The 54,944-nt window shown below is 71.2% G+C and carries 57 protein-coding genes (2 of these 57 cut by a window edge); 18 read left to right on the top strand and 39 right to left on the bottom strand.

Going from position 1 to position 54,944, the window contains the following annotated elements; translation table 11 throughout:
- A protein-coding gene (locus tag ACYVIP_RS16830; RefSeq protein WP_460397196.1) for a MerR family transcriptional regulator crosses the window boundary here: on the bottom strand, nt 1-54 show its start. 765 nt of this gene lie to the left of the window's left edge; only the first 54 of its 819 coding nucleotides appear in the window; the start codon lies at nt 52-54; its stop codon lies beyond the left edge, outside the window.
- 81 nt (nt 55-135) lie between these two features.
- Between ACYVIP_RS16830 and ACYVIP_RS16825 the strand changes: the two genes are divergently transcribed.
- Together ACYVIP_RS16825 and ACYVIP_RS16820 are read left to right on the top strand one after the other, a co-directional pair.
- A complete protein-coding gene (locus ACYVIP_RS16825) occupies nt 136-1,107 on the top strand; it encodes a hypothetical protein (RefSeq protein ID WP_460397194.1) in 972 nt (323 codons plus the stop codon).
- On the top strand, nt 1,104-1,547 hold the full coding sequence (locus ACYVIP_RS16820; protein WP_460397192.1) for an ABA4-like family protein: 444 nt from the start codon (nt 1,104-1,106) through the stop codon (nt 1,545-1,547). Before ACYVIP_RS16825 ends, ACYVIP_RS16820 begins: the two co-directional genes overlap by 4 nt.
- 52 nt (nt 1,548-1,599) lie before the next feature.
- Here ACYVIP_RS16820 and ACYVIP_RS16815 read toward each other — a convergent pair whose 3' ends face one another.
- From ACYVIP_RS16815 to ACYVIP_RS16805, 3 genes are all read right to left on the bottom strand, one after another.
- Nucleotides 1,600-2,472 (bottom strand): SAM-dependent methyltransferase, encoded by an 873-nt coding sequence (locus ACYVIP_RS16815; protein WP_460397190.1) that lies wholly within the window; start codon nt 2,470-2,472, stop codon nt 1,600-1,602.
- Between the two features lie 12 nt (nt 2,473-2,484).
- Entirely contained in the window at nt 2,485-3,345 is an 861-nt protein-coding gene (locus ACYVIP_RS16810) for a helix-turn-helix domain-containing protein (protein WP_460397188.1), read from the bottom strand.
- A gap of 138 nt (nt 3,346-3,483) precedes the next feature.
- Nucleotides 3,484-3,714, bottom strand: coding sequence for a DUF397 domain-containing protein (locus ACYVIP_RS16805; protein ID WP_460397186.1), 231 nt, complete (start codon nt 3,712-3,714; stop codon nt 3,484-3,486).
- Between the two features lie 88 nt (nt 3,715-3,802).
- Here ACYVIP_RS16805 and ACYVIP_RS16800 point away from each other — a divergent pair, with 88 nt between their 5' ends.
- On the top strand, nt 3,803-4,138 hold the full coding sequence (locus ACYVIP_RS16800; protein ID WP_460397184.1) for a hypothetical protein: 336 nt from the start codon (nt 3,803-3,805) through the stop codon (nt 4,136-4,138).
- 13 nt (nt 4,139-4,151) lie between these two features.
- Here ACYVIP_RS16800 and ACYVIP_RS16795 read toward each other — a convergent pair whose 3' ends face one another.
- Nucleotides 4,152-5,306: an esterase-like activity of phytase family protein gene (locus tag ACYVIP_RS16795; RefSeq protein WP_460397182.1), complete on the bottom strand. Its 1,155-nt coding sequence runs from the start codon at nt 5,304-5,306 to the stop codon at nt 4,152-4,154.
- Nucleotides 5,307-5,460: 154 nt separating this feature from the next.
- On the opposite strand from ACYVIP_RS16795, the gene ACYVIP_RS16790 reads away from it, so the two are divergent.
- The gene (locus ACYVIP_RS16790; protein ID WP_460397180.1) at nt 5,461-6,000 is read left to right on the top strand and encodes a DM13 domain-containing protein; all 540 of its coding nucleotides are present in this window, start codon (nt 5,461-5,463) and stop codon (nt 5,998-6,000) included.
- Between the two features lie 2 nt (nt 6,001-6,002).
- Here ACYVIP_RS16790 and ACYVIP_RS16785 read toward each other — a convergent pair whose 3' ends face one another.
- From ACYVIP_RS16785 to ACYVIP_RS16775, 3 genes are all read right to left on the bottom strand, one after another.
- On the bottom strand, nt 6,003-6,767 hold the full coding sequence (locus tag ACYVIP_RS16785; protein ID WP_460397178.1) for a hypothetical protein: 765 nt from the start codon (nt 6,765-6,767) through the stop codon (nt 6,003-6,005).
- A 144-nt stretch (nt 6,768-6,911) separates the two neighbouring features.
- The gene (locus ACYVIP_RS16780) at nt 6,912-7,205 is read right to left on the bottom strand and encodes a restriction system modified-DNA reader domain-containing protein (protein WP_460397255.1); all 294 of its coding nucleotides are present in this window, start codon (nt 7,203-7,205) and stop codon (nt 6,912-6,914) included.
- Complete coding sequence (locus ACYVIP_RS16775; RefSeq protein WP_460397176.1) at nt 7,192-8,895, bottom strand: flavin-containing monooxygenase; 1,704 nt, start codon at nt 8,893-8,895, stop codon at nt 7,192-7,194. Before ACYVIP_RS16775 ends, ACYVIP_RS16780 begins: the two co-directional genes overlap by 14 nt.
- 111 nt (nt 8,896-9,006) lie before the next feature.
- Here ACYVIP_RS16775 and ACYVIP_RS16770 point away from each other — a divergent pair, with 111 nt between their 5' ends.
- Nucleotides 9,007-9,756 (top strand): SDR family oxidoreductase, encoded by a 750-nt coding sequence (locus tag ACYVIP_RS16770; protein ID WP_460397174.1) that lies wholly within the window; start codon nt 9,007-9,009, stop codon nt 9,754-9,756.
- A gap of 6 nt (nt 9,757-9,762) precedes the next feature.
- On the opposite strand, the gene ACYVIP_RS16765 is transcribed toward ACYVIP_RS16770, so the two are convergent.
- From ACYVIP_RS16765 to ACYVIP_RS16715, 11 genes are read right to left on the bottom strand one after another with little or no spacing between them, the layout of a single operon-like run.
- Nucleotides 9,763-10,647: an LLM class F420-dependent oxidoreductase gene (locus ACYVIP_RS16765; protein WP_460397172.1), complete on the bottom strand. Its 885-nt coding sequence runs from the start codon at nt 10,645-10,647 to the stop codon at nt 9,763-9,765.
- A complete protein-coding gene (locus ACYVIP_RS16760; protein ID WP_460397170.1) occupies nt 10,644-12,212 on the bottom strand; it encodes a class I adenylate-forming enzyme family protein in 1,569 nt (522 codons plus the stop codon). The genes ACYVIP_RS16765 and ACYVIP_RS16760 overlap by 4 nt, the downstream gene beginning before the upstream one ends.
- Nucleotides 12,209-13,177: an amidohydrolase family protein gene (locus ACYVIP_RS16755; protein ID WP_460397168.1), complete on the bottom strand. Its 969-nt coding sequence runs from the start codon at nt 13,175-13,177 to the stop codon at nt 12,209-12,211. Before ACYVIP_RS16755 ends, ACYVIP_RS16760 begins: the two co-directional genes overlap by 4 nt.
- Before the next feature lie 3 nt (nt 13,178-13,180).
- On the bottom strand, nt 13,181-14,356 hold the full coding sequence (locus ACYVIP_RS16750; protein WP_460397166.1) for a thiolase family protein: 1,176 nt from the start codon (nt 14,354-14,356) through the stop codon (nt 13,181-13,183).
- 13 nt (nt 14,357-14,369) lie between these two features.
- A complete protein-coding gene (locus tag ACYVIP_RS16745) occupies nt 14,370-15,173 on the bottom strand; it encodes an SDR family NAD(P)-dependent oxidoreductase (RefSeq protein WP_460397164.1) in 804 nt (267 codons plus the stop codon).
- Entirely contained in the window at nt 15,173-16,342 is a 1,170-nt protein-coding gene (locus ACYVIP_RS16740) for an acyl-CoA dehydrogenase family protein (RefSeq protein WP_460397162.1), read from the bottom strand. The genes ACYVIP_RS16745 and ACYVIP_RS16740 overlap by 1 nt, the downstream gene beginning before the upstream one ends.
- Nucleotides 16,335-17,243, bottom strand: coding sequence for an SDR family NAD(P)-dependent oxidoreductase (locus ACYVIP_RS16735; RefSeq protein WP_460397160.1), 909 nt, complete (start codon nt 17,241-17,243; stop codon nt 16,335-16,337). The genes ACYVIP_RS16740 and ACYVIP_RS16735 overlap by 8 nt, the downstream gene beginning before the upstream one ends.
- 22 nt (nt 17,244-17,265) lie before the next feature.
- Nucleotides 17,266-17,970 carry an ABC transporter ATP-binding protein gene (locus ACYVIP_RS16730; RefSeq protein ID WP_460397159.1) on the bottom strand — a complete coding sequence of 235 codons (705 nt, stop codon included), beginning with the start codon at nt 17,968-17,970 and terminating at the stop codon, nt 17,266-17,268.
- Entirely contained in the window at nt 17,915-18,736 is an 822-nt protein-coding gene (locus ACYVIP_RS16725) for an ABC transporter ATP-binding protein (protein ID WP_460397157.1), read from the bottom strand. Before ACYVIP_RS16725 ends, ACYVIP_RS16730 begins: the two co-directional genes overlap by 56 nt.
- Nucleotides 18,733-19,641, bottom strand: coding sequence for a branched-chain amino acid ABC transporter permease (locus ACYVIP_RS16720; RefSeq protein WP_460397155.1), 909 nt, complete (start codon nt 19,639-19,641; stop codon nt 18,733-18,735). Before ACYVIP_RS16720 ends, ACYVIP_RS16725 begins: the two co-directional genes overlap by 4 nt.
- 16 nt (nt 19,642-19,657) lie before the next feature.
- The gene (locus ACYVIP_RS16715; RefSeq protein WP_460397153.1) at nt 19,658-20,545 is read right to left on the bottom strand and encodes a branched-chain amino acid ABC transporter permease; all 888 of its coding nucleotides are present in this window, start codon (nt 20,543-20,545) and stop codon (nt 19,658-19,660) included.
- Between the two features lie 175 nt (nt 20,546-20,720).
- Between ACYVIP_RS16715 and ACYVIP_RS16710 the strand changes: the two genes are divergently transcribed.
- Both ACYVIP_RS16710 and ACYVIP_RS16705 read left to right on the top strand, forming a co-directional pair.
- The gene (locus ACYVIP_RS16710) at nt 20,721-22,001 is read left to right on the top strand and encodes an acetyl-CoA hydrolase/transferase family protein (RefSeq protein ID WP_460397151.1); all 1,281 of its coding nucleotides are present in this window, start codon (nt 20,721-20,723) and stop codon (nt 21,999-22,001) included.
- Nucleotides 21,998-22,483, top strand: a complete 486-nt coding sequence (locus tag ACYVIP_RS16705; RefSeq protein WP_460397149.1) for a MaoC family dehydratase — start codon at nt 21,998-22,000, stop codon at nt 22,481-22,483. Before ACYVIP_RS16710 ends, ACYVIP_RS16705 begins: the two co-directional genes overlap by 4 nt.
- Nucleotides 22,484-22,487: 4 nt before the next feature.
- Here ACYVIP_RS16705 and ACYVIP_RS16700 read toward each other — a convergent pair whose 3' ends face one another.
- The 14 genes from ACYVIP_RS16700 to ACYVIP_RS16635 form a co-directional block, all read right to left on the bottom strand.
- Nucleotides 22,488-23,642 carry a thiolase C-terminal domain-containing protein gene (locus tag ACYVIP_RS16700; protein ID WP_460397147.1) on the bottom strand — a complete coding sequence of 385 codons (1,155 nt, stop codon included), beginning with the start codon at nt 23,640-23,642 and terminating at the stop codon, nt 22,488-22,490.
- Nucleotides 23,639-24,025 carry a Zn-ribbon domain-containing OB-fold protein gene (locus tag ACYVIP_RS16695; protein WP_460397145.1) on the bottom strand — a complete coding sequence of 129 codons (387 nt, stop codon included), beginning with the start codon at nt 24,023-24,025 and terminating at the stop codon, nt 23,639-23,641. The genes ACYVIP_RS16700 and ACYVIP_RS16695 overlap by 4 nt, the downstream gene beginning before the upstream one ends.
- Complete coding sequence (locus ACYVIP_RS16690) at nt 24,022-25,569, bottom strand: AMP-binding protein (RefSeq protein ID WP_460397143.1); 1,548 nt, start codon at nt 25,567-25,569, stop codon at nt 24,022-24,024. Before ACYVIP_RS16690 ends, ACYVIP_RS16695 begins: the two co-directional genes overlap by 4 nt.
- On the bottom strand, nt 25,566-26,597 hold the full coding sequence (locus ACYVIP_RS16685; RefSeq protein ID WP_460397141.1) for an acyl-CoA dehydrogenase family protein: 1,032 nt from the start codon (nt 26,595-26,597) through the stop codon (nt 25,566-25,568). The genes ACYVIP_RS16690 and ACYVIP_RS16685 overlap by 4 nt, the downstream gene beginning before the upstream one ends.
- On the bottom strand, nt 26,594-27,784 hold the full coding sequence (locus ACYVIP_RS16680) for an acyl-CoA dehydrogenase family protein (protein ID WP_460397139.1): 1,191 nt from the start codon (nt 27,782-27,784) through the stop codon (nt 26,594-26,596). The genes ACYVIP_RS16685 and ACYVIP_RS16680 overlap by 4 nt, the downstream gene beginning before the upstream one ends.
- Nucleotides 27,785-27,961: 177 nt before the next feature.
- Nucleotides 27,962-28,855 carry an LLM class flavin-dependent oxidoreductase gene (locus ACYVIP_RS16675; protein ID WP_460397137.1) on the bottom strand — a complete coding sequence of 298 codons (894 nt, stop codon included), beginning with the start codon at nt 28,853-28,855 and terminating at the stop codon, nt 27,962-27,964.
- 14 nt (nt 28,856-28,869) lie between these two features.
- Nucleotides 28,870-29,712: an LLM class flavin-dependent oxidoreductase gene (locus ACYVIP_RS16670; protein WP_460397135.1), complete on the bottom strand. Its 843-nt coding sequence runs from the start codon at nt 29,710-29,712 to the stop codon at nt 28,870-28,872.
- Nucleotides 29,700-30,878 (bottom strand): ABC transporter substrate-binding protein, encoded by a 1,179-nt coding sequence (locus ACYVIP_RS16665; RefSeq protein ID WP_460397133.1) that lies wholly within the window; start codon nt 30,876-30,878, stop codon nt 29,700-29,702. The genes ACYVIP_RS16670 and ACYVIP_RS16665 overlap by 13 nt, the downstream gene beginning before the upstream one ends.
- Nucleotides 30,879-31,021: 143 nt before the next feature.
- Nucleotides 31,022-31,870 carry a MaoC family dehydratase gene (locus ACYVIP_RS16660; RefSeq protein WP_460397131.1) on the bottom strand — a complete coding sequence of 283 codons (849 nt, stop codon included), beginning with the start codon at nt 31,868-31,870 and terminating at the stop codon, nt 31,022-31,024.
- A 32-nt stretch (nt 31,871-31,902) separates the two neighbouring features.
- Nucleotides 31,903-32,814, bottom strand: coding sequence for a hydroxymethylglutaryl-CoA lyase (locus ACYVIP_RS16655; protein ID WP_460397129.1), 912 nt, complete (start codon nt 32,812-32,814; stop codon nt 31,903-31,905).
- Nucleotides 32,814-33,905 (bottom strand): acyl-CoA dehydrogenase family protein, encoded by a 1,092-nt coding sequence (locus ACYVIP_RS16650; RefSeq protein ID WP_460397127.1) that lies wholly within the window; start codon nt 33,903-33,905, stop codon nt 32,814-32,816. Before ACYVIP_RS16650 ends, ACYVIP_RS16655 begins: the two co-directional genes overlap by 1 nt.
- 79 nt (nt 33,906-33,984) lie before the next feature.
- Nucleotides 33,985-34,527, bottom strand: coding sequence for a TetR/AcrR family transcriptional regulator (locus ACYVIP_RS16645; protein ID WP_460397125.1), 543 nt, complete (start codon nt 34,525-34,527; stop codon nt 33,985-33,987).
- A 131-nt stretch (nt 34,528-34,658) separates the two neighbouring features.
- Nucleotides 34,659-35,855 carry an acetyl-CoA acetyltransferase gene (locus ACYVIP_RS16640; protein ID WP_460397123.1) on the bottom strand — a complete coding sequence of 399 codons (1,197 nt, stop codon included), beginning with the start codon at nt 35,853-35,855 and terminating at the stop codon, nt 34,659-34,661.
- Nucleotides 35,855-37,234: a hydroxymethylglutaryl-CoA synthase gene (locus tag ACYVIP_RS16635; protein ID WP_460397121.1), complete on the bottom strand. Its 1,380-nt coding sequence runs from the start codon at nt 37,232-37,234 to the stop codon at nt 35,855-35,857. The genes ACYVIP_RS16640 and ACYVIP_RS16635 overlap by 1 nt, the downstream gene beginning before the upstream one ends.
- 127 nt (nt 37,235-37,361) lie before the next feature.
- On the opposite strand from ACYVIP_RS16635, the gene ACYVIP_RS16630 reads away from it, so the two are divergent.
- From ACYVIP_RS16630 to ACYVIP_RS16615, 4 genes are read left to right on the top strand one after another with little or no spacing between them, the layout of a single operon-like run.
- Entirely contained in the window at nt 37,362-38,558 is a 1,197-nt protein-coding gene (locus ACYVIP_RS16630; protein WP_460397119.1) for an acyl-CoA dehydrogenase family protein, read from the top strand.
- Nucleotides 38,555-39,580 (top strand): TIGR03617 family F420-dependent LLM class oxidoreductase, encoded by a 1,026-nt coding sequence (locus ACYVIP_RS16625; RefSeq protein ID WP_460397117.1) that lies wholly within the window; start codon nt 38,555-38,557, stop codon nt 39,578-39,580. Before ACYVIP_RS16630 ends, ACYVIP_RS16625 begins: the two co-directional genes overlap by 4 nt.
- 4 nt (nt 39,581-39,584) lie before the next feature.
- The gene (locus tag ACYVIP_RS16620; protein WP_460397115.1) at nt 39,585-40,067 is read left to right on the top strand and encodes a nuclear transport factor 2 family protein; all 483 of its coding nucleotides are present in this window, start codon (nt 39,585-39,587) and stop codon (nt 40,065-40,067) included.
- 55 nt (nt 40,068-40,122) lie between these two features.
- On the top strand, nt 40,123-40,599 hold the full coding sequence (locus ACYVIP_RS16615) for a hypothetical protein (protein WP_460397113.1): 477 nt from the start codon (nt 40,123-40,125) through the stop codon (nt 40,597-40,599).
- A gap of 6 nt (nt 40,600-40,605) precedes the next feature.
- Here the strand turns inward: ACYVIP_RS16615 and ACYVIP_RS16610 are convergent, their stop codons facing one another.
- The gene (locus ACYVIP_RS16610; protein WP_460397111.1) at nt 40,606-41,535 is read right to left on the bottom strand and encodes an SDR family NAD(P)-dependent oxidoreductase; all 930 of its coding nucleotides are present in this window, start codon (nt 41,533-41,535) and stop codon (nt 40,606-40,608) included.
- Nucleotides 41,536-41,634: 99 nt separating this feature from the next.
- Here ACYVIP_RS16610 and ACYVIP_RS16605 point away from each other — a divergent pair, with 99 nt between their 5' ends.
- Nucleotides 41,635-42,300, top strand: coding sequence for a TetR family transcriptional regulator (locus tag ACYVIP_RS16605; protein ID WP_460397109.1), 666 nt, complete (start codon nt 41,635-41,637; stop codon nt 42,298-42,300).
- A gap of 216 nt (nt 42,301-42,516) precedes the next feature.
- Here ACYVIP_RS16605 and ACYVIP_RS16600 read toward each other — a convergent pair whose 3' ends face one another.
- Nucleotides 42,517-43,002 carry a DUF5980 family protein gene (locus ACYVIP_RS16600; protein ID WP_460397107.1) on the bottom strand — a complete coding sequence of 162 codons (486 nt, stop codon included), beginning with the start codon at nt 43,000-43,002 and terminating at the stop codon, nt 42,517-42,519.
- A gap of 62 nt (nt 43,003-43,064) precedes the next feature.
- The gene (locus ACYVIP_RS16595; protein ID WP_460397259.1) at nt 43,065-43,346 is read right to left on the bottom strand and encodes a hypothetical protein; all 282 of its coding nucleotides are present in this window, start codon (nt 43,344-43,346) and stop codon (nt 43,065-43,067) included.
- On the opposite strand from ACYVIP_RS16595, the gene ACYVIP_RS16590 reads away from it, so the two are divergent.
- On the top strand, nt 43,254-43,994 hold the full coding sequence (locus ACYVIP_RS16590) for an alpha/beta fold hydrolase (protein ID WP_460397253.1): 741 nt from the start codon (nt 43,254-43,256) through the stop codon (nt 43,992-43,994). The two genes, ACYVIP_RS16595 and ACYVIP_RS16590, sit on opposite strands and share 93 nt — an antisense overlap.
- Before the next feature lie 31 nt (nt 43,995-44,025).
- Here the strand turns inward: ACYVIP_RS16590 and ACYVIP_RS16585 are convergent, their stop codons facing one another.
- Together ACYVIP_RS16585 and ACYVIP_RS16580 are read right to left on the bottom strand one after the other, a co-directional pair.
- Nucleotides 44,026-44,595 (bottom strand): SMI1/KNR4 family protein, encoded by a 570-nt coding sequence (locus ACYVIP_RS16585; protein WP_460397105.1) that lies wholly within the window; start codon nt 44,593-44,595, stop codon nt 44,026-44,028.
- Between the two features lie 106 nt (nt 44,596-44,701).
- Nucleotides 44,702-48,379 (bottom strand): S8 family peptidase, encoded by a 3,678-nt coding sequence (locus tag ACYVIP_RS16580; protein WP_460397103.1) that lies wholly within the window; start codon nt 48,377-48,379, stop codon nt 44,702-44,704.
- Between the two features lie 175 nt (nt 48,380-48,554).
- Between ACYVIP_RS16580 and ACYVIP_RS16575 the strand changes: the two genes are divergently transcribed.
- The gene (locus ACYVIP_RS16575) at nt 48,555-50,453 is read left to right on the top strand and encodes a Xaa-Pro dipeptidyl-peptidase (protein WP_460397101.1); all 1,899 of its coding nucleotides are present in this window, start codon (nt 48,555-48,557) and stop codon (nt 50,451-50,453) included.
- 39 nt (nt 50,454-50,492) lie between these two features.
- Here the strand turns inward: ACYVIP_RS16575 and ACYVIP_RS16570 are convergent, their stop codons facing one another.
- On the bottom strand, nt 50,493-51,344 hold the full coding sequence (locus ACYVIP_RS16570) for a TIGR03619 family F420-dependent LLM class oxidoreductase (RefSeq protein ID WP_460397099.1): 852 nt from the start codon (nt 51,342-51,344) through the stop codon (nt 50,493-50,495).
- 86 nt (nt 51,345-51,430) lie between these two features.
- On the opposite strand from ACYVIP_RS16570, the gene ACYVIP_RS16565 reads away from it, so the two are divergent.
- The 4 genes from ACYVIP_RS16565 to ACYVIP_RS16550 form a co-directional block, all read left to right on the top strand.
- Nucleotides 51,431-52,384 carry a LysR family transcriptional regulator gene (locus ACYVIP_RS16565; protein WP_460397097.1) on the top strand — a complete coding sequence of 318 codons (954 nt, stop codon included), beginning with the start codon at nt 51,431-51,433 and terminating at the stop codon, nt 52,382-52,384.
- On the top strand, nt 52,381-53,031 hold the full coding sequence (locus ACYVIP_RS16560) for a TetR/AcrR family transcriptional regulator C-terminal ligand-binding domain-containing protein (protein ID WP_460397095.1): 651 nt from the start codon (nt 52,381-52,383) through the stop codon (nt 53,029-53,031). The genes ACYVIP_RS16565 and ACYVIP_RS16560 overlap by 4 nt, the downstream gene beginning before the upstream one ends.
- A gap of 82 nt (nt 53,032-53,113) precedes the next feature.
- On the top strand, nt 53,114-53,872 hold the full coding sequence (locus tag ACYVIP_RS16555) for an SDR family NAD(P)-dependent oxidoreductase (RefSeq protein WP_460397093.1): 759 nt from the start codon (nt 53,114-53,116) through the stop codon (nt 53,870-53,872).
- Nucleotides 53,865-54,944 carry the 5' portion of an FAD-dependent monooxygenase gene (locus ACYVIP_RS16550; protein WP_460397091.1) on the top strand. Its footprint extends 549 nt past the window's final position, so the window shows 1,080 of its 1,629 coding nt (coding positions 1-1,080); its start codon is at nt 53,865-53,867; its stop codon lies beyond the right edge, outside the window. Before ACYVIP_RS16555 ends, ACYVIP_RS16550 begins: the two co-directional genes overlap by 8 nt.

Here is a 54,944-nt window from a genome sequence, read left to right as displayed (position 1 = left end):
CTTGATCGTCGGCACCGCGACCGCGGCGCGGCGGCTCAACTCGGCGATCCGCACGTCCACCTCCCCTGGTGGGAACTCTTCCCCATTGCTGATAGTTTAGCTACCGATAGTTCCACTATCAGCAAGGGAACCTCGATGACCACACTTCTGCGTCGGGCCGTGGACTGGCACCGACCACTCATGTACTTCGCCGGGCTCATGGCCGTGACCGGCGCCGTCGCGATCGTCGGCCTGGTCGTCGACGACCGGGTGCTCACCGGCGCGCCGGTCTGGCTCAAACCGCTGAAGTTCGCCATCTCCCTCGGCCTGTACGCCCTCACCTGGGCATGGCTGATGTCGCTGCAGCGACGACCGCGCCGGTGGATGTGGTGGACCGGCACCGCCGCCGCCGTCTTCCTCGTCGTGGAGATGGTCGCCATCGTCGGCCAGGCCGCCCGCGGCGAGCTGAGCCACTTCAACAACACGTCCGCATTCGAGAACCTCGTCTTCCAGATCATGGGGGTGTCGGTCGGCGCGGTCTGGGTGCTCAACCTCGCCCAGGGCGTGGTACTGCTGCGGGAACGGCTCGCCGAGCGCCCGGTCGCCCTGGCCATCCGACTCGGGTTGCTGATCTCGCTCGCCGGGATGGCGGTGGCGTTCTTCATGGCCGATCCCACCCCCGAGCAACGGGCCGCGCTCGCGCGCGGGAGCGAGCCCGACGCGCTGGGGGGGCACGCCGTCGGCGTGGTGGACGGCGGCCCCGGCCTGCCGCTCACCGGGTGGAGCACCGAAGCCGGCGACCTGCGGGTACCGCACTTCATCGGCATCCACGCCCTGCAGTTCCTCCCGCTGCTGGCGATGGGGCTGGCCGTCGCCGCCCGCCGGTGGCCCGCACTGCGCGCCACGTCGACGCGCGCCCGGCTCGTCGTGGCCGGAGCGATCGGTTACGGCGGACTGTTCCTGATCACCACCTGGCAGGCGTTCCGCGGCCAGTCGGTGGTCGCGCCGGACGCCTGGACGCTGGGCGCACTCGGCCTGCTCGCGGCCGTGACCGTCGTCGGCGCCCTCCGCGCACTGTCCACACGGGACCTCCGGGATTCCGGTCAGCTCGCGGAGGTCGCGGCGTGATCAGCACCTTGTTCGCGTCCGCGTTCTGGGTGGCGACGCCGTTCTGGGCACTGATGGTCCTCGCACCGACCTGGCGGTGGACCGGGCGCATCGTGTCCTCGCCCTGGATCGTGGCGCCCACCCTCGTGGTGTGGGTGATCGCCGCGTTCCCCCTGCTCGGTCCACTGTGGAGCCTGGTGACGCAGCCAACGCTGGCGGCGACCGACGCGCTGCTGACCGATCCGCGTGCGATCACGGTGTTCTGGGCGCAGATCATCGCCTGGGACCTGTTCGTCGGCAGGTGGATGTACCTGGACAGCCGCCGGCGCGGGGTTCACCCGCTGATCATGGCCCCGGTCCTGGTCTTCACCATCCTGCTCTCACCGATCGGGCTGCCCGCGTACCTGGTACTCCGCTCGGTCGTGCCGACAGCGGACAGGCAGTCAGTGGACACGCAATGAGTGGACAGACAATGACCAGACAGGCAAAGACCAGACAGACAATGACCGGACATCAGCGAGCGGCGGGTTTGCGGCCGACGCCGGCCCAGACCACCGCTTCGTTCGGCTTGTCGAACTCGATCACCGGGGAGTTCGGGCCGGTTTCCTCAGGGTGCCAGGACTGGGACCAGCTCATGCCTGGTTCCACCAGCTCGAAGTCACCGAAGTACTGGCGGATCTCGTCGCGGGGGCGCCAGAGCACGCGGGTGCTCGAGTTGTCGTACATCCTCTTGAGCTCGGCCAGTTGTTCGGCGATGTCGTCGGGCACGCCGTCGTCGGTGCCGTGCGAGATGGTCAGGTAGGAGCCGGGAGGGAGTAACTCCCGGTACCGCGCCATCGCCTGTGTGGTGATGTCGACCCCGTCGGCGTCCAACTGCAGGACGTGCAGCACGGCGATGCACATCAGCGCGATCGGCTGCTCCATGTCCAGCACGCCGGTCTCGATGACCCGCTGCCACAGCCGGTCCGGGTTGCGCAGGTCGGCGTTGATCACCGCGTGCCGGTCGGGGTCGCCGTTCTCCTCCAGCAACACCTGGGAGTGCGCGACCGCGACCGGTTCGTTGTCGATGTAGACCACCCTCGAGTCCGAGGACACCTCGTCGGCCACCTGATGGGTGTTGCCCATGGTCGGCACCCCGGACCCGATGTCCACGAACTGCCGCACGCCCAGCCGGACGAGGTGTCGCACCGCCCGGTGCAGGAACAGCCGGTTGGCGATCGCGATCGGGCGCAGCAGGGGGAACATGGACGTGGCGCGTTCACCGAACTCGCGGTCGATCGCCCAGTTCGCGGTCCCGCCCAGGTACCAGTCGTACACGCGGGCCACACTGGGGTGTTCGAGGTCGACCCCTTGGGGCGGGAACGGATCCTGCTCAGCATCGGTCACGTCGTGGTCCTTTCACACACGTATCTGCGTCCGGAAATCCTGGGCCATTTTCTCCAGGAACTCCGCGGTCTCGGTACGTTCCAGCGCCGAGCCCCGCAGCCGGTCCCAGGCATCGACGAACAACTCGAAGTCGCCCTCGTCGTCGATGTAGACACCGCCCGCCGCGTGCTCGACGAAGACGAAATCCTTCGTGGCGTCGGAGAACCGCATGATAGTGAAGTCGTTCGGCACGAAGGACAGCCTCGTGTCGAACGGCAGCACATGGATGAACGTCCGCGGGTAGCGCTGACCCAGGTCGAGTAGATTCTGCACCTGGTCGAGCGCGACCGACGGACTCGGGCCGCCCGGCATCCGGCGCAACGCGGCCTCGCCGAGGATGAACCGGTAGTACGGCGGCCGCCGGAGGTCGAAGACCTGCTTGCGTTCCAGCCGGTTGCGCACCAGCGCCGTCACGTCGGTCGCCCTGGCCTCGCCGAACTGCTTGAGCATGTAGTGCTCGGACTGCAGCGGCCCCGGAATGCGCTCGCCGTGCCAGCTCAGGATCTCCGAGGCCGCTGGTTCGAGATCGGTGAACGTGCGGAACCAGTGCGGCACCGCCGACCGGTACCCCGACCACTGGCCACGCTGACCGCTGCTGTTGCGCGCCAGCTCCGTCATCATGTCGGCCTCGGTCTTGCTGGCCCCGAAGGCATCCAGCATCTGCTTGAGGTCCGACTGCTTGACCGAGACCGCTCCCGTCTCGATCTTGTTGATCTTCCCCTGTCCGCAGCCGAGCAACGCGGCGACGTCGTGCTGGGTCATCCCGGCAGCGAGCCGGGCGCGACGGATCTCGTTGCCGAGCTGTCTGCGCCGCGACGTCACCGTGCTGGACACCGGGGTCTCCGCTTCTTCACTACGGGGAGTTGACGAGTGGATCACTGTAGCCCACCAGTACTACCGCGGTAGCTCCGACAGGCGAGGTGACCACGTGCGTCTCCACGCGGAATAATCGCTAAACCCTACCGCGACCAGCTATTCGCGGACCAGTTGCCCCGCCTTCGCCGCGTCGAGGAACCGGCCCCAGCCGACCTCGGTGAACGCGAGCGCCGGGCCACCTGCCGATTTGCTGTCCCGGAGACCGACCGCGCCGCGCGTGCCGAGGTTGACCTCGACGCAGTTGCCTCCGTTGGGACCGCAGAACTTCGCCGACGACCATCCGTCAGCAGGGAAGACATCGATCGTGGTCGGATCGTAGCCGTTCATCACACTCCCCTAAGATCGGCACCGTCCTTGACAGCAGATTAATCGTGCATCAGGATTAATCTGGAATCAAGCCGGGGAGGTGGCGCGAGTGGTGGACGTCGCGTGGCACAGGCCAGTCGGTGTCGGGACCCCACGTTCTCATGGGCCGATCGCGGAACTCGCGGCAGCGATGATAAGAACGGCCCAGACTACCACTCCGTCACCCGAGTGTGATTATTCCGAACAGGCGTTACTCCTCGGCCGGCTCAAGAGCGGCGCGGCGCTCGAGTCCCGCCGGGTCATTCACCTGTTTCCGCTGGTACCCGGGGTCGAGCACAACCCGGTCGTGGCGGCGCGCTGTGGCGCCAAACTGCCCGCCGACGACATGCAGTGGCTACCGCGCTTCGCCGGCATGCCCTGCGAGCCGTGCATCATGATCCCGTAGGTAGCTCGCGGGATCAGCCGATGGCCAGGGCGACGAACCGGTTGTTCTCGCCGGTCCAGAAGTTGTCGTCGCTGACGACGAGCAGACTGCGTTCGCCGGTGGGTAGCCGCGGTCCCCACGCCATGCCCTCGAAGTTGTCGATGATGGGCAGGGGCAGGTCATTGAAGTCGACGAGCAGCCGCTTGCGGGTCGGGGTGACGTCGGCGTCGGCGAGCGAGTCGATGTGCTGGACGTCGGTGGCGCCGATCGTCGTCATCTCGAACAACTTCACGTTGTAGCCGAATCCGGTGGAGTAGCCCCGTTCGAGCACCAGGTAGCGGGTGGGGTCGACCGGGTGGGCGAGGATCTCGGGGATGCCGGAGTCGGCGAAGGACCCAGGCGGGTTCGGCGCGGCGAACAGCGGTTCCTGCGGATAGGCGAACTGGGCGACCACCCCACCCGTGCGGGTGTGCACGGTGACCCGCGACAGCGCCCCCTCTGTCGGCGTCGGCAACGGGCCGTCCTGGATCAGCGGTGACTCGACCGCGCTGGTCAACAGCGTACCGCCGAGGCCGAAGGTGATCGCCTCCAGCGACAGGTTGCGCCGAGGGCCGTGCTCAGCGGTGGTGATCTCGTAGTTTCCTGGCAGCGGCAACTGGCCCGCGAACGCACCGTCGCGACCGGCCTGCCGAATCGACGGCTGGATGAGCTGGTCGGTCGGGGTGGGCGTGCTGTGTGGCCGGCTCCCTTCCTGACTCCACCAGTACCTCCCGGTCCACGGGTCGATCCGGATGTCCTCCGGGTCGACGGTCGTGCCGTCGCCGGCCGACGACGGCGGGTAGACCTCGCCGTCCGGGCGCAGGAACGGGTGCGTGGCGGTGAACCGCACGTCGTGCACGCCCTCGGCGTCGAGGTCGATCTCGGCGGTGTAGAACCGGGCGGCCTGCCGGTCGGACCGGTCGTCGCTGATCAGCACCCATTCACCGGTGCGCAGATCCCGGTCGATCCCGGAGAAGCCGCCGAGCGTGGTGCCCTCGAAGTCCTGGTACTGCGCGACCACATGGTCACCGAGAAACCGCACGTCGGCCGCGAGCGCGGGCGCCGCCGCCGCGGCGGCCGGTGTGAGCAGGGTGGACAGCAGACACGCGACGGCGAGCGAGGCGGCCCGCCTCGACGATCGAATTCCCATGAGCACAACCTGGCGCACCCGGGTCGGGCCCGCCATCGGCATTCGGGGCACGATCGCACCCGAGAAGGTGACCGAGGGCCAACGCAGAGTGGCGAGCTGAGCGTTAAGAATTCGGTAACTAGGTCGGCGTCCTGGTCTCGGCCAGGATCAGTGCATGCGACAACTGATGAGGAAACCGGTGGCGTGGGTCGTGGTGGCGGTCGTGGTGGTGGGCCTCGGCGTCGGCCTCGCCCTGTTCGAGCCGTGGCGCGCGTTCACCAGCAGCCACCTCGACGAGCCGGCCCCGGTCGCGGCCCCGGTCGCGGCGCAGACCGACACCTCGTCGCCGACGACCACGCCGCCGCCGCCCCAGCCGGCCGTCCTCGCCGAGGGCGCGTTCACCAGCCAGGAGCACGAGACCGCCGGCACCGCACGCGTCCTCGAACTCCCCGACGGCACACGGGTACTCCGCCTGGAGGACTTCGCCACCTCCGACGGCCCCGACGTCCACGTGTGGCTGTCCGACGCGACCGCGGGCGGCGAACTCGGCAAGTACGACGACGGCCGGTTCGTGGCGCTCGGCGAGATCAAGGCCACCGAAGGCAGCCACAACTACGACATCCCCGCCGACGCCGACCTCGACGGCCTGCGCAGTGTGGTCATCTGGTGCGACCGCTTCAACGTCGCGTTCGGTTCGGCCCCGCTGGCGCTGTGACCCTACTTCTCGAACAGGCGCGCCGACGGACCGTCGAAGCGCGGCCGCCAGCCGTGGTTGCGCAGGACCGTGAACACCGGCACCTTCGCGTCCGCCGGCTTGATCATGACCGCGCCCTCCCACGAGGTGCGCGGTCCGGCCGGGCCGGACACGGTGACCTGGCCGTCGGCGCCCTCGACGAAGGTCGCCGACGTGCCGCCGGAGGTCTTGCCCTTCTTCCAGGACCAGGCGCCGTGGACCGCCGCCCCCTGAGGTCCGGCCGCGGCACGCACGGACGCCTGTCCGGAGTGCTCGACGAACTTGTACCGCCCCTTGGCCGGGTCGAGGTCGACCTCCATGCGCCACGCGTAGGCCTGGGACCCGCGCACGAACAGGGTCTGCCAACGCAGTTCCTCGTCCTTCCAGCGCACGTCCACGCGCACGCCTTCCGCACCCGGCGACGCGTCGATCCGGTAGGGCAGCCCGTCGCTGTTCATGCCGACCAGCGCGGCGACCACGGCGTCCACCGGCGCCGGCGCGCCGGCGGCGAGGGCCGGGCCGTCGGGCACCTGGGCGCGCTCCCGGTCCGCGAGCGCGCGTTGCCCGCGCAACACCGTCATGAGCCCGCGGCCAAGCACCGCGAGGAAGATGACGACGATCAGCACGATGCCGACCACCGTCTGGTCACTGACGAACGCGACAACGGCCCCGGCGGCCAGCACGATCCCGAGAACGAACACGACGCGGCGGCTGATCACCGCCATCCGCTGGTCCTGCGAGGGTCCCATGCCATGTTCCTTCGCTCGTACCGTCCACAGTGTCCCCTGACCGGTCCCCTGACCGACCACTGTGCGCGGACATCCTACGTCCCGACGTCCTGGTGCTCTCAGCTGGTGATCCGGTGACTCGACGGTGCGCGGAACCATCCGGGGTCAGTGGCTGGCGCGGTAGGCCTTACGAAGGTCGGTGAGCCGCCTGCCGTCCGGCACGGACCAGAAGTACCAGCCGTTGGTCGCACCTTTGCGGACGTGATGCCCCGCCGCGGACGGCGAGTTGAAGACCCGGCCGTCGAGGCGCAGATCGCCGTTCTCGAGGACGGTGGCTTCGCGGTCGGCCCAGTTGCCGGGACGGCTCGTGAGCACCGTGCCCGGCGCGAGCAGACCGACGGCGATGAGTTGTCTGAGCGAGACCGTGACGGCGGATCGGCCATCGTCAGGTTCCGGGATCCATCCTGTCCGGAATGAGGCCGGGCCGTCCAGGAGAAACCCGCGCTGTGCGGAGTTCGAAGCTCGGGTAGCCGTCGTCGATCTCCTGCTGGAGGCGTTTCCGGTAGCGGGGGGCGCCGCCGAGGTAGACCATCACGCGTGGTTTGTCGTCGCGGTCGAGGTTCATGTTGTGTCCGTTGAACCAGGACTTCGAGTGGGCGAGCAGGAGTCGGCTGTTGATCTCGCGGACGTGGTCGACCCAGGCGATCTCCGCCTCGCGCCTGCCCTCGATCCGGACGATGTCGGCTGCCTCGATGTGGCGGGCGGTCTCGGTCATCCAGTTGACGACGTCCTCGATACCGCGCGGGAAGTTGGCCGACGCGGAGCCGGACTGCGGGCCCACCAGCATGAAGAGGTTGGGGAAGTTCGTGACCTGGACACCGACGCAGGTCTCTGGGCCGTCCTGCCACTGCTCCTTGAGCCGCACGCCGCCCACACCCAGGAAGTCGATCCGGTCGAACGGTCCGGTGACGGCGTCGAAGCCGGTCGCGTAGACGATGATGTCGACGTCGAGGTCGCGCACCTTGTCGTCGCCGAGGTCGAGGCGGATGCCGTTCTCGGTGATCTCCCGGACGGGGTTGGCCATCAGGTCGACGAGTTCGACGTTGTCCTGGTTGAAGACCTCGTAGAAGCCGGACTCGCCGGCGACCCGCTTGTTGCCGAAGCCGTGGTCCTTGGGGATGAGCAGCTCGGCGACCTCCTGGTCGTCGACCCGCTGCCGGATCCGGTCGGCGACGAACTCGGACAGCTCGCGGTTGGGACCGGCCTCCATCATCGTGTCGCGGTAGTTGCCCATGTAGAGCGCGGCGCCGTGACCGTTGTCGTAGAGGTCGTTCCAGTGCCGCAGCCGCTCCTCGCGGGTGACGTCGGTCGAGCGCGTGCGGTCGGGGCGGTGCACGAAGCCCGCCGGCGTCTCCTTGCACCAGGCGAAGATCTCGTCGTAGGACGCGCGGAGCCGCGCCATCTCCTCGGGCGTGATCGGCTGGTTTCCCAGCGGCGCGCACCAGTTGGCGTCGCGCTGGAGCACCGTGAGCCGCTCGACCTTGTCCGCGACGTCCGTGATGACCTGCACGCCGCTGGCTCCGGTGCCGATCACGGCCACCCGCTTGCCGGTGACGTCGAGTCCCTCCGGCCAGTCGAAGGTGTGGGTCTCCACCCCGCCGAAGGTGCCGAGGCCGGCCATCCTCGGGTAGGTGGGCACGGACAGCAGTCCCATCGCACACAGCACGAAGCGGGTGCGGACCTGCTCGCCGTCGGCCATCGTCACCAGCCAGTGCGGACCGTCCTCGATCCACTCGGCCCGCTCGACCCTGGTGTTGAGGCTGATGTGGGGACGCAGGTCGAACCGGTCCGCGACGTGCTCGAGGTAGGACAGCGTCTCCGGCTGGGGAGCGAAGCGTTCCTTCCAGTCCCACTCGTCGAGCAGCTCCTGGGAGAAGGAGTACTGGTAGGTGTAGGACTCCGAGTCGAACCGGCACCCCGGGTAGCGGTTGTTGTACCAGGTCCCGCCAAGGCCCGCGTTCGCGTCGACGACCCGCACCGACACCCCGAGCTCGAGAAGCTGGTGGAGCTGGTAGAGCCCGCAGACGCCGGCGCCGATGATCAGGTAGTCGAGACCTGGCATCGGCTGCCGGTCAGCCTGGATGGTCATGGGCGGATCCCCTCATTGAATCAAGCGCTTGCTGCACATTACCCGTACGACACCTCTCCGTCGGCTAATGTATCAAGCACTTGCTTGATTTTGTACGGAAGGACGGAATCGATGGACCTACAGCTGGCCGGACGCGTCGCCGTGGTGACCGGAGCGAGCGCCGGAATCGGTCGCGCCACCGCACTCGCCCTCGCGGCCGAGGGCGCCGAGGTGGTGCTGGTCGCCCGCCGCCGGGCACTCCTCGACCAGGTCGCCGACGAGGTGGCGGCGGTCGCCGCCCGGCCGCTGGTGGTCGAGGCCGACCTCACCGACCCGCTGGTCGCCGCACGGATCGCCGGCGCCGTCGCGGCCGAGCACGGCCGCGTCGACGTCCTGGCCAACGTCGCCGGTGCCGCCGAGCAGCCGGGCGAGATCCTCACCGAGGAGCTCTGGCACCGGCAGTTCGAGCTCAACTTCCACGCCAAGCGGCGTCTCACCGACGCCCTGCTGCCGATGCTGCGCACCAGCGGACAGGGGCGGGTGGTGAACTTCGTCGGCCTGCTGGAGCCGACCGTGGTGTCCCCCGCCCAGGCCGCCGTCGCGGCCTGCGTGCTGTGGTCCAAGGCCCTCGCGCGGACCGTCGCGCGGGACGGCGTCACCGTCAACTGCGTCGCGCCAGGACGGGTCGACAGCGAGCAGGCCCGGCGGACGTACCCGACCGAGGAGTCGCGCGCCGCCCTGATCCGCGACCGCATCCCGGCGGGCAGGTTCGGCAGGCCGGCGGAGGCCGCCGCGCTCGTCGCCTTCCTCGCGTCCGGGCCGGCGTCGTATGTGACCGGGGAGACGGTCAGCGTCGACGGTGGCATGCACTGGTCGATCTGAGCCCCCTCAGAGGCCGACGATCTCGGCGTAGCGCCGCATGTCCCGCTCGTAGTTCTCGTCGGCGATCCTCGGGGAGACCACGACCTCGTCGATGCCGACGCGAAACGCCTCCTCGATGTAGGCGCGGTCGTCCGCCCAGTCCTGCTCCGTCGTGCCCTTGCTGCGCCGGCCCACCTTGAGGGACAGCTCGGACATGTCGCGGCCGGCGGCATCCATCAGGACGGTGAGCTTGTCCACGAAGACCCTGATGTCCTCGTGGGTGCGGCTGTAACCGGCCCAGCCGTCGCCGTAGGCCACGATCCGCTCGAGGGACGCCCTGCTGTTGCCGCCGACGATGACCGGCAGCCGCTTCTGGGCCGGCTTGGGAAAGCAGTAGAGCGGCTCGAACTCGACGAACTCACCGGCGAACGCGGTCTCCTCCTCCTCGTCCCACAGGGCACGCATCGCCGCGAGGTACTCGTTCATGCGCTCGCCGCGGCGCTCGAACGGCACGTCCAGCGCGGCGTACTCCTCCGCCGACCAGCCGACCCCGACGCCGAGCTGGAACCGGCCGCCGCTGAGCCGGTCGACGCTGGCCACCTGGCGCGCGGTGACGACCGGGTTGCGTTGCGGCACCACGAGAACGTACGTGCCGATCCGCAGCGTCGTGGTCGCCGCGGCGATCGCGCCGGCGAGCACGAGCGGGTCGTAGACCCCGAGCGTCCGGTGCACCTCCTGGGCACCGCCGGACTCGTAGGGGTACTGCGAGCGGTAGGTCGGGAAGAAGACGACGTGCTCTGGCAGCCACACCGAGTTGTAGCCGAGCTCCTCGATCAGCTGCGCGGCGTCCATCGACCACCGCCCGTCGCGCGGCCCGGACGCGGGGAACAGCTCGCTGATGCCCAGTTTCACCGCTGGCCTCCTGTCGAGCCGGCCGCGTCGGCCAACCGCTCCTTGAGTACGTGCTTCATGACCTTCATCGCCGCGTTGCGGGGCAGTTCGTCGACGAAGAAGAGATGGACCGGCTTCTTGAACCCGGCCAGCTGCGACCGGGCGAAGTCCCGGACCTCGTCGGCGGTCACGGTCGAGCCGGGACGCACGACGACGGCCGCGGCGACCGCCTCGCCCCAGCGCTCGTCCGGCAGGCCGAAGACCGCCGCCTCGGCGACCTCGGCCATCAGCACCAGGACGCGTTCCACCTCGGCCGGATACACGTTGGCGCCACCGGTGATGATCAGCTCCTGCGCCCGTCCGGTGAGGTAGTAGTAGCCGGCCTGGTCGCGGTAGCCGAGGTCCCCGGTGTGGTAGGCGCCGGCACGCAGCGCGGCCGCCGTCTTCTCCGGCTGGTTGTGGTAGCCGGAGAACATCGTGTCCGCCTCGATGACCAGCTCACCGATCTCGCCGGCCGGCAGCGGGTTCCCGTCGGCGTCGACGACCCGCATCGCGGACGTCGGCAGCGGGCGGCCGACGGACTCGAAGATGTTGTCCGCGTCGCCGAGGCCACGCCAGTCCGCGCGGTTGGAGATCGTGATCGGCCCGACCACCTCGGTCATGCCGTAGGTCTCCACCAGACGGTCCTCGATCAGGGCGACCAGGTCGGCGGCCAGCTCGGGCGGCAGCGGACCGCCGGAGTGCAGCACCGACTGCAGGGTGTCGAGGGCGGCCGGGTGCAGCCGCAGCGCCTCCATCAGGCCCGGGATGAGCGGGGTCAGGCCGAGGGTGAACGTCGCCTTGTGCTCGACCAGGTGGCGGCCCCACTCGTCGGGGGTGGCGCCGGGGATGAAGGCGACCGTGCCGCCGGTGTAGAAGTGCGGGAAGATCACCCCCCACAGCCCGGACACGAACGACCAGCCGCCGGGGAAGGCCGCGTGCCCCTGGAGCGGCAGGCGGTAGGCGAAGGGCACCAGCTTGACGCAGTTGACGACCGCGCGGTGGCTGACCAGGACGCCCTTGGGGAAGCCGGTCGTGCCGCTGGTGTAGCCAACCAGGGCGATGTCCTCCGGGTCGACCTGGCCGGGTGCTGGCTCGTTGGACGCACCGGCGAGCACCTCGGCGTAGGCCTCGGCCCCGGCCGGCGGGTCGCCGCCGATCGCGAACCAGGCCGTGAGGTCGGTGGTCGTCGCCATCGCGGTGGCGACCCCGGCCGGCCCGTCGGTGTGCACGAGCGCCACCGCGCCAGAGTCGGACACGACGTGGTCGACCTCCGGCGCGGTCAGCCGGTCGTTGACGTGCACGGCGGTGTAGCCGCCGAGGGCGAGGCCGACGTAGACCTCCAGCGACTCGACCCGGTTGGCACCGAGCATCGCGGCGACGAAGGAGCCCGGCGCGACCCCACGGTCGCGCAGCGCGTGCGCGAGCCGCCAGCCGTTGTCGATCACCTCGCCGAAGGTGCGGCGCTGCGTCCCGACCGTGACCGCCACGTTGTCGTGGAACCGCTCGCCCGCGTTGGCGAAGAGCGCGCCGAGAGAATCGCTCATGTGAACTCCTTGAGGTCGAACAGGCGGATGGCGTTGCCCGCGAGGAAAAGCCCGAGTTCGTCGTCGGTGAGGACCGCGGGGTCGCCGGCGTGCGGCGCGGCGAGGTCACGCACCATGCCGACGAAGCGCGCCAGGTCGTTCCCGTCGGCGTCCTCCCTGGGGCCACGGCAGATGTCGGACCCGAAGACCAGCCGATGGGCCCCGATCTGGGCACGCATCGCCCGGACCCGGCGCCGGAACTCCGGGTAGTCGGCGGCGGCCAGGCGCTGCCACAACGACAGCTCGAGGTAGGCGTGCTGCCAGCCCGTCGCGCAGTCGAGCGCCTCGCTCCACCACGCCTCGATGCCCGCGTGGGCGAAGGACACCCGCAGGGTCGGGTACGACGCCAGCAGGGCGCCGACCTCGGCCGGCCGGCAGCGCACCACCTGCAGCGGGTCGCCGCCGAGCGGGCTGCAGTGGATGACCGCCGGCAGCTCGCGGTCCACCAGCGCCGCGAACAGCCAGGCGTGCGCGGGATCGCGCAGGTCCCAGCCGGCGGCCGGGTAGAGCTTGAACCCGCGGCAGTGCGGGTGCGCGGCCGCCTGTTCGAACAGGACCCGGGCGTCGGGATGCCGTGGGTCCAGTCCCGCCGCGAAGTACAGCCGCCCCTCGTTGCGCGCGCAGAGCTGTTCGTACCGGGCGTTGAGCGCGCCGATCGGGAGGTGCTCACCGGTCGGGGCGCCCACGATGGTCCAGTCGACGACCGGGATCAGGCCCGCCGCGACGCCGACGCGGTCGAACGCCGCCACCGTCAGGCCCGCGTCCGGGTCGCTCTGGCCGACGGCGACATGGGCGAGGATCTCGTCGGGGTGCCGCTCCGGCAGCCGCCGCCCCGCGCCCTGCCTTGCCCACGCACGCCGCAGGCCCTCCGGGAGCCAGGTGGCGTCCCAGACGTGCAGGTGGGCGTCGATGACGAGGTCGGACACGGCTCAGCCGTTCCCGAGCACGTGCACGCTCGACGCGGCGGTCAGCCAGTCGACGACCCCGCCGCCGATCTGGACCACCGCCCGGCGCGGGTCCGCCAGCTGCAGCTCGCCCGCCTCACCGCGCAGCTGGCGGACGACGTCGTGGACCTGGGCCAGGCCACTGGCGCCGAGGGCGTGGCCGCGGCCGACCAGGCCGCCGGAGCGGTTGACCGGCAGCGCGCCGCCCGCCGCCGTCACGCCGTCCATCGCCCAGCGCTGCTCGTCGCCCGGCTCGCAGAGCCCGATGTCGGTCCACGCCATCAGCTCGTAGGCGACCGAGGCGTCGTGCACCTCGGCCAGGTCCATGTCCCGGGGCCCGAGACCGGCCTGCTCGTAGGCCGCCAGCGCCGACGCCGCGACCGCGTTGGGCGCGTCCGGCTGGTCGGCGGGCGGGCGGGTGGCCATCCGGGAGGCGAGGATGTCCACCGACCTGGCCGGTGCGACCGGCCTGCTGGTCACCACGACCGCGGCCGCGCCGTCGCTGATCGGCGAGCTCATCAGCACGGTCAGCGGCTCGACCACGACGCGGGCGTCCAGCACGTCCTGCGGCGAGCCGCCGAAGCGCCGGTGGGCGAACGGGTTGAGCCGGGCGCTCTCCAGCGACCGCGAGGCGACCCTGGCCAGCCCGGCCATCGTCACGCCCCGCTCGTCGAAGAGGGTGGCGGCCAGCCGCGCCTGGCGGTCGACGAACGGGCTGCGTTCCTGGCCGGCGCCGTCGCCGGTCGCGAAGCCCTGCTCGACGTCCATGCCCGCGGCGTACGCGCTGAAGGTGCGCTGCCGGTCCTCGTGGTTCGCCTTCTCCACACCCAGGGCGAGCACCGTGTCGTACAGCCCGGAGGCGACCGCCAGCCACGCGAGGTGCAGGGCGTTGCCGCCGGACGCGCAGGCGTTCTCGACGTTGTGGATCGGGATGCCGGCCAGGCCGAGCGGATAGCCGACGACCTCTCCCCGGATGCACTCCTGGCCGGTGATCAGCCCGGCCAGGGCGTTCGCGAAGAACATCGCCTGGACGTCCTTGACCTCGATGCCGGCGTCGGTGAGCGCGGCGTCGACCGCGACCCGGCCGAGGTCCTTCATCGACTTGTCCAGGAACTTCCCGAACGGGCTCATCCCGACGCCGCTGACAACAACACTGGTCATCTGCTGCTCCTGTTCACGAAACGACCGGGGGGACGGGCCAGGCCGCGCTCACGCCGCCGTCCACGAGCAGGCTCTGGCCGGTGACGTAGCCGGCGTCGTCGCTCACCAGGAAGGCCACCGCGCCGGCGGCCTCCTCCGGGCGGCCCTCCCGCCCCATCGGCACGACCGCCGCGCGGGCCGCGCCCGGCGCGTCGCCGAACTCGCGGCGCACCAGCGCCGAGTCGATGTTGCCCAGCACCACCGCGTTGGCCCGGATGCCGCGATCGGCGTACCGGACCGCGACGTGGCGCATCACGGCCAGTTGCGCCGCTTTCGTTGCCTCATAGGACAACGAGCGCCGGCTGCTGTAGACGCCAGCGGTGGAGCCGACGAACGCGAACGCCCCCGACCCCCGCGCGAGCATGGGGCCGAGCGCGGCCTGCGCGGTCAGCCAGTGCGAGCGGACGTTGACGTCGGCGGCCAACTCCCAGTCCTCGAGGCTCTGGACCTTCAGCGGCTCCCGCCCCGACAGCCCGACGTTGCACACCACGACGTCGAGCCGGCCGCCGCCGTGGTCCACAGCGGACTCCACCGCGGCCAGGCAGGAGGCCGGATCGGCGGCGTCGACCTGGACCGCGAGCCCCGGGCAGGCGAGGTGGGCGACCGTCGCCTCGGCACGGGCGAGCACCTTGTCCCCCACGACGACCGTCGCGCCCTCGGCCGCGAGGCGCAGCGCGATCGCCCGCCCGTTGCCCATCGGCAGGGTCTCCCCCGGCCGGGCCGGACCGTCGCTCCCGCCGCCGAGGACGTAGGCCACCCGGCCTTCAAGGCGGCGCATCAGTAGCTCCTCGGCAGGCCGAGCACCTGCTGGGCGATGAAGTTGAGCGACATCTCCTGGCTGATCGGCGCCAGGCGCATGATCCTGGCCTCCCGCCAGTAGCGCTCGACGTGGTACTCCTGCGCGTAGCCGAGCCCGCCGTGGGTCTGCACCGCACGGTCGGCGGCGTCGTAGCCCGCTTCGGCCGCGAGGTACTTCGCCATGTTGGCCTCGGCGCCGCAGGACAGGCCGGCGTCGTACCGGGCGGCGGCGATCATGGTCAGCTCCCAGGCGGCCTCGAGTCGCGCGTAGGAGTCGGCCAGGGGGTGGGACAGCGCCTGGTTGCTGCCGATCGGCCGGTCGAACACGCGGCGGACCTTGGCGTAGTCCGTGGCCCGGCGCAGCGCGGCCTGGCCGATCCCCGTCGCCTCCGCGGCGATCAGGATCCGTTCGGGGTTGAGGCCCGACAGGATGTGCTTGAAGCCCTTGCCCTCTTCGCCGACCAGCCGCCAGCCCTCGACCGGGAGCTCGTCGTAGAAGGTCTCGCAGGTGGCGACCGCGTTGCGGCCGGCCTTGGGGATGGGCCGGATGTCGACGTGGTCGCGGTCCAGGTCGATCAGGAAGAGGCTGAGCCCGTCGAAGCGGCCGGCCTCGGTGTCGGGCGCGGGCGCGGTGCGGGCGAGCAGCAGCGCCACCGAGGACTCCAGCGCCTTGCTCGTCCAGATCTTCTGGCCGCTGATCCGCCAGCCGTCACCGTCGCGGACGGCACGCGTGGTGATCCGGGAGGTGTCGGTGCCCGCGTCCGGCTCGGTCACGGCGAACGCGACGTGCAGGTCGCCGGCCGCGGCGGGCGGCAGGAAGGTCTCCTTGAGGCGGTCGTTGCCGTACTTGATGACCGGCTGGAGCCCGAACACGTTCATGTGCAGGGCCGTGCACCCGTTCATGGCCGCCCCGGACGCGGCGATCTCCCGGAGCAGGATCGCCGCCTCCGTGACGCCGCGGCCACCGCCGCCGTACTGCTCGGGGATGGCCAGGCCCACCCAGCCGCCCTCGGCGAGCGCGTGGAAGAACTCCCAGGGGAACCGGTGGTCGCGGTCGCACGCCGACCAGTAGTCGTCGTCGAACTCGGCCACGCGCTCGCGGATCGCCGTGGCGATCAGCTCGTGCTCGGGATCGCGCAGCTCACGCATCGGCGACCGCCGACAGCAGCCCCATGAGGACCGTCATCTCCTGCTGGAAGGTCGTCATGACCTCGGCCAGGTCCGGGTCGTTCACCGTGTCCCAGTTGTCCCGCAGGGCTTCCGCGGTGACCTCACGGGAGAAGAAGCCGGGCGTCTGGGCCACCACGACCCTGGCCACCCGGCCGCCGCCAACGTTGTAGACCTCGCCGGTGGTCGCGCACTCCTCGGCGGCCAGCCACAGGACGGCGGGCGCCACCAGGCTCGGGTCGAGCCGGTCGGCCAGGTCACCGAGGAGGTTCTCGGTCATCCGGGTGCGGGCGCCGGGCTCGATCGCGTTGACCTGGATGCCGTTGCGGGCCCCTTCGATCGCGAGGGTCTTGGTGACCCCCCAGATGCCGGCCTTGGCCGCGGCGTAGTTGGTCTGGCCGAAGTTGCCGAACAGGCCGGCGGCCGACGTGGTGTTGACGATCCGGCCGTAGCCCTGCGCGACCATGACCGGCCAGGCCGCTTTGCTCATCCAGATGGTGCCGCCGAGGTGGACGTCGAGCACCGGCCCGACCTCCTCGGGGGTCAGCTTGGCCAGTGAGCGGTCGCGCAGGATGCCGGCGTTGTTCACCAGGATGTCGAGCCGGCCGTAGGTCTCGGTCGCCGTGGCGACGATCCGGGAGGCGCTCTCCAGGGTGCTGACGTCGTTGGTGTCGGCGATCGCGGTCCCGCCCGCGGCCCGGATCTGCTCGACGACCTGCTCGGCGGGGGACGCCCCGCCGCCCGCGCCGTCGAGCGCGCCGCCGAGGTCGTTCACGACCACCGCGGCGCCGCGCGCGCCGAGCAGCAGCGCGTGCTCGCGGCCGAGCCCGCGCCCGGCGCCGGTGACGACGGCGACCCGGCCGTCCAGCCTGATCTCACTCATGGTCTGTGGAGCTCCTTCTGGTTCAGCCGAACAGGGCGGACATGACTTCCGCGCTGCCGCGCACGGCCTCGGCGGATCCGTCGGTGACGATCCGGCCGCGCTGCAGCACGTAGACGCGCTCGCTCACGGCCAGGGCGAGCTCGGCGTTCTGCTCGACGAGCAGGATCGTCGCGCCGCTGCCGTGCAGGGTCTCGATGGTCTGGAACAGGACGTCGACGATCGAGGGCGCGAGGCCCATCGACGGCTCGTCGAGCAGCAGCACCTTCGGGCGGGTCATCAGCGCCCGACCGAAGGCGAGCATCTGCTGCTCCCCGCCGCTCATCGACGCCGCGAGCTGGCCGCGCCGGTCGGCCAGCCGGGGGAACAGGTCGAAGACCTCGCTCAGCCGCTCGCGCTGCTGGGCCTTGGTGGTGCGGCCGCTGTAGGCGGACAGCTCGAGGTTCTCCAGCACGGTCAGCGGCGGCGCCACCCGGCGGCCCTCGGCCACCAGCGCCACCCCGGAGCGGACCACCTTGTGACAGGCCCACCCGGTGATGTCGCGGCCGTCGACGGTCACCGAGCCCGCCGACGGCTTGTGCAGGCCGGCGATCGTGTTCAGCGTCGTCGTCTTGCCCGCGCCGTTGGAGCCGATGAGGGCGACCAGGGTGCCCTTGGCGACCTCGAGGTCGACCTCACGCACCGCCTGGACCGCGCCGTGCGCGGCGGAGAGTCGCGATACGCGCAGCATCGGATCGCTTGCCAAAGTAGGCCTCCTTGACCTCGTCCTGCTCCAGGCACCACGTCGGCGCGCCCTCGGCCAGCACCGCGCCGGAGTTCATCACCGAGACGGTGTGGCAGAAGTCCTCGACCAGGCGCATGTTGTGCTCGATGAGGATCAGCGTCAGACCGGACTCGCGCAGCTCGACCAGCAGGCGACCGACCTGCTGGGACTCGGCGTCGTTCATGCCTGCGGTCGGCTCGTCCAGCAGCAGGACCCTGGGGTCGGTCGCCAGCGCCCTGGCGATCTCGACCCGGCGCTGGTCGCCGTAGGACAGCGTCTCGGCCAGCGCCGAGTGCGGCGCCCGGCAGCCGACCTTGGCGAGCAGCCCGGCCGCGCGCTCCCGGATCTCCCGGCGTTCCCGGCGCTCGGCCCCGCTCAGCAGCAGCGCGCCGGCGATCGTGGACTTCCGCTGCGCGTAGGCGCCGGCTACGACGGTCTCCAGGACCGTCAGGCCGGGGAACAGGCGGATGTTCTGGTAGGTCCGCGCGACGCCGCGGCGCGCGATCTGGAACGGCCGCATCCGGGTGATGTCCTGCCCGAAGACGTCGAGCTTGCCGGAGTCGGCCTGGATGAAGCCGCTCACCATGTTCAGCACCGTCGTCTTGCCGGCGCCGTTGGGGCCGAGGATGCCGTGGATCCGGCCGGGGGGCACCTGGATGGTGACGTCGTCGACCGCGGTGAGGCCGCCGAACGCCTTCGTGAGGCCGACGATGTCGACCGCCAGCCCGGTCACGGGGCCACCTCCGCGCCGACGGGCTGCCGCTGGTCCGGTTCCCCTGGTTCCCGGCCCTTGGGCCGCCACCAGCGCGAGCGCACCAGCCGCAGGCGCCGCACGTCGACCAGGCCGCGCGGCATGTAGATGATGATCACGACGAGGAGCACCCCGGTGACGACCCGGTCGTACTCCCCCATCGGCTCGCGCAGCAGCTCGGGCAGGATCGTGAAGACGATCGCGCCGACGATCGGCCCGAGCCAGTGGAACGCGCCGCCGAGCACGACCGCCGCCAGGGTGACGAAGCCGAGGTGGGTGTAGAAGGTGTCCGGCCCGATGTAGCGCAGGAAGCTCGACTGCAGGATGCCGGCGACCCCGGCGAGCACCCCGGAGATGACCATGCCGACGAACTGGATCCGGCGCGGCGAGATCGCCAGGGTCTCGGCGACGGCGGGGTCCTCGCGGACCGCGTCGGCCGCGAGGCCGAAGCGCGAGCCCGCGAGCCGGGCCAGCACATAGGCGGCGACCACCAGGGTCCCGATCAGCCACGCCCACGTGCCGAGCTCGCCCGGGACGAGGGTGCCGGTCGCGCCGCCGGTCTGCGCCGGCAGGTTGAGGATCAGCACCCGCCCGATCAGCACCATGGCGATGGTGGCCATGGCCAGGTAGTGGCTGTCGAGCCGGATCAGCAGCCCGGCGGTCACCGCGCCGAGGACCGCACCCAGGGCGGCCCCGAGCAGCAGCCCGAGGAACGGCGACATGCCCAGCGTGCCGGCGACGTAGCCGAAGGTGAAGGCGCTGACCGCGCCGAAGAAGACCGGCGCGAGACTCAGCACCCCCGTCCACAGCGAGGCGTAGACCGCCAGCGCGAACAGCGCGTTGACCCCGGCGAACTGCAGGGTGGTCAGCCAGGCTGTCGTACTCATGAGCGGCTCTCCTTCCTCAGGCGCGGACGAGCTGTCGTTCGCCGAAGATGCCCTGCGGCCGGAAGACCAGGACCACCAACAGCACGCCGAAGGTGATCGCGTCCCGGAAGCCGGACGAGATGTACTGCGCGCTCATCACCTCGAGCACGCCGATGGCGACGCCGAGCAGGGCCGCCCCTCGGATGTCGCCGTAGCCGCCGACGACGACCGCGGCGAAGCCCTTGAGCAGCAGGGCCTCGCCGATGCCGAACGAGACGTTGTTGTCGGCCAGTGCGGCCAGCACGCCGGCCAGCCCGGCGATCGCGGCGGCGAGGAAGGCGACCGTGATCAGCACGCGGCGGGCGTTGACGCCGACGATGGTCGCCGAGCGGGGGTCCACCGACACCGCCCGCACGGCCGCGCCGAACCGGCTGCGGGTGAGCAGCAGGTGCACCGCCGTCACGATCACCACCAGCGCCAGGACGCTGATCAGCTGCGCGGGCAACAGCAGCAGCCCGGCGAACCGGATCGGCTCGGTGGGCACCGACTCGGTCGGGTAGCTCGTGGCCGTCGGGCCGCTGAAGGCCTCGGCGAAGGTGAGCAGCACGATCCAGATGCCGATGCTGGCGATGATGGGCGCGAAGGTGCCCGCGGCGCGCTTGCGCAGCGGCTCGAAGGCGACCACGTCGGCGGCCACGCCCAACGCGCCGGCGAAGACCACCCCGAGCACCAGGGCGCCCCAGAAGTTCAGCCCCTGCTCGGCCACCAGCCAGTAGGACGACAGCGCGCCCCAGGTCGCGAACGTGCCGTGGGCGACGTTCAGGATGCCCATCTTGGCCAGGATCAGCGAGAACCCCACCGCGAACAGCGCGTAGACCGCCCCGAGTGCGATGCCGTTGAGCAGCTGTTGCATCAGCAGTTGCACGGAACGGTCCTTCCTTGGACGAGCGACACCGGGTCCAGCCACTTCGCTAAATCAAGCGCTCGCTTGAAGTGCAGTAAGTCACGTCACAACGGGCCTTGTCAATGACATAAATCAAGCACTTGCTTAAATTCAGTTCGCGGACTACGTTCACGAAAGCCGGACGAGGAGGTGCCCCTTGCGGCTGCCCACCCACCGCACCCCGAGCGCGGCCGTACGCGGCATCCCTCCCGGCGCCGCGATCGTGGCCGGCCCCGGGTGCGGAACGCCCGAGACGCTGCTCAACCACCTCGCGGGCGCCGCCGACCTGCTCGGCAAGCCGACGCTCTACTCCGGACTGCAGCTCGGGAGCTACCCGTTCCTCGACGCCGCCGCCGAAGGGCTGCTCCGGTACCGCACCTGGCACCCCTACGGCCCGGCGCGGGCGGCGCTGGCCCCCGGCCGGGTGGACTACGTCCCGGCGCGCGCGTCCGCCGTCCCCGGCCTGCTCGACCAGTGGGAGACCTCGGTCGCCCTCGTCCGGGTCTCCCCGCCCGACCGCAACGGCTGGTGCAGCCTCGGGCCGTCGGCCAGCTACGTGTGCCACGCGGTCGCCAGGGCGGGCCTGGTCATCGCCGAGGTCGACCCGCACACCCCGCGCACGACCGGCGACTCGATGCTGCACGTCTCGCGGATCGACGTGCTGGTGGACGCCGACACCCCGCCCTGCGAGTTCCCCGCCGCCGTCCGCGACGAGGTGAGCGACCGGGTGGCCGCCCACGTGCTCGACCTGCTGCCCCCCGAGCCGACCCTGCAGCTGGGCATCGGCGCGGTCCCCGAGGCGATCACCGCCTTCCTCGCCGAGCGCGGCGCCGGACCCGTGCGGATCGTCGGCATGGCCAACGACGCGATGGTCGACCTCTTCGCCCGTGGGCTGCTGCGCTGGACCGACGTCGGCGACTCCCCCGCGATCACCGCCGCCGAGCTGATGGGCACGCGCACGCTGATGGAGTTCGCCGACGGGAACCCGGCGATCGTGCTGCGGGACAGCCGGGTCGCGCACGCTCCCCGCGTACTGGCGCGAATCCCGCGCCTGGTGGCGGTGAACTCGGCGATCGAGGTCGATCTCGCGGGTCAGGTCGGCTCCGAGCTGGTCGGCAGCCGTCAGGTGTCCGGGATCGGCGGCGGCGCCGACTTCGTCGAGGCCGGTTTCGGCTCGGACGGTGGCCTGTCGGTCATCGCACTGCCCTCGACCACCCCGGACGGCCGGCACAGCCGGATCGTCGCGCGACTGGGCGCCGGCATCGTCTCGCTGGCCCGCCACACCCCCGACGCCGTGGTCACCGAGTACGGCGTCGCCTGGCTGCGCGGCGCCACCGAGGCCGAGCGCGCCGAGGCCATCGCGGCCGTCGCGCACCCCGACCACCGGGACGGCCTGCGCACCCGAACCGAACCCGACCGAGGGAGCCAGACACCATGACCGTGCACACCCGCCGCGGCCGCTACTACGAGGAGATGATCCCGGGCGACGTGTTCAAGCACGAGCCGGGACGCACCATCACCGAGGCCGACAACGTCCTGTTCTGCGGCATGACCATCAACACCCAGAGCCTGCACCTGGACGCGGTGCGCTCGGCGGAGTCGGAGTTCGGCCAGCGGCTGGTCAACAGCCTGCTCACCCTGGGCATCGTGTGCAGCGTCGGCGTGCCCGACCTCACCCAGAAGACGACCATCGCCAACCTCGGCTTCGACCGGATCGCCTTCCCGGCGCCGGTCTTCATCAACGACACGCTCTACTGCGAGACCGAGATCAGGGACCGCCGCCCGTCGGCCTCCCGGCCCGGCCAGGGCATCGTCACCCTCGAGCACCGCGGCCTCAACCAGGACGGCGTGCTGGTGTGCACGGCCGTCCGCGCCGCCCTCGTGCTGTTCCTCCCCGATGGCGAGACCGCGCTGCCCTGAGCGTTCAGAGGGTCGCCGCGCTGCCGAGCACGAGCGTGCCGGAGCTCATGAACATCCCGCCGACGCCGGTGCAGACGCTGACGTCGACACCGTCGACCTGCGCGGGGGCCACGCCGCGGACCTGGCGCACGGACTCCTGGATCGCGAACATGCCGTACATGCCGGTGTGGGTGTAGGACAGGCCGCCGCCGTTGGTGTTCAGCGGGAGTGCGCCGCCCGGCGCGGTGTTGCCCTCCGCGATGAACGCCGGCGCCTCACCGCGCCCGACGAACCCGAGATCCTCCAGGCCGTAGATCGGCACGTGCGCGAAGGCGTCGTAGATCATCAGGTGGTCGACCTCGGCGTGCGCGAGCCCGGACTGGGCGAACGCGCGCTCGCCGCCAATGCGGACGGCGCGCGAGGAGGTCAGGCTCGCCAGCCCGGAGACGACCGAGGACTCGCTGGACTCGCCCGCGCCGAGCACGTAGACGGGCGGGTTCGGCAGGTCCAGCGCCGCGGCCCGCCGCGCGGAGGTGAGCACGAGCGCGCCGCCGCCGTCGGTGACCAGGCAGCAGTGCAGCAGGTGCACCGGATCGGCGATGACCGGCGAGGCGAACACGTCCTCGACGGTGATCGGGTCGCGCAGCTTGGCGCGGGGGTTCAGCGCGGCCCACCGCCGCTGCACGACCGGGACCATCGCGAACTGCTCCCGGGTCATGCCGTAGTCGGCCATGTAGCGCCGCACGCCCATCGGGAACAGCGACGGCGCGCCTGCCGGTCCGTGCGGCAGTTCCAGCTGCGCCATGAACGACTGGGGCGCGGGCGCCCAGGGCACCATGCCGACCCGCGAGCGCCCCGACTCGCCGTGCGTCACGAGCACGGTCTCGCACAGCCCGGCGCTGATCGCGGCCATGGCGTGCCGCACGTGCAGCATGTACGAGCAGCCGCCGACGTTCGTGCCGTCCAGGTACTCCGGCACGATGCCCAGGTAGTCGGCGACGTCGACCGGCAGCTCCCCCGCCGAGGCGACCCCGTCGACGTCGGCCGGGGTTAGGCCGCAGTCGGCCAGCGCGTTGAGCGCGGCGTCGACGTGCAGTTGCAGGGCGGAGGCGCCCGGGATCTTGCCCAGCTCGGTGCTCTCCGCGGCACCGACGATCGCGATCGCGCCACGCAGGTTCATGTGACCACCTCGAAGCAGACGATCCGGCGCTCACCGCGCCGCTCGAAGGCGACCCGCACGGCGGTGTCGACCTCCAGCAGGTCCGGGTGGTCGGTGCGGACCACGCCGGTCAGGTGCGGGCCCTCCGCCAGGGCGACGACGCCCAGCGCGTAGGGCGCCTCGAAGCCGGGCGGGGCACGGTGGTTGACCACGAACGACAGCAGCACGCCGTGGCCATCGGCCGGGACCAGCTCCACCGAGCGCGCGCCGCAGCGGGGGCAGTTGCCGCGCGGGTAGAGGAAGAACGACGCGCAGGCCGTGCAGCGCGGCACCGTCAGCTCACCGGCGTCGATGCGGTCGAACCACTCCTGGGTGTCCGGGGTGGGCAGCGGAACGGGTTTCACGGGGTCCCTTCCGTGACGAGAGCGGGCAACAGGTGCTTGCGGAGCTTGCCGTTCGCCCCGCGTGGCAGCTCGGCGACAAGCTGGTAGCGGCGCGGCACCTTGTAGCGCGCGAGGCGATCCTGGAGGAACGGCGCCAGCTGGGCATCGACGTCGCCGGTGCCCAGCGGGGAGCCGGGCACGGCCTGGATCACCGCGCAGGGGACCTCGCCCCACTCCTGGTCGGGCAGGCCGATCACGCCGGCGTCCTGGATGTCGGGGTGCTCCAGTAGCGCCGCCTCGACCTCGGCGGGGTAGATGTTGACCCCGCCGCGCACGATCACCTCGGCCGTGCGGCCGAGCAGGTACAGGTAGCCGTCCTCGTCGAGCCGGCCGAGGTCCCCGACGGTGACGAAGTCGCCGACCCGACTGGCCATGGTCTTCGCGTCGTCCCCTCGGTAGGAGAAGGCGTGCGCGCCCATCCGGAGGTAGACCCTCCCGGTGCGTCCGGCCGGCACCGGCTCGCCGTCCGCGTCCAGGACGCGCACCTCGGCGCCGGGCTGGGGGCGGCCGACGCTGCCGGGGCGCGCCAGCCACTCGGCACTGGTGATCGCGGTGCCGGCCGCCTCGGTCGCGCCGTAGTACTCCCACACCACGGGCCCGAACCACGCGATGACCGCCCGCTTCACCGACTCCGGGCACGGACCGGCGCCATGCACGAGGTTGCGCATACTGGACACGTCATACGCCGCCCGGACCTCCTCGGGGAGGCGCAGCAGCCGGTGCAGCTGGGTCGGCACCAGGTGGGTCGTGGTGACGTGGTGCTCCTCGATCAGGCGGAGCACGTGCCCGGGGTCGAAGCGGTCCATCAGCACGACCGCGTGCCCGTAGTGCAGTGAGGTGACGGCCAGTCCGCTCACCGCGGTGTGGCTCAGCGGCGAGGTCACCAGGTGCACGCCGTCCTCCAGCGGCGTGATGCCGAACATGCCGAGCTGCCAGGCGGCCCCGGCGGCGAACACGTCGTCCGGATCGCCCTCCGGCAGCCGGCGCAGCACGCCCTTGGGCCTGCCGGTCGTGCCGGAGGTGTAGGCAAGGTAGGAGCCCGGCGACCGGTCGTCGACCGGTCCGGTCGGCAGCCCGGCGAGCGTGGCGGTGAGGTCACGCAGACCCGGCGCCGGGCCGAACGCGAACCGCCGGTCGGTGGTCAGGCCCACCGCGTCGGCGGCCGCGCGCACGGTGTCGGCGTGCGCGAGCGAGCACAGGAGCGCCACCGGGGCGGCGTCCCGCACGATGTGGCCGACCTCGGTCGGGGTCAACGCCGGGTTGACCGGGACGTAGTAGGCGCCGACCTGCTGGCAGGCGAGCACCAGCGCGATCGCCAACGACTCGTTGGCGACCACGCCCACGACGCGGTCCCCGCGTTCCAGGCCCAGCCCGCGCAGCACGCGGGCGGTCGCGTTGGCCATGGCCAGCAGCTCGCCTCGGGTCAGGCGGGTGCCGTCCGGTTCGACCACGGCCACGGCGTCGGGCGCGACCGCGGCCAAGCGCCAGAACCCCAGCTGGCTCATCCTCGGCGCTCCTCGGTGACGCGGGCCAGCAGCTCGCGCGCGAGGTCGCGGCGCAGCGCCGTCGTCGTGCCGTAGCACGCGGCCAGGCCCATCACCCGCTTGAGCCAGATGTGCAGGTGGTACTCCCAGGTGAAGCCGATCCCGCCGTGCAGTTGCAGTGCGTCGACGTTCGCCCTGGCGGCCGCGTCACCGGCGTAGGCCTTGGCGGCCGCGGCGCGGCGCGGTCCGTCCTGGTCGTCGACGGCGTCGAAGGCGGACAGTGCCGCGGCGGTGGCCATGTCGACCATGACCGCGAGATCGGCGGCCTTGTGCTTCACGGCCTGGAAGGAACCGACCGGCCGGCCGAACTGCTCGCGGACGGCGACGTACTCGACGGTCAGCTCGAGCAGCCGCTGGGCGGCGCCCGCGAGCAGGCAGGCGGCGCCGGCCATGGCGAGCGACCGCGTCCTGGCGAGGACAGCGCTGTCCTGCCCGAGAAATGTGCCCCCGCCGGCGGGCGTGACCCGCGCGAGGGGCCGCAACGGGTCCAGGGAGGGCACCGGAACGACCGCGAACTCCTCGCGGAGGTGGGCCAGGACCGTGCCGTCGGCGGCGAGGTCCAGCAGTAGGTCGGCGTCGGCGGCGTACGGGAGGAACGGCGTCAGCTCGCCGAGGCGAACGACGGCGATCGCGTCCCCTTCGGCGATCCTGCGCAGCCACGTGTCGGCCACCGGACCGGGCAGGGCGCCCAGGACGGACGTGGCGAGCACCGCCGTCTCCAGGAACGGCTCGGGAACCGCGTGCCGGCCGAGGCTGTGCAGCACGCCCGACAGGTGGGCCGGCGACAGTCCCGCGCCACCGTGCTCCTCGGCGACGAGCGCGGAGACCAGGCCGGTCTCGGTCAGCCGGCCCCAGAGCCCGGCGGTGTGGGCCGTGCCGTCGTCGAGCCGGGCACGGAGATGATCGAGCCCGCAGTGGCGGCCCAGGATGTCGTCGGTCAGCTCCACGAGCCGGCGCCGGTCCTGGTCGAGGGTGTCCTTGGCGGTCATCGTCGCGGCTCCATGGGCAGGCCGAGCACCCGCTCGCTGATGATGTTGCGCTGGATCTCGTTCGTGCCGCCGAAGATCATCGCGGCCCTGGCGTACCAGTAGCGGTGGTGCCAGCGCGACCACGCCCGCAGCGTGGCGGGGTCGGCGCCCGGCAGTGAGCCCGGGTCGCCGACGACGGCCCCGTCCGCGGCGAGCAACCGGATGCCGGTGTCGAAGATGTCGTGCTGCAGCTGGGTCCAGAAGACCTTGTTGATGCTGGCGGTGCTGTCGAGCTCGCCGCCGGCCTCGGCCCGCGCGGCCAGCCGGTAGACGTTGGCCCGGTAGACCTCGGCCTGCACGAGGACCCGGCCAAGCTCGTCGAGCGCGTGCGTGTCCTCGGCGAGGCCGCGGGCGTCGACGAGTGCGGCCAGGTCGGCGACGTCGCCGGCGAACTTGGCGTGGTCGCCGAACACGGCGCCGCGCTCGAAGCCGAGGGTCGACATCGCCACCGCCCAGCCGCGGTCGACCTCGCCGACGACGTTCTCGACCGGGACCCGGACGTCGGTGAAGAAGACCTCCGCGAAGCCGCGGGTGCCGTCGACCATCGTCAGCGGCCGGACCTCGACCCCCGGCGAGCGCAGGTCAATGCACAGGAACGTGATGCCGTCGTGTTTGCGTCGGCGGCCGGCGTCGGGGTCGGTGCGCACCAGCGCGAAGATCCAGTCGGCGAAGCCGCCCATCGAGATCCAGATCTTCTGGCCGTTGACGACGAAGTGGTCGCCGTCGCGCTCCGCACGGGTCCGCAGCGAGGCGAGGTCGGACCCGGAGCCGGGCTCGCTGAAGCCCTGGCACCAGATCGTGTGGCAGGCCAGCAGGTCGGGGATCCAGCGGGCGCGCTGCTCGGGTGTGCCCCACTGCATCAGCACCGGTCCCAGCAGGTAGAGGCCGCCCATGTTGATCCGTTCCGGCGCACCGGCGCGGTAGTACTCCTCGGCGAACGCGATCGACCGGCGCAGGCCGGCGTCGCGGCCGCCGTACTCACTCGGCCAGTCGACGGCCGCGTACCCGCCGGCGAACAGCCGGCCCTCCCAGGCGCGGTGCAGGTCGAAGCCCGCCTGCTCGGTCCACGACGGCAGCGGCTCGGCGGGCACGTTCGCCGCGAGCCAGGCCCGGACCTCCGCACGAAAGTCCTCGACGTCAACACTCATTGTCCCGCCTCCCCGGAATTAACTGTCCCGCCTCCCCGGAATTCACTGTGTTGGTCACGTTGGAGAAGGAGAGTCCTGTTTGGTCACGTACCTGTGGCTGGCTTGCGTCACGTTCCCCTGAGGTGCGGTTGGGGAGCACTCGGCCTGATCTCGATTCCGAGGCTTGCACCGGGCTGCTCATGCGGCCAGCCGCAGGGTGTCGGAGACCGCCTGCATGGTGTCGGCGTAGTCGTGGGTGCCCATCCGCAGTGAGAGGTTGACGCCGTCGGCCCCGAGGTCCAGGTATCGCTCGACGACGGACGGCAGGGCGGCCAGTTCGCCGGTGAAGCGGAGCCCGACGATCACGTGCTGCGCGGACCGGTCCCGCCCGGCCGCCGCGAGCGCGTCGCGGTAGGTCGTGTGGTGCTCGGTGAACTGGGACGGGGTGAGATTCCAGGGGTACCACCCGGTCCCGATCGTGGCGGCCCGGCGCAGCGCGGCCGGCGAGTGCCCGCCGACGAGCATCCTGGGCATCGGCGTGGGGTCCGCCGGGTAGATGCCGTCCGGGTCGGCCCACAGCCTGGTGAGCTCGGCGATCCCCTCCCCGCAGCGGCGGCCGCGAGTGGTGAAATCGGTCTGGCAGGCCGCGAACTCCTCAGCCGACCAGCCGACGCCGACGCCGAGATCGACCCGGCCGTCGGTGAGCGCGGCCACGGTCATCAGGTCCCTGGTGAGCAGCCGGGGGTTGCGCAGCGGCAGCAGCAGCACCGAGCTGCCGACCCGCAGCCGGGTGGTGGCCGCGCAGACCTCCACGGCGGCCTGGAGCACGTCGAGCAGCCCCTGGTCCTCGGCGGCCTCCACCCTGGCCGTGCCGTCGACGGTCCTGTTGTGGCGCTCGACCTTCTCCGGGTCGGTCGCGGACGGCGCCTCGGGGTAGGGATAGGCCGAGGTGTACTCGTCGAAGAACACGATGTGCTCGGGCAGCCAGATGCCGGTGAAGCCCAGCTCCTCGGCCGTGCGGCCGAACCGGGCCATGAAGTCCGGGTTCCGCTCGGCGCTGCCGTCGAACAGGTCGACCAGACCGATCTGCACGCGGGGCTCCTCTCTCAGGTGAACGCCGCGATGGCGCCGATCTCGTCGTCGGTTGGCAGGTGGTCGAGGACGGCGACCAGCTCGTCTACCCGGACCGGGAGCGCGGCGACCGCCTCCCTGGCCGCCGGCAGGTCGGCGACGGGCACACACCAGGTCCGCCGCACGCCCTCGGCGGACGCGCCGAGCACGGTGGTGAGCACCGCCACCGAGTCGACCAACTCGGCACTGTCGGCCTGCCAGGCCAACCAGCCAGACGGTGCGCCGTGGGCGGTGACGTACCTGTCCAGGACCTCGGTCGTGGTCGCGCGCAGGTGGGTGGCGGGCACCCGGTCGCCCACCGGCTTCGGCAGCGCGATCGCGCCGGTGAACGCGACGTGCTCGCCGAGGTAGGACGCGCGCCGCTGGGTCCACAGCGCGTGCATGGCGCCGAGATTGTCCAGGGCACGCCCGACGTGGTCGCCGCTGTCCCGGAACGGATCGGCCAGGACGGCGGGCGGGCCGGCGAGGTCGAGCCCCAGTTCCAGCCGCCCGTCGCCGAACCAGTCGATGCTGGCGAGCTGCTTGGCGCGGACCGCGGCACCGCGCAGGGACAGCAGCTCGCCGGCGAGGCCGAGCCGGATCCGGCTGGTCGCCCCGGCCACGCGCTGCAACCCCAGCGCCGGGTCGTGTGCCCGGCAGGCGGCGGCCTCGCGGTCGCCGCCTGCCCACCACGAGGCGAGTCCCACCTGTTCGGCGGTCGCGGCGGCGCGCGCGATCGCGGTGCCGAGCGTCTCCGCTCCGGTCGTCCGGAAGCCGCAGGCGATGCCGAGGTCCATCGACGTCCCTCCCCCGCCCGCGGCGGGTGTCAGCCCGTCCATTCCACGAGCGTGCCGTCCGCGTCGCGCTCCAGGTACGAGCCAGGGGCGTTCAGGCTCGCCTGCCCGCCCTCGTAGGCGAGTTCGCCGTAGACCGTGTCCTGCGAGCTGATCTTCTCCAGAGCCGCCGCGACCTTCGCCGGGTCCTTGTCGCCTGCCTGCTTGATCGCCTCGGCCATCAGCCACATGGCGGTGTAGCCCTGCGCCCCGTACATGTCGGGATCCTTGCCGTACTCGGCCTTGTAGTCCGTGACGAAGGACGTGGCGAGCTCGTTCTCGGTGAAGCCGGCCTGGAAGGGCACGGCGAACAGGGCGCCGGCGAGGCCGCCGCCGGAGGACTTGAACAGCTCCGCGCTGTCGGCGCCGTAGCTGGTCAGGATGCGCTTGTCGTAGTCGCGTTCGCGCAGCGACTTCGCCAGCAGCGCGGCGGGGGTGCCGAGCATGCTGGCCACCACCGCGTCCGGGTCCACCGACTGGATCTCGGTCGCGGCCTGGGTGTAGTTGGTGTCGGCCGACGCGGTGTTGATCGTGCGGACCACATCCACGCCGTTGCGCTCCAGCGCGGCCTGCCAGACCTTGGCGTCCCCGACCATGCCGTCGTTGTCGGCGGTGACCACCAGGACGACGGTCCTGATGTCCTCGGCGGGCACGACGGTGTCGACGAACTGGTCGTAGATGCCGCCCGGCGCCGCGGGCAGGACCACCGGGCGGTAGACGTAGGGCGGCTCGGCGAGGCCGTCGAGGATCGCGGAGGTGACGATCGCGGGGACCTTGCTCTGCTTGATCATCGGGGCGAGCGCACCCGCCTCCGAGGACAGCCCGCAGCACAGGACCCCGGACGCGCCGTCCGCGGCGTACTGCCGGTAGAGCGCGATGGCCTGTGCCGGATCGCCCTTGATGTCATCGATCTTGAGGTTGATCGTCCTGCCGTCGCCGAGGTAGCCGGTGTCGTTGATCTCCTTGACCGCGAGCTTGGCGCCCTCGGTGATCGGTACGCCCGCGAAGGCGGCCGGCCCGGACGTGAGGGCGGGAAAGCCGACGAGGTACTCGGTGTCGCCGCCGGCGCCCGCGTCGCCGCAGCCGGAGATGGCGATGAGCGCCGCCGTGGTGACCGCCGCGGCGCCCGTGCGGATCCGGCGCCGCTGCCGGTGGGTGGTGAGTCGAGACACGCGCGTCTCCTTCTGGCCAACGGTTCAAGCAAGCGCTTGAACCAAGTGAAGCAAGTGCTTGATATTAGGCACAGTGATGCCAGTCACGCAATGGCCGGCGGCCGCATATCCGCATTTCCGCCCGGGTCGGTGACAGACGGGAATCAGGCGTGCAGCACGAACCGGCCGCGGTCGAGCACCGGGTCACCGGTGGTGGTCAGCACCTGGAAGAGCCCGTCGTCGCCCGCGCGCCACACGACCAGGCGCAGACGGTCACCGGGGAGAACGGGCCGGGTGAAGCGGCCGCCCATGGACCGCAACCCGGTCACGTCGCCGCCGGCGAGCTGGTTGACCAGCAGGCGGGCGACGTAGCCGTAGGTGCACATGCCGTGCAGGATCGGGCGCGGGAAACCACCGCGGACCGCGAACACCGGATCGGCGTGCAACGGGTTGCGGTCCCCGGTCAGGCGGTAGAGCAGCGCCTGGTCCGGTCTGCTGGCGAAGTCGACCACGAGGTCCGGTGTCCGCTCGGGCGCGGTCCAGACCGGGCTAGGCCCGCGCTCGCCCCCGAAGCCGCCCGCCCCGCCGAAGAACGCGCCGAGGCGGCCGCGCATCAGCCGGCGCCCGGTCGCCGCGTCGACCAGCTCCGACTCGGTCCACATGACCGCGTGCGGGTCCTTGTCCCAGATCTCGGTCACGGTCGTCCGGACGTGCGCCGTGCCGGCCGCCGGGAGTGGGCCGTACACCTCGAACTCCTGCTCGGCGTGCACCGCCCGCGTCGGGTCGAAGTCGCCGACGTCCGGCAGGCCCTCGGCCAGGCCGAGGACCACCGCGAAGGTCGGGATCACCTGTTGGGCGACGCCTTCGCTGTTCTCCGTCGTGTAGGCCAGCTCGCCGAGCGGGTCGTCCTGGCCGGCGCCGACGGCCAGGGCGTAGAGCAGCGAGTCCTTGTCGGTCCAGGTCACCGTGTGCGGTCCGGTGACCAGGCCGACCCGGGTCGGGTCGAGGGGCATGGGGTTCCTCCTGGAGGTTCGCTTGGCCGGGATCAGCTGGCCAGGCGGGTGCGCGGCCCGGCCTTGAGCAGCCGGGACGGCAGTTCGCGGCCGACGAGGCGCTGCGCGAGCGCGGCGACGTCGAGCAGGCGGTCCAGGTCGACCCCGGTCTCCACGCCGAGCTCCGCGAGCAGGTACACCGCCTCCTCGGTCGCGATGTTCCCGCTCGCGCCGGGCGCGTACGGGCAGCCGCCGAGGCCGCCGACGCTGGCGTCGAACCGCCACACGCCCAGCTCCAGGCCGGCCACGAGGTTCGCCATGCCCGTGCCCCGGGTGTCGTGCAGGTGCAGGGCAGGCGGCTCGCCGCCATCCAGCTCGCGGAACCGGCCGACGAGCCGGCGGACCCTGGGCGGGGAACCCATGCCCGTGGTGTCGCCGAAGCAGATGCTGTCCGCGCCGTCGCGCCGGGCTCTGGCGGCGTAGGACGCGACGACGTCCTCGGCGATCTCCCCCTCGTAGGGGCAGCCGAACGCGGTCGCGACGATCACCTGGCACCGCGCCCCGGACGCGTGGGCCAGGTCGATGACCTCGGCGATGGCCTCCAGCGACTCCCGCGGGGTGCGGTTGAGGTTGCGCAGGTTGTGGGTGGTCGAGGCCGAGACGACGACCTCGATGTCGCGGAAGCCGGCGTCGAGTGCCCGGCGGGCGCCGACCAGGTTGGGCACCAGCGCCGAGTAGCGCACGTCGTCGCGGCGGCGCACCGCCGACCACACCTCGGCGGCGTCGGCCATCTGCGGGATCGCCTTCGGGTGCACGTAGGAGACGGTCTCGATCTCGGTCAGCCCGGTCGTCCCGAGCGCGTCGACCAGCGCCACCTTCCCGGCCGTCGGCACGGGCGGCTCGTTCTGCAGGCCGTCGCGGGGGCCGACCTCTCGCAGCACGACCCGGGTGGGCACGTCGCTCATCAGAAACCCCGTTCCTCGGCGACCAGCACCCGATGGGCGGTCGGCGTCCCGTAGAGCGCGCGGGCGGTCGTCACCCGCCGGAAGTGGTGGGAGATCTCGTGTTCCCAGGTGAACCCGATGCCACCGTGGACCTGGACCGCCTCGCGCAGCACGACCATCGCGGCGTCCCCGGCCAGGACCTTGGCCGCCGACACGGCGAAGCGCCAGTCGTCGGCCCCGCTCGCGGCGGCGGCCACCGCGGCCAGCACGGCGCTGGTCGCGGTCTCCAGCTCGACGTACATGTCGACGAGCTTGTGCTTGACGCTCTGGAAGGACGCGACCGAGCGGCCGAACTGCCTGCGGTCGATGGCGTAGTCGCGGGCGAGCCGGAAGGCCCGGTCGGCGGCGGCCAGGGCGTCCACCGCGGTGAGCAGCGCGCCGGTCAGCCAGGCGTCGTGCACGGCGGCCGCGGTCGGCGCTCCCCCGGTGAAGCGCACCGCCGGGGCGGCGTCCAGGTCGAGCAGGGCGAGGCCGTGCCCGGGGTCGACCGCGTCCATGGCCGTGACGCGCACCCCCGGCGCTGTCGCGTCGACCAGCACCAGGTCGAGCGCGCCACCGGCACCGGACGCCGTGACCAGGAACGCGTCGGCGTGGGTCCCGCTGTCGACGAACGTCTTGCACCCGGTGACCGTGAGCGTGGCGCTCTCGCCGGCCAGCTGGGCCGCCGCGTCCAGGGCGGCGCCGGCCCCGTCCTCGTGCAGGGCGGGGACGACGACCCGCCCCTCGGCGAGTGCCCGGCGCAGGCCGGTGGCGTCGGTGGGATCGACCAGGCGCAGCAGGGTCACCGCGACACCGGACGCCGCGACCAGCGGACCGGTCCAGCCACATCGCGAGGCCTCGGCCACGGCGGCGGCAAGCTCGGTGAGCGTCGCCCCCTGACCACCGTGTTCGTCCTCGACGAGCAGGCCGGCGGCGCCGACCTCCTCGACCAGGCCGGTCCACAGCTCGGGCAGCTCGGCACCGATCAGGCGGCTCACCGCCACCGGGCCGCGCTGGTCCATGAACCGGGCGAACACCGGCGACAGCTCTGCGCTGAGCACCAGACCAGCCATGACCTTCTCCTCCCGCGCGGTAGATCAAGCGCTTGCTATTCAGCGCTGACAACAAGGCGCCGCCGAGGCACTCCTCCTGTCAGGCCGTGCGGATCCCGGTGAGCAGGATCGCGGTCTGCACCTCGATGACCCGGTCGATGCCGACCCGGCCACGCGGGTTGAACCAGCGGATGACCGCCTGGATCGCGCCCATGATGGTTCGGTAGATCATCCGGGCGTCGATGTCGCCGCGGAGCACGCCCGCGTCGATGCCCCGCTGGATCGTCTCCAGCCACACCTTCTCGACCTGGTGCTGGCGCTCGGCGATGCCCGCCATCGGCCCGACGTAGTGCCAGTCGTTCTGCAGGATCGTGACGTGCTGCCGGTTCTCGACCAGGCCGCGCAGGGCGCACGCGACGAGCTGCTCCAGCGCGTCGACGGGGCCCTGCGCCTCGGCCACCGCCGCGTCGTAGCCGCGGATGATGGCGTCGAGGTACTCGACGAGCACCTCCTCGACCATCGCCTCCTTGGACTGGAAGTAGTAGTAGAGACTTCCCGAGAGCATGTCGGCCTCGTCGGCGATGTCACGCACGGTGGCCGCGGCGAAGCCCTTCTCCGCGAACACCTTCGCCGCGGCACGCATGATCAGCTCCTTGCGAGCCACGCCCGTGGGAGAGCCGGTCGAGCGGCGACGGGTACTACTCACGCTGCGCTGCCTTCCTGTAACCGGTCCAAATGCTCGGCCACCCTAACGGAACGTGCGTCGTCGAACGGTCACCGCGGATCAGGCCGGCTGCCGGAGACGATGGTCACCGCGCTGACGAGATCGCCGGGGCTGCCGCCCTGGTTCTGCACGAGCCCGAACCGAGGGTCGGCGACCTGACGCTCACCGGCCTCCCCGCGGAACTGCAACCACATCTCGTAGATCATCCGCAGCCCGCTCGCGCCGATCGGGTGACCGAAGCTCTTCAGCCCACCGTCGATGTTCACCGGCAGCGCGCCGTCGCGGTCGTAGCGGCCGGACAGGACGTCCTGCCATGCCCTGCCGCGCGCGGAGAAACCCAGCTCCTCCATCAGGACCAGCTCGGTCGGCGTGAAGCAGTCGTGCACCTCGGCCAGCGAGATCTGGGTGGCCGGGTCGGTGATCCCGGCCTGCGCGTACGCCGTCCGCGCCGACACCGCCGCCTCGGCGAGGTCGGAGTAGTCGTAGTCGCTGTCGTGGCGTCCGGTGCCCGAGCCGGCGTCGAGCGCCAGGGCGTGCACGTAGAGCGGTGTGTCGGTGTACTTCAGCGCGTCGTCGGCGCGGACGATCACGGCTGCGGCCGCCCCGTCGGCGACCCCGGAACAGTCGAAGACGCTGAGCCGGCCGGCGAGGGTGGGCGCGGCGGCGATGGTCTCCTTCGGCACCTCCCTGCGGAACTGCGCGCGCGGGTTCCTGGCGCCGTTGCCGTGGTTCTTCCAGGCGATGTGGGTCATCGCCTCCTTGATCCGCTCCTCCGGCACGCCGTAGCGGCGGGCGTAGGCGGGCACGATCATCGAGTACATCGCGGGTGCGCTGAGCACCGGCGGCGTGCCGTCGCCCGGCACGCTTGGCATCTCCAGGCCGGAGTAGCCCGCGTCCTTGAGCTTCTCCCCGCCGACCGCCATCACCACGTCGTAGGCGCCGGAGGAGACGGCGTAGCAGGCGTTGCGGAAGGCCTCCGAGCCCGTCGCGCACATGTTCTCGACCCGGGTCACCGGCTTGTGCGCGATGTTGAGCGGGCGGGTGAGGGTCAGCCCGGAGACCCCGGAGATCATCGAGCCGAGCCAGAACGCGTCGACGTCACCGACACCGATACCGCCGGCCGAGCCGAGCGCGCCGTGCGTCGCCTCGACGAGCAGGTCGTCGACGTCGCGGTCCCACAGCTCACCGAACTTCGTGCAGGCCATGCCGACCACGGCCACCGGCGTCGTGAGGGCGTGCGATCCCATCAGTCCTCCCCCAGGTGCGGGCGCACCTTCCACACGTAGTTCCGGACCCCGTTGCCCGCCACGCTCGCCAGCCGGAACGTCGGGGTCACCCGGTCGCCGATGGCGAGCTCGCGACCGACGGCGTCGGTCATCTCGCACTCGAACCGGCCGCCCCCGTCGAAGTCGACCGCGACCACATGGGCCGGGAGCTGGACCGACTCCGAGAGCCAGTCGTCGGTGAACGTCGCGATCCGGCCGGGTACGTCGACCATCGAGACCGGCTCGAAGCCATCGGTGGCCGAGCAGCGCAGGCAGACCCGGCGCGGCGGCAGGTTGCGGTACCCGCAGGAGCCGCAGCGCGCGGCCACGAAGCCGAACTTCCAGGCGGCGGTCCGGCGCGCGGCCGGCGGGACGGGCGGCTTGACCTCCGGGCGCCGGGCGGGCTCGCGCGGCAGCAGCCCACGCCAGGTGAGGAAGTCGCCGTAGGACACGGGTTGTCCGGCGGGTGCGTCCGCCAGCCCGCTGCGCGCGCTGGTCGCGTGCTTCTCGGTCACCCGGAAGACGAAGGCGTCGGCGCCGTCGGTGGCCGTCACCGCCAGGACCACGTCGCCGGGGGACGCGGCGTCCAGCGCGAGCGCCAGGCCGACCGCGAGGTCGGCGGCGCCGGCGTAGCCGAGGCCCGCCGCGTCGACGGCGGACAGTTGCACCGCCTCGAAACCGCGCCGCGCGATGGCCCTGGCGCGGGCGTGCGGCGTGCTGATGACGATGTGGTCGACCTGCTCACGCTTGAGCTCGCAGCGGCCCAGGACGTCGTCGACGATCCGCTCGACGAGGGGGACGTAGGCCTCCACGCCGAAGCGTTCCTCCCAGGTCCGGGTGCGGGCCTCCCCCGGGATCCGCCACCGGTCGAGGAACTCGCTGGTCAGGGAGGCCGAGCCGATCAGCTCGGCGACCGGGTCGGCACCGATGACGAGCGCGGCGGCGGCGTCGGCCCCGTCGGCCTCGTCGGCCGAACCGGGCAGGCCGTAGCGGAGGTCGCTCGCGACGACGACGGCGGCACCCGCCGACAGGCCGGCGCGCAGCGCGCCCGCGCCGCCGCGCAGGGCGCCGGACAGGTCGTAGGCGGCCACGTCCTCGGCGAGCCCGGCGGCGGCCGCGACGGTGGCCGCGTTCGACTTCTCCAGGTAGGCGGGCCGCGTGGTGGCGAACCACAGGCTGTCGAGACCGCCGGCCCCGCGCAGCGCGGCACGGGCGGCCGCCACGCCCATGGTGGTGGCGTCCTCGTCATACGACGCGACGGGGCGCGCCCCCTTTCCCCGCCCGCCGAGGACGCTGGCCACGTCGGCGCGGTCCAGGCGCGGCACGGGCAGGTACACGGCGTAGGACTCGATGCCGACCACGACACCTCCTTCAACCCCGGCTCCAGAACTTTAAATCAAGCACTTGCTTTGCTACTTTAGGGACGCCGCCCCATCGAACGCAACAGTGGGCCGGGGCGAGAAGCGCGATCGGAGGACGATGTCGACCGTGAGTGAGCGGGATTTCCGGCAGCGCGTCACCGAGGTGATCAGCACCTTCGCCCCACGACCAGCCCCACGACGGGCCGCCGCCGGAAACGCCTGGGGCGAGGGCGACGACCGGGTCTCGGTCGTCGCCGAGCGCTCCGCTGGCGAGACCGAGGAGATCGCGCGGCTGCGGCGCTACCGCGCCCACCTCGACGACCACGGGCTGTCCTGGGTCGAGGGCCCGGCGACCTACGGCGGCGCCGGCCTGACCACCCGGCACGCGGACCTGTTGCGCGCCGTCGAGGCGGAGCACGAACTGCCCGACGACGCCTATCTCCGCTTCAGCGCCGCCACGCTCTGCCCGACCCTGCTCGAACACGGCACCGAGGAACAGAAGACCGGGCTGCTGCGCCGGCTGCGGACCGGCGAGGTCATCGCCTGCCAGCTCTACAGCGAGCCCGGCGCCGGGTCGGACCTCGCGGGCCTGTCCACGCGCGCCGAGCGTGCCGGCGACGGCTGGCGGCTGACTGGCCAGAAGGTCTGGAGCTCGGGCGCCCACTACAGCGACCTCGGTCTCTGCATCGCGCGCACCGACCCGGCCAAGCCCAAGCACGCCGGCCTGACCACGTTCCTCGTCGACCTCCGCGCACCGGGGGTGGAGATCCGGCCGATCCGCCAGCTCACCGGCGGGGCGTCGTTCGACGAGGTGTTCCTCACCGACGTGCACGTCCCCGACGCGGCGCGCGTCGGCGAGGTCGACGGCGGCTGGCGGGTGGTGATGACCTCGCTGCTGCACGAGCGCTCCGCCATCGGCCGCGAGGTCGGCGTCGACGCCGCCATGGTCGACCGGCTCGTCGACCTCGCGCGCCACGTGCGGGCACCGGTCGACGCCCGCACCCGCGACCAGCTCGCCGACGTCGTGGTGCGGGCGTGGGCCGCGCGGCTGACCACCGCCCGGTTGCTCGACGGCGGCGGCACCCCCGGCCCCGAGCTGGCCATGACCAAGCTCCTCACGACCGACCTGTTGCGCCAGCTGAGCGACCTCGCCGCCGATGTCCTCGGCGCCGGGCACGTCGCCGACACCGGCGCGTGGGGCACCTACGCCTGGTCCGAGCTCACCCTCGGCCTGCCCGGCCTGCGCGTCGGCGGCGGCACCGACGAGATCCTCAAGAACGCCATCGGCGAACGGGTTCTCCACCTACCGAAGGACGCCCGATGAAGATCGACATGGGCATGATCGGCTCCTCGGCCGCCGGCTGCGGCCCGATCGCGGCCGACGCCGAGACCCAGGGGTTCGACCGCGTCTGGGCGAGCGAGAGCGTCACCGACGCCTTCCTCCAGTCCCAGGCCGCCCTGCTGGCCACCGAGCGGATGTCGGTCGGTACGGCGATCGCGGTCGCCTTCGCCCGCAACCCGATGTCGGTCGCCTACCTCGCCTGGGACCTCGCCGCCATGTCCGGCGGGCGCTTCACGCTCGGCCTCGGCAGCCAGATCCAGGCGCACATCGAGCGCCGCTTCTCCATGGACTGGAGTTCGCCGGTCGACCGGATGCGCGACTTCCTGCTGGCGCTGGACGCCATCTTCACCGCGTGGCGCGACGGCACCCGCCTGGACCACCGCGGCGAGCACTACCAACACACGCTGATGACGCCGGTGTTCACCCCCCACCACCACACCCACCGGATCCCGACGATGATCGCCGCGGTCGGCGCCAGGATGACCGAGCTCGGCGGCGAGCTGTGCGACGGCCTGCTCCTGCACGGCATGACCACCAGGGCCTACCTCGACCAGGTCACGCTGCCCGCCGTCGATCGCGGCCTCGCGGCGTCCGGTCGCGCCCGGGACGCCCTGGAGCTGTACGTGCCGCTGTTCCTCGTGATGGGCGACACCGAGGCGCAGCTCGCCGAGGCCGCCCGGCAGACGCGGGAGCAGATCGCGTTCTACGCCTCGACCCCCGCCTACGCGAAGGTGCTGGCCAGCGTGGGCTACGAGAACCTCCAGCCCGAGCTGCGCGGCCTGTCCCGCGAAGGCAGGTGGGCCGAGATGGGCGACCTGGTCGACGACCGGCTCTTCCACGAGATCGCGCTCGTCGGCACCCCGGAGGAGATGCCGGCCCGGTGCCAGGAGCGGTTCGGCGGCCGGATCGACCGGGTGTCGTCCTACTTCGGCTGGCCGACCGAGGACCCCGACCGACTCCGCGCCATCCTCGCCGCCTTCGCCGCACCGACAACCCCGAGGTGATCCCGTGAACCGACTTTCCGCCGAGGACCTGGTTGCCCGTGCCGAGATCAACGACACGCTGCACGCCTACAGCCGTGGCGTGGACCGGTGCGACATCGACCTGCTGGCCGACCTGTTCACCGAGGACGCGACGTTCGACTACGGACACGGCAACATCACCGCGGGCCGGGACGCGCTGCGCGGCCTGTTCGCGGCCGCCACCGGGCGGTACACCGCGACCAGCCACCACGTGTCGACGGTCAGCTTCCTGCACGTGAGCGCGGGCACCGCGCGGACCATCGCCTACGTGTACGCCTTCCACGACAACGCCGAGCAGGACCGCCACCTGCACGTGTGGGGCTGCTACGAGGACACCCTCGTCGACGAGGGCGACCGCTGGCGGATCAGCGCCCGCAAGGTCCGGGTCGCGGGCACCAGGACGACCAGGTCCGAGCAACTCCCCGACCGGTTCCAACGCCACGACCGCGCCGGTGGGCTCCCGCGCTGACCTGCTTGAGTTTCGAGTCGTTCTCGAGTTGACCGGCCAATGGTGGCGAGGTTCGATGCCGCTGAAACAGTGGGAGCATTTTATGCGAAAGAGATCCGTCCTGTCCGTGATGTTTGTCGCAGCGTCCTTGTTCCTGGCCGGGCCGGCCGTCGCACAGGCACAGGTGGAATGCGGCACCACGAAGGAACAGTGGGTCGGCACCTTCGACGGCGAAGCCATCACATATGGTGTTCAGCACGCGCCGATGAATATCGAGGTCATCCAGAATGACGCGGGCGCTCTTCAGGTGACGACCGAACTCGATGGCACGGTTTATCCCACTTCCGGCGGGTACCTCGCGGAAGAGCGAATGTCCTGGCTTATCAGGTATGCCGAAGGCTCATTTGTACCCTGGACCAGCTTTCAGACCGGACGTGGGGAAGTGACCTGTTCCGGCGGTGTCGTCACAGATTTCACCGGATACGGCTACAGCTACATCACCGGATATGGCGTGGTGTGGACTGAAGATTTCGAACTCGGCAGAGTCGGCTAGTCAGGGTCAGTGGTTTCCCGTTCCCCCTACGGCTCGCCGTAGGGGGAACGGCACGCCGGTGAGCTCCTCGGAGACGGTCCACAGGCGCTGCTGGGCGGCCTGGTCGTGAGAGTCGGGGCTGGAGGTCACCAGCTTCGGATAGCCTCGGACCTCCCCTCGGTTGCCGGGGCCGTAGTACTGCCCGCCGGCGACGGCCGGGTCGGTGGCGGCGCGCAGGGTGGGCAGGGCGCCCATATCGGCCTTCTGGGTGAGCAGCGGCGCGAGCCAGCTGAGGGGCAGGCGGAGCGCGGCGGGCGTGTTGCGGGCGAGTTCGGTGTTGGACACGCCGGGGTGGGCGGCGACCGCGACCGTGGTGCCGTGCGCCGCGAGCCTGCGCTGTAGTGCGTAGGTGAACATCAGGTTGGCGAGCTTGGCCTGGCCGTAGGCGGCGACCCGGCTGTACGAGCGCTCCCACTGCAGGTCGTCGAAGTGGATGGCGGCCCGGATGCGGTGGCCGGTGCTGCTGACGGTCACGACGCGGGAGCCCGCGACGGGCAGCAGCCGGTCCAGCAGCAGGCCGGTCAGGGCGAAGTGGCCGAGGTGGTTGGTGCCGAACTGCAGCTCGAAGCCGTCGGCGGTGGTCTGCCGCGGCGTGTACATCACGCCCGCGTTGTTGATGAGGAGGTCGATGCGCGGGTGGGCGGCGCGCAGGTCGGCCGCCGCGGACCGGATCGAGTCCAGCGAGGCCAGGTCGAGGGCCTGGACGGTGACGTCACCGGCGATGCGGGCCGCCGCCTGTCTGCCCTTCTCGACGTCGCGGACGGCCAGGACCACCGCCGCCCCGCGTGCGGCGAGCATCCGGGCGGTCTCGAAACCCAGCCCGGTGTTGGCGCCGGTCACGATCGCCACCCGGCCGTGCTGGTCGGGGATGTGCTGCTCGGTCCAGTTGCCACTCATGACGTACTCCTAAGGAACCATCGGTCTGTTATAGCACCAACATAAGAGACCACCGGTCTACTGTCAAGGGACCGGCGGTCTCTAAGCTAGGGTGATGGCGTGACCTTCCAGCGGGCGCGCAGCGAGGAGCAGCGGGAGATCCGCCGCCGGGCGATCCTGGACACGGCGGCGGCGATGCTCGACGAGATGCCGGTGGCCGAGGTGAGCCTCAACGAGCTCAGCCGGCGGGTTGGCCTGGCCAAGTCGAACGTCCTGCGCTATTTCGAGTCACGCGAGGCGGTGTTGCTCGAACTGCTGGACGACTTCCTGGGGAACTGGCTCGCCGAACTGGCCGATGAGCTGGCCGAGGGCATCGAGGCGCACGCGGCACCGGACGTGCGAGCGGGCCAACTGGCCGAGGTCCTCAGCCAGTCACTGGCGAACCGGGTGGTGCTCTGCGACCTGTTCGGCGCGCAGGGCGGCGTCCTGGAGCACAACGTCTCGGTCGAGGTGGTCAAGCGGCACAAGCGGTCCTCGCTCACCAGGCTCGCGGCCATGTCCGAGCTCCTGTGCCGCCACGTGCCGGAGCTCGGCGCGGGCGCGCAGCTGTTCTGCCTGATGAGCCTGGTCTCGGCGGGCGCCCTGTCGGCCTACGTCCCGCCGCCACCCAGCCTGCTCGCCGCCTACGCGGACGAGCCCGCCCTCGGCGTGCTCAACCTGGATCTGCGGGACGGGCTGCGGATGTCCTTCACCTCGACGCTCCTTGGCCTCCTGCCCCGCGCCTGAACGCCAGGAGGAACTCCCGGTTCAGTCGGGCGATACTGGCGAACGGTATTCCCTGATGCCGTCACCCGTTATCTCGCCGACACCGCCAACCTCCCCCGAGGCACCCGCTCCCTGCTGAAACACGACGAGCCGGGGTGAACCGCGTGCCCCGGCTGGGTGAGTCCGCCTTGAGGCAACCTGCCGGCGGCTCCGAAACCCGCCGGCAGGTGCTCGGCCTCATCTGCTGGACATGCAGTCCACCCAGTCGTCGGTCGATATGACGATCTCGACCGGCTCGGTCTGAGTCACCGTTCCGTCCGAGGCCCAGATCTCCGCGTTGTACGTACCGACCGGGTTGTTCGTGTGGACCGCGACCTGGATGAACCCGTTCACGAGAATGGCCCCGTCAGGCTGAGGGTAGTTGGATCCGGGCGGGATGTGGTAGCTCGTACCAGTCGATCCCGAAGGGAGATTTCGAATCCCGTAGTCGACGTTCGTCGACCAGGTTCCCTTGACCACAAGAAGGAAATACGAGTGGGTAAATCCGGAACCGGGATTGGTGCACATCCGCTGTGGGTCGCCCGGGTGATGAATCTCCCAGGTCGGGCCTGCCGATCGCGCGCTCACGTCGGCCGACGCGTAGGCCGACGAACCGGCCAGGGTCAACACAAGCGCCGAGACAAGACCGGCCACCAATGTGCCGGCCCGAAAAGATGATCTCATGGAACCCTCTCCTTGGACTGTCGTGGCCCGCCATGACCCGAATCCAAGTTACCGAGCGAATCTCAGAGGTTACTGAGATCGATGTCCGGCCGCGGGTAGCCGCTACCGTGCCCCCCATGTTGGACACGCACGAACGATTCGTCGCCTCCGGGCCGCTGCGGATCTGGACCGAGCGGATCGGGGACCCAGCGCTGCCCGCCGTTCTGATGATCATGGGATCGGCCGCTCAGGGTGTCAGTTGCCCTGATGCGCTGGTTGGTCGGCTTGTTGAGCGTGGGGTTCAGGTGATCCGGTTCGATCATCGGGACACCGGTCGGTCCAGCTCCGTCGACTTCGACGCTCATCCGTACACGATCGGAGACATGGCTCGCGACTGCCTTGCTGTGCTGGACGGTTATGGGCTGGATTCCGCTCATCTGGCCGGGACCTCCCTTGGCGGCATGATCGCGCAGTGGGTGGGGGTGCACGCGCCGGAACGGGTCCGGTCCCTGACGGTGATGTCCAGCTCGCCGATGGGTCATGATCCGCGTCCCGCGTTGGCACGGGCGCGCGCCGGGGAACCGGCCGACCCGGATGATCTGCCGCCGCCGGCGCCGGCGTTCCTCGCGCATCAGGCCGCCGGGCTGACGCCGGGTGTGGAGGCCGACGTGGCCTTGTTCCGGGTCTTCAACGGGCCGGGCCGGCCGTTCGACGAGCAGGCCGCCCGGGCGATGCTGGAGCTGGCGCTGGCGCGGGCTACCGACCCGACGGCCGCGGCCAACCATTTCCGGGCCGTGTGGATGGACGCCCCCGACCTGCTCGCCCCGCTGTCGTCGATCACCGCGCCGACCGCGATCGTGCATGGCGACCAGGATCCGGTCTATCCGCTTGGTCACGGTGCGGCGCTGGCTGCCGCGATTCCGGGCGCGGTACTGCGTGTCGTGCCCGGGATGGGCCATGTCATGACGTCACCCGGCCTACCCGAGGAGGTCGCCGACCTGATCCACCTGTGACCCGCCATCCGGGGCAGGCGGTCACCCACATCTAGACCCAGGTGAGTACGCCGTCCTCGATCACGTCTGGCTCGTAGCCGGATCCTGGGGTGTGCAGGCGGCCGGCGACGTCCTCGAGCATGGCGGCGACAGTGGTCCACCGGGTGGGGTGGTGGCCATCTTCGGCCATCAGGCTGAGGATCACGCCGTGCCGAGGACCATCGCGGAGGTCAACGAGCAGGACGTCGCCGCCGAGGTCGCGACAGATCGGGACGGTGGCGGTGCAGAACCCGAATCCGGCTTCACCAGCGGCGCGGTGAGTTCCGTCGGAGCGGCAGCAGTCGGGGTCGGTATAGCGTGACCAGCGCTGGTATTCGTCACGCACGGCGGCGACCGGCAGCGGCTGGTAGACCGCTGGGATGAGGAATCCGGCGCGGTAGTCGTCCATTCCGTCGGCCAGCCGCCACCAGGCGATGAGATCGTCTGGCAGGTCGCGGCCGATCGCGGCCCGCGTTTCGGCGATGTCGTCCTCGGACGCGGGTGCGCGGACGGCGCTGGCGGTAGTGGGTGCCTGGTCGCCGAGCCATGTGGTGATCGACGACCAAGCCGTCTGCACAGTCATGTCGTGGACAGTAGGTGGTCCAGGACGCGAACTCCGACCTCGCCCCGACGGTCGAGCTCCGAGCCGCGGCGGCACCCGGATGGATGCCGCCGCGGCCTTTGCTCACTCAGCCGATCTGGTAGGCGCGGATGATCGTCTGCGCCTGCCGGTTTCCGTCCACATCGGACGTGGTGGAACGCAGCGAGACGTAACCACTCTTCGGATGACGCGCGGTCACCTTCCAGTGGTCGCGGTCGCGGCCGACGTCGGCCTTCCGCCAGGTCTTCCCGTCGTCGTAGGACACGTCCACCGCCAGCGAGGCGATCCTGCCCGCCCCGTCCTGACGCTCCACATAGGCCGGGAACGAGAACCCGCGGTTGCCGGGCGCGCGGTTGCGCACGTCGACCGCCGGGTCGAAGCGGGTGGTCAGCATCGGCAGCGCCTTGCCGTCACCGGCCGCCGACGAGCGGAAGGTCCACTCCGAAGTGACCACTGTGGACAGTGGCCACGCGGCATCGGACTGCCGTGCCTCGGCCACCACCCGGTACGCCGAGTCCGCGTCCGGCACCCGGTACTCGACGAAGCCCGTCACCGGGCCAGTGCCGAGTTCGGTGCCGTCCCGGTAGACGGTGAGCTCGCCGGTGGCGGAGGTCCACGGGTCGGCCATCCGTGGCCTGCCCGCCGCGTCGCCGTACATCGGCACCTTGACATTGAGCAGGCCGTCGTGGCGCCACGACCACGGATGAAGCTCCTCGGTCGTGAAGTTCTTCGTGGTGCCGCGCAGCGACGGCCCGGCCACCGCCTTGTTCCAGGCGATCCTGGTCGGCGGCGCGCCCGCCTCGAGCGTCACGGTGTCGCTCAGGATGGCCGGGCCGGTGGACCAGTCCAGGCTCCACTCGGCCGGGGTGAAGTACTCCAGCCGTTCCTGCTGGGCGGCCGTCCGCGCGAACCACCCGGTACCGACATAGCGGCCGAACAGCTTGCCGAACGCGACGTAGCCCACCTGGTTCGGCGCGTTGTCGTGGTAGGCCGCGCGCATGACCGCCAGGTCCTCGGTCCTCGGCCGGTACGTGACCGGCGCGGTGACCTGCCGCGCCACGCCGTGGATCAGCTCGTAGCGCAGGTCCGTGGTCGCCCGGCTCGCGTACCGGACCTCCGTCTCGCCGCGCCTGACCAGCTCCGCCAACCGGTCCACCGTGCCGTTGCCGTCGCCGTAGAAGGTGGGCACCGGCTCACTCTCGACCGGGTCACCCGGCAGCGGGTCGACGACCCCCTCGTCGATGAACCGGAACATGGCCAGCTTGCCGCCCGCCTCGGCGATGTTGACCCCGCGGCGCAGCCACTCCTCCCGACCGACGTACGGGTCGAACTCGACCACCACCAGCTTGCCGGTGACGTCGACCTTCGCGAGGTCCTCCCTGGTGCCCGAACCGCCGTGGACCGCGGTGAGCGTGGCCTCCTCGGTCGGCGGAATGCCGAACAGCGCCTGAAGCTTGACGTCGAACGGTTCTTCGTCGTCGGCCACCAGCTCCAGGTCCGACTCGGTCGCCCGGCGACCGTGCGCCAGCGCGTAGCCGTCGGATACCGTGCCCGGCAGGGTCGCCGCGTACATCGGCTCGAACCGCGAATCGCCGTCGACGACGAGCGCGTACATGCAGTCGCAGTTCTCCTGCCTGGCCATGGAGTAGAGCGCGTGCGTTCCGCCCCGCGCGTCCGGGTTGTCCGGCTCGGCCGTGACCGGCTGGCCGATCCGGGCGTCGAAGGTCTGCGTGACGTCCCGGTCGAGGTTCAGCTCCGGATGGGTGATCACCGTGAACGACGATTCCTGGCCCGGCGCCGCGGTCTCGATGACGGCGTCCACGACGTACCGCCCGCGAGGCAGGGACACCGTCTCGCCCGAGGGGACGAAGTAGCTGTCGCCGCTGTCCAGGTTCATGGCGTAGGCCACCGACCGGCTGTCCACCGTGGGTGCGTCGCCGTTGCGGTCCAGCAGGGTCGGCGTGAACGAGTGCCGCTGTTCCTGCTGGTACACCGAGATCGCCGTCCGGGTCTGGACCGTACCGGCACTGGCGACGAGCACGCCGGAGTAGGTCCCGGTCCGGTCCTGCCCGGTGACAAGCACCTCAACCGACACGCTGCCCCCCGCGGGCACGGTCACGCTGTCCTCAGCGAGCGTGACCAGGCCCGCCGGAGCCCCCTCGCCCTGCTCGTCGACCAGCTCGGCGCGCAGCGCCAGGGTGACCGGCGCGTCGCCGGAGTTGGTCCAGGTGACCGTCCTGCGCTCCTGCGAGCCGACGTTGGGCCACGGCAGGTACGCCGACACCGCTGCGGTGGCGACGACCGGCGTCGCGGTCGCGCGGTCCACGTCGAGACGGCCCGTGCCGACCTCGTACACGCCGGCGTCGGCCACCTCGTGCGCGCTGCTGACCAGAGCCGACTTCAGTGCGGGCCCAGACCAGTCCGGGTGCTGCTGGGCCAGGATCGCCGCCGCGCCCGCCACATGCGGCGTCGCCATCGAAGTGCCGTCGAGCTGCTGGTAGGCCTCGCCGACCGGCTCACCCAGCGGCGGCACCCCCGCCGGCCTGGCCGCCACGATGGCCCCACCCGGCGCACTGATCTCCGGCTTGGCCGCCCCGTCCCCGAGCCGAGGACCGCGACTGGAAAACCCGCTCGGCTCATCGCTCTTGGACACACTGCCAACAGCGAGCGCGTCGTCCGCCGTCGCCGGCGAGCTGACCGTCCGCTCACCTCCATAGTTACCGGCGGCGATCACGAACAGCGTCCCGTACTCCCGGCTAAGCATGTTCACCGCGACCGACGCCGGGTCCTGGCCATCGGTCGGTTCGCTGCCCAGGCTCATGCTGACGACCTTCGCACCGGACTCGGCCGCCGCCCACTGCATCCCGGCCAGCACACCGTCGTCGGTGCCCCAGCCACTGTCGTCGAGCACCTTGCCGACCGCGAGCGACACATCCGGCGCCACCCCGCGATAACTCCCATCCGACGCCGCCCCGGTCCCAGTGATGATCGACGCGACATGCGTGCCGTGCCCGTGCCCGTCCTCAACCCCACCGGAACCGGTGAAGTCCTTACTCACCACGGCCTTGCCGGCCAGGTCCGGGTGGTCGGAGTCGATCCCGGTGTCCAACACCGCGACCCGCACCCCCGCCCCGGTCAGCCCGCGCTCCCACGCGGCCGGCGCGCCGACCTGCGGCACACTCTGGTCCAGAGTGGCCCGAACCCGCTTGTTCAGCCAGACCTTGCGCACCCCGGCGACAGTCCCGTCGGTCAGCTCGCCGTAGAAGTCCGCTGTGCTGCCCTTCTTCTGGTCCAGCGCCGTCAGGTTGAGCTTCGGCAGTACCCGGCGCACCGAGGCACCCGCCGGCACCTCGGCACCGGCCCTGGCGCGGGCGTTCGCGTACTCGACCAGCAGCGGCACCGACTCGGTGTGCGCGTCGTCGTAGCGCTGCCGGATCAGCCCGGTGACGTTGAACAGCTCACGGTCCAGCCGCCCCTCGGCCACCAGCCGGGCCGCGTCGCCGGGCAGCACGTACCGGTCGCCGTCGTGCCAGTAGTCCTGGAACGGCACCGCGTGGGCGCGTTGCGCCGGTTCGACCCGCAGCGGCGCCGCCGGGTCACTCCCCCACAGCTCCACCCGGTCCCCGCTGACCAGCGTGACCGAGACCGGCTCGCCTCGGCCAGCGCCGGCACTCGGCTGGGCCACGGCCCCCGGCGCCACATTCGCCACCACACTGGCGGCCAGCGCGACCACCATCCCACCACGCCACATTCTTCGTCGGTGCACCACATCTCCTCACAGTTGGCAAACCCCTCCCATCGTTTAGAGATGGTCGACACCGCTGTGCGTTTACCCGCGCACAGAAAGAGAGTCCGGATTGCGCCATCCGGCCCAGTGGCGGCAACTGGGATCACCGATTGGCCCTGCCACCCGTCGCGGACCGCGACCTAACGTCGCTGGCATGGTGCTTCGGGTCGCGGTGATCGCCGGGCTGGTCGGGTTGCTGTCCGTTCTGGTGGTGGTGCCCTCGGCGGCGGCGACCCCCGCGTTCGTCGTCGAGAACGGGGTGACACAGCCGATCCACTCGTTCGCCGACGCGGTGCGCGAGAACGTGTGGGTGGACATCGGACTCGACCTGGACGGCAACGGCGTCGGCGACCGCGTGGCCACCGACATCATCCGGCCGGCCACCGCGGCGCCGGTCCCGGTGATCATCGACGCGAGCCCGTACTACGCGACCTCCGGAAGGGGCAACGAAAGCGAGCGCAAGAGCTACGACGCCGCCGGGCTGCCGCTGTCGTTCCCGCTGTTCTACGACAACTACTTCGTGCCGCGCGGCTACGCGGTGGCGCTGGTCGACTTCAGCGGCTCGTCGCGGTCCACCGGCTGCATGGACACCGGCGGCCGGTCCGAGGTGGCCTCCGGCAAGGCGGTGATCGACTGGCTCAACGGCCGCGCCACCGGGTACTCGGCGGCGTCCGGCGGATCGGTGGTGACCGCGGAATGGTCGACCGGCGCGGCCGCGATGATCGGCAAGTCGTGGGACGGCAGCGTCACCCAGGGCGTGGCCGCGACCGGCGTCGACGGGCTGCGCACGATCGTGCCGATCTCCGCGATCAGCTCCTGGTACGACTGGTTCCGGTCCGACGGCGTCGCCTTCCGGGGCTTCGGCACGCCGACCAGCCTGGCGTCGAACTTCGAGAACGCGAACGCGCGCTCCCGGTGCGGGGCGGTGCGGGCGGAGATGACCGCGGGCGCCCCGTCGAACGGCGACTACACCGCGATGTGGCAGCAACGCGACTACGTGCGCGGCGCCGCGAACGTGCGGGCGGCGGTGTTCTCGGTCAACGGGCGGGCCGACCTGAACGTGAAGCCGGTCAACTGGGGTCAGTGGCTGGACGCGCTGCCCACGTCGGTGCCGCGCAAGCTGTGGCTGTCGCAGACCGGACACATCGACCCGTTCGACTTCCGGCGTGCCACCTGGGTCGCCACGCTGCACCGCTGGTTCGACCGCTGGCTGCTCGGCGTCCAGAACGGCATCGAGACCGAGCCGGCGGTGTCGGTCGAGCGCGGCGTCGACCAGTGGAGCGACACCGCGACCTGGCCACCGGCGGGCACGCGGACCCAGACCGTGTATCCGGTGGCCGGTTCGACCGCGGGCGTCGGCACGCTGCGCACCACGCCCGGCACGGCGACGTCGTCGTTCACCGACAACGGTGCCGGCACCCCGGCGAGCTACATCGCCTCGCCGTCCACCACCTCGGCGCGCCGGGTCGTCTACAGCACCGGCACGCTGACCACGGACCTCCGGGTGGCCGGCACGTCCCGGATCACGGTCGCCGCCACCCCGTCGACGACCACCGCGCACCTGTCCGCCTACCTGGTCGACTACGGCCCGGCGACGGCCAGAAGCAGCACCGGCGAGGGCATCCGCACGCTGACCACCGAGTCCTGCTGGGGCGAGAGCCGCACCGGCGACGACGCCTGCTATCGCGACACCGAGGCCACCACCACGACCGTCGACGCCCAGATCATCGCCCGCGGCTGGGCCGACCTGGCCAACTACGCCTCACTGAGCACCCCGCGCCCCCTCACCCCCGGCACGAAGTACCCGATGACGTTCCGACTGTCCACGACGGACTGGGTGGTACCCGCGGGCCACCGCCTGGCACTGGTGATCGCCGGCAACGACAGCGGCATGACCACGACCCCGACCCAACTGCCACGGGTGACGATCGACCTGGCCGGGACCTCGGCACAGCTCCCGCTGCTGGGCACCGTGCCCACGACCCGCTCGACGACCGGCCCGCAGCCGACCAGGGTCCAGCAGGACACCGTGCCCGGCCGCCTCGACGGATAGCGCTCAGTTCACGAACAGGCCGGCAGATTCGGCCCACACCTACCGGATCAGGGTGGCGTGGCGTTCGAGGAAACCGGCTGTCTCGTCCTGGTCCTCCAGCGGCAGCGGGTAGACGACCAATCGGTCCACACCCAACTCCCGGTACCGGTCGGCCGCCGCACGGGTCACCGCTACCGGATTGATCTGCATGAAGTTCACCTGTAGCCGCCCGAGACGGGCCGGCCGGTCGATCTCGGTGGCCGCCTTCGCCAACCCGGCCAGGTGACCGGCGAGCTCCTCCGGACTGGACCCGTTGCCGAACCAGCCATGCCCCCTGGCTACCGCACGACGGTACGCGGCCGGACTGTGACCACCGATCACGATCCGCGGACCATCCGGCCGCACCGGCCGCGGCTGGGCATCCAGGTTCCGGAACGAGACATGCCGCCCCGTGTGGCTGACCGGCGCGGGACGCGTCCACAGCGCGTCCATCGCGTCCAGGTAGTCGTCCACCCGACTGCCCCGTTCCGCCAACGGCACGCCCATCGCCGTCAACTCCGGCTCCAGATAGCCGGGCGCGACACCCAGCAGCAACCGGCCACCGGACAACACGTCCAAGCTCGCCACCTGTTTGGCCAACAGCAACGGGTTGCGCTGCGGCAGGATCACCACGCCGGTACCCAACTCCATCCGCTCGGTCACCGCCGCGACATAGGCCAGATAGATCAGCGGGTCGAGAATCGGATCCTCCGGAGCCATCGGCGACTCCGGCACCCGCGGGCTGGGCAACACCACATGCTCCCCACCCCACCACGACCGATAACCCAGGCCCTCCGCCAGCCCAGCGAGCCTGGCCGTCGCCTCGGGCCCCAACGTCGCCTTGGCGCTCAGCCCGTACACACCCAACTCCACGCGGGGCACCTCCTGTCCGGTTCCAGGATCCATCCTGTCCAGAACCAGGCCGGGTCGTCCAAGAGAAACTGTTATAGCCTTTGTCTATGGGAGTCCACGTGCGGGACCTTCGCTATTTCATCGCGGTCGCCGAGGAACTGAACTTCACCAGGGCCGCGAGCAGGTTGTTCGTGTCCCAACCCACGCTGAGCAAACAAATCCGCCAGCTGGAGCAGACACTGCGGACCACCCTGTTCGACCGTGACCGCCGCACGGTCGTGCTCACCGCGGCGGGACATGCCCTGCTACCGCACGCGCGCGAGATCACCGGCCGGTGGGACGACGCCCAGCAGGCGGTCGCGGAGGCCGACGCGCAGCGCGCGACCACGTTGGTCGTCGGCTTCCAGACCCGCATCGGCCGCGGCCTGATCCCCGCCGTCACCGCCAAGATGGACACCCTCCTGCCGGCATGGCGACTGCTGTTCCGCCAGGTGTCCTGGCGTGACCCGGCGGCGGGCCTGCGACACGGCGAGGTGGACGTCGCGCTCGCGTGGCTGCCGTTGCCGCCAGACGGCGGGCTGTCCTGGAAAGTGGTCAGCACCGAGGACCGATGGGTCGCCCTGCCCGCCGACCACCGCCTCGCCCAGCACACGACGATCCCGTTCACCGAGCTCGCCGACGAGCCCTTCATCGCATACCCGAGGTCGGCCGGCGCGGCCCGCGACTTCTGGCTGGCCAACGACCATCGGTCGGCACCGGCCCACGTCGCCGCGGAGGCCGAGAGCACCGACGAGGCGTTCGAAGCGGTGGCCGCCGGTGTCGGCGTCGTGCTGCTGCCAGCGGAGAACGCCGAGATCTACCAACGGTCCGACGTGGTCTACCGTCCGGTCGCCGACCTGACCGCGAGCCAGCTGGCGGTCGTGTGGCGCACCCGAGACCAACGCGAGGCCGTACACGTCTTCACCGACTCCTGCGTGCGCTGCCTGTGCTATCCCGTGAACGGCGTTTCCGGCGCTCCCTGCGTCGACGTGCCCGCACAGCAACTGGTCCAGCAGCCATGACCGGTGCGTCACCGCCACCCGATGACGCGCCGGCCGCCGTCAGTCGCACCGGCACCGGACCGCCGGTCGATCATCGCAAGGGGCCGCGGCGTCGTGGGGACGCGCTCCACAAGGCGATCTACGACGCGACCCTGGCCGAGCTGAGGGATGTCGGCTACGCGAAGCTCACCATGGACGGCATCGTGCGCCGGGCCAGAACGAGCAAGAGCTCGGTACACCGGCGCTGGTCCAGCGTCGCCGAGCTGGTCATCGCGGCGCTGGCGAACACCTCGCCCAGGGTGGTTGCTCCCCCGGACACCGGCAGTCTGCGGGGTGACCTGCTCGAGCTGTTGCGCCGGGCGGCGGACCGGCTCGCCGGTCCGGAAGGCGAGGCCGCACGTGGGTTGATCGGCACCGCGCTGCTCGACCCCACGCTGGCGGAGTTCGCCAGGGCGCACATCATCGACGTGCCGTCCGAGGAGATGACCAAGGTCCTCCAACGGGCCGTGAGCCGGGGAGACGCCCACGCCGACGCGGTGAACCCCATGGTGGCGAAGACTGGTCAGATCCTGCTCCGGCACCATTTCTTCGTGTACGGCGGTCCGATTCCCGACCATCTCATCGTGGACATCGTGGACGACGTCGTGCTCCCACTGGTACGCGCCTGAACTCTCGCAGCGGGGTGGTTGCCGGTTTCGCCACACCGTGACTAGAGTACGCACAAGTACTCTAAATGAACGGGAGATATTCATGGCGCGACTGGCGGTCGTATCCGGTGGCAGCAGTGGGATCGGGAAGGCGGTCGCCTCGGCACTGGCTGGCGACGGCGACCGGGTGGTGCTGCTCGGGCGGCGCGCGGAGGTCCTGACCGCGACCGCGAAGGAGATCAACGCCGAGGTCGGGGCGGAGCTGGTGACCTGGCACCAGGTCGATCTCACGCGCCCGGACGAGGTGCGCGACGTGGTCGCGGCCGTCACGTCCGGTGGCGACGAGGTGGACGTGCTGGTCAACCTCGCGGGCGGCCGGCAGCACGGGCAACCAGACAGCGACGACGAACTGGCCGGGGTCGCCGCGGCCTGGCTGGGTGCCTACGAGACCAACGTGCTGACGACCGTGCTGCTCACCCACGCGCTGTCGCCGCACCTTCGCCGCCCGGGCGGCCGGGTGATCGCGACCAGTTCGAACGCGGCGTTCCTCGGCCGCGGCTCGTACGGGGCGGCGAAGTCGGCGTTGCACGCCTGGGCGTACGACCTGGTCCCGACGCTGGCCAAGGACGGGATCACGGTGAACGTCGTCGCCCCTGGGCTGGTTCCCGACGTCGAGTCGCCGGTGTTCCAGCGGCGCGCCGAACAGGCGACGGCCGTGATGCGGCGAGAAGTACCGCTTGGCCGGTTCGGCGCTCCCGAAGAGGTGGCGGCCGCGGTCGTGTACCTGGCCTCGGCCGGCGCCGGCTACGTCACCGGCCAGATCCTGCAGGTCAACGGGGGCATGGTGGTCGGCCGTGGGTGACGTCGAGAAGGCGGTGTTGATCGTGGGCGCCGGTCCGACCGGGTTGGTCCTGGCGGCGGACCTCGCCCGTCGGGGGGTGGCGTGCCGGATCATCGAGGAAGCCGACGTGCGCAAGACCGCGCCGCGCGCGATCAACATCCACATCCGGTCGCTCGAGATGTTCGCCGACCTCGGCATCGCCGAGCAGGCCGTGGACCTCGGCCACCAGGTGCGGCGGCTGAACGCCTACACGGCAAGGAAACCCGCGCCCGGCCGGCGACCTCGGCTCATGGGTTGGTTCGACATGAGCCGGCTGCCCTCCCGCTTCCCGTTCACACTCACCCTGCAGCAGCCCATCACCGAGAGCCTGCTGGAGGAGCGGGCCGCGGTGGACGGGGTGAAGGTCGAGCGCCGAGTCCGGCTCACCCGGCTCACGCAGGACGACCGAGGTGCCGACGTCGAGCTGTCGCACCTGGAAGGCGACCGCACCGAGCAGGCACGGTTCGGCTGGGTCGTCGGGTGCGACGGGTTGCGCAGCACGGTCCGGGAGCAGGTCGGGATCTCCTTCGACGGAATGGACTATCCCGACGACCTCATCTCCGCCGACGTCGAGGTGGACTGGCAGTACCCGCACGAGCAGGCGCACACCTTCAACGGGCCGCGGGGCAGCCTGCGCTGCATGCCCGTGCCGGGTGAGCGGCGCTGGCGGATGGTGGCGGAGGCCGCGGGGTGGTTCGCCGACGGCGACCGCCCCGAGCTCACCCTGCAAGGATACGAGGAGCTGGTGCGGCAGCGAGGAGTCGAGGTCACCCTCCGCGAGTCGCACTGGATGTCGAACTTCCACATCCACCGGCGACTGGCGTCCCAGTACCGCGCCGAACGGGTGTTGCTGGCCGGCGACGCCGCCCACGTGCACAGCCCGACCGGCGCACAGGGCATGAACATCGGGATGCAGGACTCGTACAACCTCGGCTGGAAGCTGGCGCTGGTCGCGGCCGGCTCGGCGCGTCCAGAACTGCTGGACACCTACGAACGGGAGCGGCGACCGGTCGCGCGGCGCACGCTGCAGATCAGCGACCGCAGTACCCGCAGG

It is taken from the genome of Actinophytocola sediminis, assembly GCF_054779715.1.
The sequence above is the reverse complement of the archived record's forward strand: the minus strand, read 5'-3'. Positions and strand labels throughout refer to the sequence as shown.

What these genes read in the sequence shown, in the direction of transcription:
- ACYVIP_RS16575 (WP_460397101.1), top strand. Translation starts at nt 48,555, where the DNA reads ATGGTGCTTCGGGTCGCGGTGATCGCCGGGCTGGTCGGGTTGCTGTCC.
- ACYVIP_RS16645 (WP_460397125.1), bottom strand. Translation starts at nt 34,527, where the DNA reads ATGCGTGCCGCGGCGAAGGTGTTCGCGGAGAAGGGCTTCGCCGCGGCC.
- ACYVIP_RS16785 (WP_460397178.1), bottom strand. Translation starts at nt 6,767, where the DNA reads ATGGGACCCTCGCAGGACCAGCGGATGGCGGTGATCAGCCGCCGCGTC.
- ACYVIP_RS16795 (WP_460397182.1), bottom strand. Translation starts at nt 5,306, where the DNA reads ATGGGAATTCGATCGTCGAGGCGGGCCGCCTCGCTCGCCGTCGCGTGT.
- ACYVIP_RS16660 (WP_460397131.1), bottom strand. Translation starts at nt 31,870, where the DNA reads ATGCCCCTCGACCCGACCCGGGTCGGCCTGGTCACCGGACCGCACACG.
- ACYVIP_RS16625 (WP_460397117.1), top strand. Translation starts at nt 38,555, where the DNA reads ATGAAGATCGACATGGGCATGATCGGCTCCTCGGCCGCCGGCTGCGGC.
- ACYVIP_RS16790 (WP_460397180.1), top strand. Translation starts at nt 5,461, where the DNA reads ATGCGACAACTGATGAGGAAACCGGTGGCGTGGGTCGTGGTGGCGGTC.
- ACYVIP_RS16690 (WP_460397143.1), bottom strand. Translation starts at nt 25,569, where the DNA reads ATGAGCCAGCTGGGGTTCTGGCGCTTGGCCGCGGTCGCGCCCGACGCC.
- ACYVIP_RS16555 (WP_460397093.1), top strand. Translation starts at nt 53,114, where the DNA reads ATGGCGCGACTGGCGGTCGTATCCGGTGGCAGCAGTGGGATCGGGAAG.
- ACYVIP_RS16805 (WP_460397186.1), bottom strand. Translation starts at nt 3,714, where the DNA reads ATGAACGGCTACGATCCGACCACGATCGATGTCTTCCCTGCTGACGGA.
- ACYVIP_RS16770 (WP_460397174.1), top strand. Translation starts at nt 9,007, where the DNA reads ATGGACCTACAGCTGGCCGGACGCGTCGCCGTGGTGACCGGAGCGAGC.
- ACYVIP_RS16705 (WP_460397149.1), top strand. Translation starts at nt 21,998, where the DNA reads ATGACCGTGCACACCCGCCGCGGCCGCTACTACGAGGAGATGATCCCG.
- ACYVIP_RS16640 (WP_460397123.1), bottom strand. Translation starts at nt 35,855, where the DNA reads ATGGGATCGCACGCCCTCACGACGCCGGTGGCCGTGGTCGGCATGGCC.
- ACYVIP_RS16655 (WP_460397129.1), bottom strand. Translation starts at nt 32,814, where the DNA reads ATGAGCGACGTGCCCACCCGGGTCGTGCTGCGAGAGGTCGGCCCCCGC.
- ACYVIP_RS16600 (WP_460397107.1), bottom strand. Translation starts at nt 43,002, where the DNA reads ATGAGATCATCTTTTCGGGCCGGCACATTGGTGGCCGGTCTTGTCTCG.
- ACYVIP_RS16560 (WP_460397095.1), top strand. Translation starts at nt 52,381, where the DNA reads ATGACCGGTGCGTCACCGCCACCCGATGACGCGCCGGCCGCCGTCAGT.
- ACYVIP_RS16760 (WP_460397170.1), bottom strand. Translation starts at nt 12,212, where the DNA reads ATGAGCGATTCTCTCGGCGCGCTCTTCGCCAACGCGGGCGAGCGGTTC.
- ACYVIP_RS16685 (WP_460397141.1), bottom strand. Translation starts at nt 26,597, where the DNA reads ATGACCGCCAAGGACACCCTCGACCAGGACCGGCGCCGGCTCGTGGAG.
- ACYVIP_RS16680 (WP_460397139.1), bottom strand. Translation starts at nt 27,784, where the DNA reads ATGAGTGTTGACGTCGAGGACTTTCGTGCGGAGGTCCGGGCCTGGCTC.
- ACYVIP_RS16775 (WP_460397176.1), bottom strand. Translation starts at nt 8,895, where the DNA reads ATGACCATCCAGGCTGACCGGCAGCCGATGCCAGGTCTCGACTACCTG.
- ACYVIP_RS16740 (WP_460397162.1), bottom strand. Translation starts at nt 16,342, where the DNA reads ATGCGTGAGCTGCGCGATCCCGAGCACGAGCTGATCGCCACGGCGATC.
- ACYVIP_RS16610 (WP_460397111.1), bottom strand. Translation starts at nt 41,535, where the DNA reads ATGAGTGGCAACTGGACCGAGCAGCACATCCCCGACCAGCACGGCCGG.
- ACYVIP_RS16720 (WP_460397155.1), bottom strand. Translation starts at nt 19,641, where the DNA reads ATGAGTACGACAGCCTGGCTGACCACCCTGCAGTTCGCCGGGGTCAAC.
- ACYVIP_RS16670 (WP_460397135.1), bottom strand. Translation starts at nt 29,712, where the DNA reads ATGGACGGGCTGACACCCGCCGCGGGCGGGGGAGGGACGTCGATGGAC.
- ACYVIP_RS16700 (WP_460397147.1), bottom strand. Translation starts at nt 23,642, where the DNA reads ATGAACCTGCGTGGCGCGATCGCGATCGTCGGTGCCGCGGAGAGCACC.
- ACYVIP_RS16745 (WP_460397164.1), bottom strand. Translation starts at nt 15,173, where the DNA reads ATGCGCCGCCTTGAAGGCCGGGTGGCCTACGTCCTCGGCGGCGGGAGC.
- ACYVIP_RS16650 (WP_460397127.1), bottom strand. Translation starts at nt 33,905, where the DNA reads ATGGCTGGTCTGGTGCTCAGCGCAGAGCTGTCGCCGGTGTTCGCCCGG.
- ACYVIP_RS16585 (WP_460397105.1), bottom strand. Translation starts at nt 44,595, where the DNA reads ATGACTGTGCAGACGGCTTGGTCGTCGATCACCACATGGCTCGGCGAC.
- ACYVIP_RS16825 (WP_460397194.1), top strand. Translation starts at nt 136, where the DNA reads ATGACCACACTTCTGCGTCGGGCCGTGGACTGGCACCGACCACTCATG.
- ACYVIP_RS16730 (WP_460397159.1), bottom strand. Translation starts at nt 17,970, where the DNA reads ATGCTGCGCGTATCGCGACTCTCCGCCGCGCACGGCGCGGTCCAGGCG.
- ACYVIP_RS16615 (WP_460397113.1), top strand. Translation starts at nt 40,123, where the DNA reads ATGCCGCTGAAACAGTGGGAGCATTTTATGCGAAAGAGATCCGTCCTG.
- ACYVIP_RS16750 (WP_460397166.1), bottom strand. Translation starts at nt 14,356, where the DNA reads ATGACCAGTGTTGTTGTCAGCGGCGTCGGGATGAGCCCGTTCGGGAAG.
- ACYVIP_RS16735 (WP_460397160.1), bottom strand. Translation starts at nt 17,243, where the DNA reads ATGAGTGAGATCAGGCTGGACGGCCGGGTCGCCGTCGTCACCGGCGCC.
- ACYVIP_RS16595 (WP_460397259.1), bottom strand. Translation starts at nt 43,346, where the DNA reads ATGAGCGTCGAAGTCGACGGAGCTGGACCGACCGGTGTCCCGATGATC.
- ACYVIP_RS16565 (WP_460397097.1), top strand. Translation starts at nt 51,431, where the DNA reads ATGGGAGTCCACGTGCGGGACCTTCGCTATTTCATCGCGGTCGCCGAG.